The organism is Pseudonocardia kujensis, from assembly GCF_021283305.1.
Classification (GTDB): Bacteria; Actinomycetota; Actinomycetes; order Mycobacteriales; family Pseudonocardiaceae; genus Pseudonocardia; species Pseudonocardia kujensis.
The window spans coordinates 1-48,873 of the sequence record NZ_JAJSOK010000059.1 but is presented as its reverse complement, the minus strand read 5'-3'; the positions used below and the strand labels follow the sequence as shown (position 1 = coordinate 48,873).

Below are 48,873 nucleotides of genomic sequence, written 5' to 3'. Positions count from 1 at the left end.
GACGTGCGTTCCGCGGCCGCCGCCTGCACCGGCCTGCTCTGCGGCGCGCTCGGGCGGGACTGGTCGGCGCGGGCGGGCACGCTCGACATGACGGTGTCCGAGGTCGTCGCGCACCTCGCGCGGGTGCTCCACTTCTACGCCGTGGACCTCGCGGGCGGCCCGGCGGAGGTCGACGCGCTCGAGGTGCGGGTGCACGCCGACCGGCCGCCGGCCACGCTGCTGGCGGCCGTGCACGCCGGGGCGTTCGTCCTGGCCGCCACGATCGACGCCTGCGCCGACGACGCCCGCGGCTTCCACCCGGACGGGGCCGCCGACCCCTCGGGGTTCGCGGCGATGGCCTGCGACGAGCTGCTGGTGCACACCGACGACGCCGCCCGCGGCCTCGGACTCGCCTTCGAGCCCGACGCGCACCTCGCCCTCCACGTCCTCCGCCGGCTGTTCCCGTGGGCGCCGCACGACGAACGGTCCTGGCCCACGCTGCGCTGGGCCAACGGCCGCGCGCCCCTGGGCGCGCGACCGCGGCTGGAGAGCTGGCGCTGGCACTGCGCCCCGCTCGACGAGTGGGACGGCAGCGGGCCCTGACCGGCGGAGTCCGAGCAGCGGGTTCCGGTCGATGGGTTCCGGTCAGTGGGTTCCGAGCAGTGGGTTCGGGCGGCCTGCCGTGAGGCTCGTCAGGGGGTGAGCGCCGACTCCGCCGCCCGGTCCACCCGGCGGTGGTAGCGCTCGCCCGCCTTGCCGCCCACGACCGCGCCGATCAGCGCGACGACCGCAGCGATCAGCAGCGCGATCACGCCGGAGAGGGTCAACGACTCGCCGGAGACCGCCACGCCGGGCACGCGCAGCGCGGTGAACAGGCTGTCGGTGGTGCCCGTCACGGCGGTCGCGACCGAGACCGCGGCCGTGACGACCAGGCCCGTCGCCCAGACCGCGACCCCGTTGCGGGCGCCGTCGAACCGGGCGAGCCGGCCGGCGACGTACCCGCCCGCGTAGTAGGCCAGCAGCATCACGACGACCGCGACGATCCCCCCGGCGACACCGAGCATCCGCGGGTCCTGGCCGGGCCCGCCGCTCATGTCCGGCGACACCCCGGTCAGCCGCACGACGAGCGAGGCGAGCGCACCGAGCAGCACGGTGAGGCCCACGGCGACGAGCCAGCCGAAGAACGCGGACCCGATCTTGAGACCACCGAACCGCTCGTGCTGGTACTCGTGGGCGGCGGTGAGCGCGCCGCGGCTCGTGTAGTGCTGGGCGAGGTCGTGGTCGGGCTCCCGGCGGTGGGGAGCGCTGCGCAGGGTGCGGCGGTCGATCGGCACGGTGACCCCGCGGTCGTCGGGCACCGCCCCCGCGAGCGGGATGGTGCGCGCGCCGCCGAGCCTCGGCTGCACGACGCCCCACGGGGTGCCGTCCGGCCCGTCGACGACGTCCGCGAGCTTCCCGACGGTGCTCCCCGACCGCCCGCGCACCGTCCGCCCGACCCACTCCCGCGGCCCGGCGGCCTCGTGGGGGCGGGCGGTCTGCCGGGTGGCGGGGTCGGCGGACGGGTCCGGCCCCGGGCCCGTCGGGGCGGGTGCGCCGGAGGTGGACCCGGACGGGGACGGGGTACCGGTGCTCACGGAATCCATGGCGGCGGATACCCGACGGTGGTCCGCCTCACACGTGCCGCGCCCGGGCGCGGGCCTGCGCGGCCCGATCGGGCGACGTGGGACGATGAAGGAGACCCCGTACCGGAATGGATGTCTGAGTGACGACGTACGCCGACCGCACGTTCACCCCGCCGGAGCGCATCCGGAACTTCTGCATCATCGCCCACATCGACCACGGCAAGTCGACGCTGGCCGACCGGATGCTGCAGATCACGGGCGTGGTCGACGAGCGCGCCATGCGCGCCCAGTACCTCGACCGCATGGACATCGAGCGCGAGCGCGGGATCACGATCAAGGCCCAGAACGTCCGGCTGCCCTGGACGGTCGACGGCACCGACCACGTCCTGCACCTGATCGACACCCCCGGTCACGTCGACTTCACCTACGAGGTCTCGCGGGCGCTGGAGGCGTGCGAGGGCGCGATCCTGCTGGTCGACGCCGCGCAGGGGATCGAGGCGCAGACGCTGGCGAACCTGTACCTGGCGCTCGACAAGGACCTCACGATCATCCCGGTCCTCAACAAGATCGACCTGCCGGCGGCGGACCCGGACCGCTACGCCGCGGAGATCGCGCACATCATCGGCTGCGACCCGGACGACGTGCTGCGGGTCAGCGCCAAGACCGGCCTGGGCGTCGAAGCGCTGCTCGACGAGGTCGTGAAGCAGGTGCCGGCCCCGGAGGGCGACGCGGACGCCCCGGCCCGCGCGATGATCTTCGACTCGGTCTACGACACCTACCGCGGCGTCGTCACCTACATCCGGGTCGTCGACGGCAGGATCGTCCCGCGCGAGCGGATCCGGATGATGTCGACCGGCGCCACCCACGAGCTGCTCGAGGTGGGCATCGTGTCGCCGGAGCCGAAGCCGAGCGAGGGCCTCGGCGTCGGCGAGGTGGGCTACCTCATCACCGGCGTCAAGGACGTCCGGCAGTCGAAGGTCGGCGACACCGTCACCAGCCAGCGGCACGGTGCCACCGAGCCGCTCACCGGCTACCGCGAGCCGCGCCCGATGGTCTACTCCGGGCTCTACCCGGTCGACGGGTCGCAGTACCCGGACCTGCGCGAGGCGCTCGACAAGCTCCAGCTCAACGACGCCGCGCTCACCTACGAGCCGGAGACCTCGGCCGCGCTGGGCTTCGGGTTCCGGTGCGGCTTCCTCGGCCTGCTGCACCTGGAGATCACCCGGGACCGGCTCGAGCGCGAGTACGACCTCGACCTCATCTCCACCGCGCCCAACGTCGTCTACCGGGTGCTCTCCGACGACGGGACGGAGATGACCGTGACGAACCCGTCGGACTGGCCGACGGGCAAGGTCGCCGAGATCCACGAGCCGATCGTCAAGGTCACGATCCTGGCACCGTCGGAGTTCATCGGCGCGATCATGGAGCTCTGCCAGAGCCGGCGCGGCCAGCTCGGCGGGATGGACTACCTGTCCGAGACGCGCGTCGAGCTGCGGTACACCATGCCGCTCGCCGAGATCATCTTCGACTTCTTCGACGCGCTGAAGTCCCGGACCCGCGGCTACGCCTCGCTCGACTACGAGGAGGCCGGCGAGCAGCAGTCGGACCTGGTGAAGGTCGACATCCTGCTGCAGGGCGAGCCGGTCGACGCCTTCTCGGCGATCGTGCACAAGGACGCGGCCTACGCGTACGGCACGACGATGGCCGCGAAGCTGCGCGAGCTGATCCCGCGCCAGCAGTTCGAGGTGCCGATCCAGGCCGCCGTCGGATCGCGGATCATCGCGCGCGAGACGATCCGCGCGATCCGCAAGGACGTGCTCGCCAAGTGCTACGGCGGTGACATCAGCCGCAAGCGCAAGCTGCTGGAGAAGCAGAAGGAGGGCAAGAAGCGCATGAAGACCATCGGTCGGGTCGACGTGCCGCAGGAGGCCTTCGTGGCGGCGCTGTCCACCGACTCGAGCGCGGACAAGGCCAAGAAGTAGGCCGCGGCGGGGTGACCGGGGACCGGGGGGCCCGGCGTCGCTGCTGAGCCGGGTACGGGGGGCGAAGGGAGCCGGGGAGCTCGGGGTGGCCGGGGAGCTCTACTCGGGGTCGGGGTTCGCCAGGTCGTCGAGGAGGCGGGCGAGCTGCACGCGTTCCGGGGTCCGGACGGCGCCGAGGGCGGTGCCCACGCGGCGCTCGATGCTCCCGCACACGCGCTCCACGACCTCGCGGCCGCCTGCGGCGAGATGCACCAGCACCCGTCTTCGGTCCACCGGGTCGTTCTGCCGGTAGGCGTGCCCGTCGGCGACCAGGCGGTCGACGACGCGCGTCGCGGTGGGGGCCGGCAGCGCGGTGTGCGAGGCGATCTCACCCATGCTGCGGCCACCACCGCCGCGGGCGAGCATCAGCAGGACCCGCCAGCCGTCGCGGCTGACGCCCTGCGCCGAGGTGGCCGGGGTGAGCGACGCCGCGACGGCGCGCTCCACCCGGTCGAGGAGCTCGACGAGACCGGGGACGCGCGGCGCCGGGACGGTCATGGTTCGACCGTGCACCGGCGCCGGGGGACTAAGTGGCTCAGGCACGATGACCGACTGTACTTGCTGTGCGGCCCGATTGCCGCAATTCGCGAGGAGAAGACCGCGACAGCAACGTTACCGGTGTCAGTGCGTGAACACGATCTTGCCCGCTGTGTTCCCGTCCAGCATCGCCCGAAAGCCCTCCTCGGCCCGCTCGAGCGGAAGCTCGAGCCCGATCTCGGGGCTGATGCCGGCGTTGGCGACGAAGCTCAGCAGGTCCGCCAGCTCCTGCCGCGTGCCCATCGTCGAGCCCTCGACGCGGAGCTGGAGGAAGAACAGCCGCTGCAGGTCGGCGCCGGGGTTGGGCCCGCTCGTCGAGCCGCAGCAGATGATCGCGCCGCCGGGCCGCAGGGCGCGCATGGAGTGCTTCCAGGTGGCCTCGCCGACCGACTCGAACACGGCGTCGACCTTGCCGGGGAGCTTCGCGCCGGACTCGAAGACGGCGTGCGCGCCGAGCTTCTCGGCGAGGTTGCGCTTCTCCTCGGTGCGTCCGGTCACCCAGACCGTCATCCCGGCCGCGCGGCCGAGCTGGACCAGCGCGGTGGACACGCCGCCGGACGCGCCCTGCACGAGCATCGTCTGCCCGGGGTGCAGCCCGGACTTGGTGAACAGCATCCGGTAGGCGGTCAGCCACGCGGTGCCCATCACGGCCGCCTGGCTCGCGGTGATGCCCTCGGGCTTGGGAACGGCGTTGCGCTTCGGGACCACGATGTGGTCCGCCATCGCGCCCTGGTGCTTCTCGGTGAGGAGCGTGCGCTTGGGGTCGAGCGTCTCGTCGCCGCTCCAGTCCGGGTCGCCGATGATCGAGTGCAGGACGACCTCGGTGCCGTCGGAGAGGGTGCCGGCGCCGTCGCAGCCGAGGATCATCGGGAACTGCTCGGGCTTGATGCCGACACCCCGGAGCGTCCAGAGGTCGTGCATGTTGAGGCTGGCGGCGGTGACCCGGACCTTGACCCAGCCCTCGGGGACCTCGGGGTCGGGACGCTCGCCGACGGTCAGCGAGTCGAGCGGAGCGTCGGCGTTGGGCTCAGCGGCGTAGACGGCGAACATGCCCAGAACCTAACCCGCCCGTCCCGGCGCTACCGTGTCAACCGTGGCGAGGGCGATCGCGGACTGGTGGGACGCGCTGGAGCTGTGGCTGACACAGCTCGCGTTCCCGCTGCAGGTCGGGCTGGCGATCGTGGTGGTGCTGCCGTTGTGCTGGGTCGTCGCGGGGCTGCTGGACCGGGCCGCCGGTGTGGTCACCGCCGCACTCGCGCGCCGCAACCGACCCTGACTAGGGGGCCAGGTCCCGCCACTGCGGGATCGGGGCGTCCACGGTGTCCACCAGGGAACCGTCGCACGCGCCGGCCAGCGCGGAGAGCACCTCGGAGCAGCCCGCGTCGACGCGCAGGGCGGCCAGCGGGTCGCCGCGGGTCTCGCCCCGGTTCACGATGACCACGGGCACGTCGTGCTTCGCGGCGTGCTTCACGAACCGCAGCCCGGACATGACGGTCAGCGAGGAACCGGCCACCAGGAGCGCGCCGCCCTCCCCCCGCAGCGCGTCGACCATCGCGTAGGCCCGGGCGACCCGGTCCTTCGGCACGTTCTCCCCGAAGAACACGACGTCGGGCTTGAGCGGGCCGCCGCACGCGGCGCAGCCGACCAACCGGAAGCCCTCCGTCCGCTCCAGCAGGACGTCGCCGTCGGGCGCGGTCTCGATCTCCGGGCCGATGGACGCGGCGAACCCGGGGTTGGCCTCCTCGAAGCGCTCCTGCAGCACGGCCCGCGAGCTGATCGCCCGGCAGGACAGGCAGACGACGTCGGCGATCCGGCCGTGCAGGTCGATCAGCGCGCGCTGGCCGGCCTCGGCGTGCAGCCCGTCGACGTTCTGCGTGATCACGCCCCGGAGCACCCCGCGGCGCTCGAGGTCGGCGAGGGCGAGGTGCCCGGGGTTCGGCACCGCGCGGCGCATCCGGGCCCAGCCGACGTGGCTGCGGGCCCAGTACCGGCGCTGCGCCACGGGGCCCGAGACGAACTCGCCGTAGGTCATCGGGCGCCGCAGCGGCGAGCCGGGGCCGCGGTAGTCCGGGATGCCGGAGTCCGTGGAGAGCCCGGCGCCGGTCAACGCGACGACCGGGCGCCCCGCGAGCAGGTCGAGCGCCTCGTCGACGGGGGAGGACAGGGCCTGGGGCACGATCTCCAGGGTACGTGGCGCGAATGTGCAATGCGCGGCGCTCGCGGCCGACGAGGCTGGCGGACATGAGCGAACAGACGCTGTTCACCGACGCCGTCGACCTCGCCGTCGCGACGATCCGCGGCGCCGCGCCCGAGCGGTACGCCGACCCGACGCCGTGCGCCGACTACACCGTCGCCGACCTCGTGAACCACCTCGCGTTCGGCTTCCTGCTGGCGCACCACGCCGCCACCCGCGAGGCCTGGCCGGAGGCGTGGGGCACGAACGACCGGGCGCCGTTCCTGCGCGACCTGCCGGAGCGGGAGTGGGCCGCCGCCGTGGAGAAGGAGGGTGTCGCGGCCGCCGTGGCCTGGGCGGAGCCGCGGGTGTGGGAGGGCGAGTCGCACCTCGGCGGCGGCCCGATGCCCGCGGGCGTGATCGGCGCGATGATGACCGGAGAGTTCGTGGTGCACGCCTGGGACCTCGCCGTGGCGACCGGGCAGCCGTTCAGCGCGTCGCCCGCGCTCGGCGACGCCGCGCTGGAGGCGATGACGGGCATGGCCACGATGGGCCGCGAGGCCGGCTGGATCGGCCCCGAGGTGCCCGTCGACGCCGGCGCGCCCGCGTTCGAGCGGGCGCTCGGCGTGAGCGGGCGGGACCCCGCCTGGCGGCCCTGAGCCGCAGTGCTGCCCTGGGGCGCAGAGCTGCCCTGGGTCGCTGCCCTGGGTCGGGGTGCTCAGCCCGGGGTGACCCAGCTGGGCCTGCGCTTCTCGCCGAAGGCGCGGATGCCCTCCTGGCCCTCCTCGCCGGCGAAGTAGTCCGCGGACAGGGCGTTCATCTCCGCGAAGTCGTCGGACAGCGAGCCGGGGCGCTCGCGGCGCAGCAGGTCCTTGACGCCCGCGAGCGCGCCGGGCGCGCCGAGCCGGAGCATCTCGACGTACCGGGCGACCTCGGCCTCGACCTCGTCGGCGGGGACCGCGCGGTTGAGCAGGCCGATCGACGCGGCGCGGGCGGCGTCGAACGTCTCGCCGGTGAGGAAGAGCTCGTGCGCGGCACGGGGCAGCAGGCGCGGCAGGACGGTCACCGAGATGACCGCCGGCACCACGCCGAGGCGGACCTCGGTGAAGGCGAAGGTGGCGGTGTCGGCGGCGACGGCGATGTCGCAGGCGGCGACCAGGCCGACGCCGCCGGCGCGGGCGGGGCCGGTGAGCCGGGCGACGACGGGCTTGGGCGAGGTCCAGATCGTCTCGAGGATGCGCGGGACCTCGGTGACCCCCTGCTGCCCGGCGCTCTGCCCCTTGGCCTCCTTGAGGTCCATCCCGGCGCAGAACACGGTGCCGGTGTGGGTCAGCACGATCACCCGCGCCGCGTCGTCGGCGAGCGCGGCGTCGAGGTGTCCGATCAGCTCGCGCCGCAGCTGCGCGGACAGCGCGTTGCGGTTGGCGGGGGAGTCGAGGGTGATCGTCGCGACGCCGTCGGCGGTGTCGCGGTGCACGAGTTCGGTCACCGCCGGACCCTATCGAGCGCGACGGGGCAGGCGCTCTCCTCGACCGCCGCTCGGCGGCGCCGTCCTCCGCGTAGGCGCGGGCCTGCAGGGAGAACGGCTCGGGGTACGTCCCCCCCGGCGGGCCATCAGCTCGGCGAGCGTGCCGCTCTCGGTCAGCCGCTCCGGGACGACGATCGTGTCCGCGTGCCGCACCGTCCGCGTCGGCAGCGGGGTGGCGAGCTCGTCGGCGATCCGGCGGTGCTCGGCGGGCAGCCGCTCCTGCGTGGTGAAGCCGCGGACCTCGGCGGCCGACGGGCCCGGTCCGGCGTGCGGAGGTCCTCGGTTCCGATCCACGGTTCGGCGTCCCCCATGCACGGAAAGTACGCGCGAGCATGCGGCGGGTGTCCCCGCTCAGGCGTCGGCGGTGCCGTGCGCCGCGAGCCAGTCCCGCGCCCGTTTCGGCGAGGCGCGGGCCAGCCAGGCGTCCTGTACCACCTCGGCGAGCTCGTCGCGGCCGATCTCGGACAAGCGGGAGGCCCGGATCAGGACCGAAGGATGGCCGTCGAAGTGCGGCGTGGTGAAGAAGGGGGAGTCGGGGTCCTGCACGAGGGCGGTCTTGTCCTCGTCGCCGCCGACCCAGAACACGATGACGTCGGCGTAGCGCTCGCCGGTGTCCGGGTCGACGGCGTCGGGCCGAGGAGTGCGGAAGAAGACGAACGACTTCCCGCCCACCTGGTACACCGCGTTGCCGCGGGTGCCGTCGATGCGCGTGACGTGCGGCATCCGGGCGGCGAGCTCGTGCACGTCCTCGACCCGTGCCGGCCGGTCGTCGACCACGGCCGACGATGCTGTCAGACCGCGAACAGCTGGTCCAGGTCGGCGAACGCCTTGAACTCCAGGGCGTTGCCGGCCGGGTCGAGGAAGAACATCGTGTGCTGCTCGCCCGGCTCGCCGGCGAACCGGACGTACGGCTCGATCACGAACGCGACGCCCGCGGCCCGCACCCGTTCGGCCAGGGCGGTGAACTCACCGACCGGCAGGACCACGCCGAAGTGCGGCACCGGGACCTCGTGCCCGTCGACCGGGTTGCGCCCGGCGACCCCGCGGTGCCCCGGGACCAGGTGCGTGACGACCTGGTGGCCGTGCACGTCCCAGTCCGTCCAGGCCTCGGCGGACCGGCCGCGCGGGAAGCCGAGGATCTCGCCGTAGAAGCGGCGGGCGGCGTCGATGTCGTCGACCGGGATCGCCAGGTGGAACGGTGGGCGCGTCATGCCACCGGCCGCTCGAACGTGACCAGCAGGCCCTCGACGCCGCCGGGGCCGATCCGCCCCTTCACGTCCGCGCTGGTGATGGTCCTGAGCTGCCAGCCGTCGCCGGCCTCGCCGTTGAGGACCTTCTCGAGCTTGTCCGCGGACAGCTTGCCGCCGATCAGGCCCTCGCGGAGTTGGATCACCTTGTACTCGAAACGCCGTGCCATACGACCGAGCATGCCAGCGACGACCGTGCGGCCGGAGGATTCCCGAACACCTCGACCGGCAGCCATGATGGAGCCGACGCCTGCCGACGCCGAGGTCGGCCCGGCGGAGGGAGGCGCCCGTGACCGCCGTGTGCACCGGCCCGCAGGAGTACTCGCTCGCGGGGGTGGCCGAGGGGGACCGCGAGGAGCTCTGGGAGCAGGTGGTCTCGGAGTCGCACGCGCCCATGCGACTGCGGTTCGCCGCCGGACGGCCGGGGCGGCCCTTCCACGGCGTCGTGCGGCGCCGGCCGATCGGCGACCTCGAGCTGGTCGACTGCGAGTCCGATCCGTGCGACGGCGTGCGGTCGCGCTCCCGCATCGGCAGTGCCGACGACGACCTGATCGGCGTGCTCGTCACGCGGTCGGGCGGCGAGCTGATGCTGCAGGGCGAGCACGGGCGCCGGCTGCGCCCGGGGGACCTGCTGGTGTGGGAGGGGCGTCTGCCCGCCCGCTTCTCCGTCCGGGGCCGGTTCGCGAAACGCACGCTCATCACCCGGCGCTCCGCGCTCGACGAGGTCCTGGGCCGCGGCTGGTCGGTCGGGGGCCGGCCGCTCGACGGCCGGGAGCCGGCCGCGCGCCTGTTCGTGTCCTACCTCGACCTGCTGGCCGGGACGGGGGAGCTGCCGCCCGCGGCCGTCGCGGCGGCCCGCAACGCCACGCTGGAGCTGGTCGCGGGCCTGGTCCGGGCCACCGAGGAGGCCCCGCCGCACGGGCGCGGGCTGCGTGCGGCGATGGAGGGGTGGATCGACCGCCACCTCGGCGAGGAGATCACGCCGGCGGCGATCGCGGCCGCGCACGGGGTGTCGGTCCGCACGGTGTACCGGGCCTTCGAGGACGCCGGCGACACGGTGGGGGCCCACGTCCGCGGCCGGCGCCTGCTGCGGGCCCGGGCAGAGCTGGCCGCCGGCTCGGTGCCGGTCGCGGTGATCGCCCGGAACTGGGGTTTCAGCGACTCCAGCCACTTCTCCCGGGCCTTCCGGGCGCGGTTCGGCACGTCGCCGAGCGCCTACCGGGCCGCCCTGCGGCCCCGGTAGCCACCGGCCCCGCTGGCAGGGATCGGCCGGTTTCCGGCAGGCACGTGCATGACTCGCCGGGCCCGCGCTCCGCAGGATCGAGGTGACGCGGATCACCCCGACGAAGTGGAGAGCCGATGCGGTCGATCTTCTTCCACCTGATGCCCTACCGGGACCTCCCGGCCGACTTCGAGCAGCGCTACGAGAGCATCTGGATCACCCCGCCGAACACCGAGCTGTGCGACCCGCGGAAGGTCGCGCAGTACTACCAGTGGAACCTCGACGAGCTGGAGCTGGCGGACCGGCTCGGCTTCGACGGGGTCGGCGTCAACGAGCACCACCAGAACGGTTACGGCTTCATGGCCTCGCCGAACCTCATGGCCGCGGCGCTCGCCCGACGCACCCCCAACAACTCCGCGATCATGGTGCTGGGCAACACGCTCGCCCTGTACTCGCCCGCCACCCGCGTGGCGGAGGAGTTCGCGATGCTCGACGTCCTGTCCAACGGCCGGCTGGCCGCGGGCTTCCCCGTCGGGACCTCGATGGACGTCAACTTCTGCTACGGCATCCCGCCGACCCAGACCCGCCCGCGGTTCCGCGAGGCCGAGGACCTGATCACCCAGGCCTGGACGAAGCCGGGCCCCTTCACCTTCAACGGCCGCTACAACCAGCTCCGCTACGTCAACCCGTGGCCGCAGCCGCTGCAGAAGCCGCACCCGCCCGTCTGGCTCGCCGGCGGGGGCTCGGTGGAGACCTGGGAGCTCGCGGCGGCGAAGAACTACACGTACAGCTACCTGTCCTTCTTCGGCGCCAAGTTCGGCAAGAAGCTCATGGACGGCTTCTGGGCGAAGATGGACGAGCTCGGCGTCGACCGCAACCCGTTCCGCGCCGGGTTCGCGCAGCAGATCTGCGTGTCCGAGACGGACGAACGGGCGGAGCAGGAGTACCTCGAGCACGTCACGTACTTCTTCAACAAGTGCCTGCACATCCCGCCGTACTTCTTCGAGGCGCCGGGGTACCGCACGCGCAAGTCCACCGAGTTCGCGATCAAGACCAACCAGCCCGGTGCGATCGCCGCCGCCGCGGCACTGGAGAAGAACTGGAAGACCCTCAACGAGGAGGGCTTCATCATCGCCGGCAGCCCGTCGACCGTCGCGGACCGGCTGATCGAGGTCGCGAAGACCCTGCGGGTGGGCAACCTGCACGCCCTGCTGCAGATCGGCTCCATGCCCCACGAGCTGACGAAGAAGAACATCACGCTGTTCGCCGAGGAGGTCATGCCCCGGATCCGGCACATCTGGGACGCGGAGGGCTGGACCCACGAGTGGTGGCCGTCCGGGGCGGCCAGCCGAGCGGTGACGGGAGCGCAGGCATGAGCGAGCTCGCGAGCGAAGCATCGTTGCAGACCACGACCGAATCCCCGGTCGACGAGCGGATCGTCCAGGTCGGACCCGTCGCCGCGCGCGTGCTGGTCGCCGGGACCGGTGAGCCCCTGTTGTTCCTGCACGGCGCGGGCGGCCTGTGGTGGGACCCGTTCCTCGAGGAGCTGGCCCGCCACCACACCGTGTACGCGGTGGAGCACCCCGGCGCGAACGTCTCCGAGGACCTCGAGCACCTGCCCGGCCTCTGGGAGCTCGTCCTGTTCTACGACGAGCTGCTCGACGCCCTCGGGCTCGACTCCGTCCGCGTCGTCGGGCACTCGTTCGGCGGGATGGTCGCCGCCGAGCTGGCCGCCAACTCGCCGCGCCGGGTGTCCCGGCTGGTCCTGCTGTGCCCCATCGGGTTCTGGCGCGAGGACCACCCCGTCCCGGACATCGCGGGCATTCCGCCCGAGACGCTGCCGGGCCTGGTGCTCGCCGACCCGGAGGGCCCCCTCGCGGCCGCGCTCACGCCACCGGCCGACGACCCGCAGGCGCTCTTCGAGGCGGCCATGCGGATGGCCAGCATCCTGCACTTCATCTGGCCGCTGCCGGAGAAGGGCCTGTCCCGGCGCATCCACCGGGTGAGCGCGCCGACCCTGCTCGTGTGGGGGGAGCAGGACCGGCTCGTCGACCCCGCGTACGCCGAGGAGTTCACCTCGCGGCTGCGCGACTCGCGCCTGGCCCTGGTGCCCGGCGCCGGGCACCTCCCGCAGCTCGAGCAGACCGGTGCCGTCGTGGCGCAGGTGCTCCCGTTCCTGGAAGGACGATCCTGACGATGCCGCTCGACCCGCAGATCGAGGCCCTGCTCGCGCAGATGGCCGAGCAGGGCGCGAAGGCGCCGGAGAGCATGACCGTCGCCGAGAGCCGGGCGATGATCGCGGACCTGGCCGGCCTGGCCGGGCCGCCCGTCGAGCTCGCGCGCGTCGAGGACACCGCCGCGCCGGGGCCCGACGGCGGCATCCCGGTCCGGATCTACGTGCCGCCGGGCGACGGGCCGCTGCCCGTGCTCGTCTACTACCACGGCGGCGGCTGGGTGATCGGCGACCTGGAGAGCCACGACGCCGTCTGCCGGGCGCTGGCGGCCCGCGCGGGCTGCCTCGTCGCGGCGGTGGACTACCGGCTCGCGCCCGAGCACCGCTTCCCGGCCGCGGTCGACGACGCCTACGCCGCCCTCGTCTGGGCCGCCGAGAAGATCGGCGACCACGGCGGCGACCCGGCCCGGCTGGCCGTCGGCGGGGACAGCGCGGGCGGCAACCTCTCGGCCGTGGTGGCGCAGCTGGCGAAGCAGCAGGGCGGGCCGCGCATCGCCTTCCAGCTGCTGATCTACCCGGCGACCGACCGCTTCGACGACAGCCCGTCGATGCGGGAGAACGCGCTCGGCCCGCTGCTGTCCCGGGCGTGGATCGAGTGGTTCCTCGGCTGCTACCTGAACAGCCCCGACGACGGCCTCGACCCGCGCGTCTCGCCCGCCCGGGCGGACGACCTGTCCGGGTTGCCGCCGGCGCTGGTGATCACGGCCGAGTTCGACCCGCTGCGCGACCAGGGCGCCGCCTACGTCGGGAAGCTTCGGGAGGCCGGCGTCGACGCGCAGCTGCTGCCGGTCGACGGCATGATCCACGGCTTCTTCCAGATGGCCGGGGTGATCGACAAGGCCCGGGAGACGCTCGACAAGGCGGGCGACGCCCTGCGCGCCGCCCTGGCCTGAGCGACGCCGCCGCGCCCCCACCTAGCCGAAGCGCCTGCGCAGGTAGTCGGCGGTGGGGGCGTCGGCGGGGAAGAAGGACTCGACCGCCACCTCCTCCAGCGTGATGTCCAGCGGCGCGCCCAGCACCGAGACCGTCGAGAAGAAGGTGAGCAGGCCGTCGGGGTGGCGCAGCCGCAGCGGCAGCACGACCCGGTTGCGCGGATGGGCGTCGGGGTCGAGGCCGAGGGTGCGGCAGTGCCCGACGAGCTCGTCGAGCAGGGCGCCGAGCGCGGGATCGGCCGAGCGGTCGGCCTGCCGGCCCAGCCGCGACACGAGGTGGGCGGCGTACTCGTCGAGGCCCTCGACGTACCGGGCGAGCCCGCGCGGGTGCAGCGCGAGCCGCAACACGTTGGCCGGCGGCTCGAGCAGCCCCGGGTCCACCAGCTCGACGAACACCGTGACCGCCCGGTTGGCGTCGATCATGTCCCACTGCCCGTCGACCAGGACCGCGGGGAAGGGGTCGTGCGCCGCCAGCAGCCGGTTGAGCGAGCCGTGCACCTCCGCCATCTCCGACGAGTGCAGCGAGTGCTGCGAGTACGCGGGCGCGAACCCGGCGGCCACCAGCAGCTCGTTGCGGGCGCGCAGCGGCAGGTCCAGCTCCTCGGACAGGTGCAGCACCATCTCGCGGCTCGGCCGCGACCGCCCCGTCTCGAGGAACGACAGGTGCCGGGCCGACACCTCCGCCTTGTTCCCGAGGTCGAGCTGCGTGAGCCGGCGACGCTGCCGCCACTCGCGCAGCAGCCCCCCGAAGGCCGTCTCGACCGGGACCGTCACCGCTGTCATGACCCGAACGATACGAAGCCGATCGACGCGGGGCGATGACCTCCGGGGTAATGGCGCGTCCGCACGCCCGCGCGCGAGAGTCTCCGGTCATGGACTTGACCGAACAGATGTACGCCGCCATGCCCTTCACGAAGGTCCTGGGCGCGACAGCGGTCGCCGCCGACCGCGACGAGGTCCGGCTGCGGCTGGAGTGGACCCCCGAGCGCTGCACCAGCGGCGGGCTGCTGCACGGCGGCGCCACCCTCGCGCTCGCCGACGCCGCCGGCGGCTGGGCCGGGTTCCTCAACCTGCCGGACGGGTCCACGGGGACGGCGACCACCTCGTCGTCGACCCATTTCCTCCGGCCGGTGACCGGCGGCGCGGTCGAGGCCTCCGCCCGGGTGCTGCACGCGGGACGCACCGCGATCGTGGTGGTGGTCGACGTGACCGACGACCGCGGCCGGCTCACCGCGCGGGTGACCCAGTCACAGGCGGTGTCGTAGGCGCTCAGGGTGGTACCGACGGGACCAGGCTCGCGTCGGGCGCGCCGCGCCGGACGGGGCTAGCGTCGTAACCGGAGGACCATCCACTACGAGGAGAGCGCGTGAAACTCGGCCTGCACATCGCGGACTTCACCTACCCGAGCGGCCCGCAGGGCCTCGCCGACGACCTCACCCGGATCGCCGTCACGGCCGAGGAGGCCGGGATCGCGCGGGTCAGCGTGATGGACCACGTCTGGCAGATCCGGCCCGTGGGGCCGATCGAGAACGACATGCTGGAGGCGTACACGACGCTGGGCTACCTGGCCGCGCGCACCGAGCGCGTCGAGCTGCTGGCCTGGGTCACCGCGGTCAGCTACCGCGACCCGGGGCTGCTCGCGAAGCTCGTCACCACCCTCGACGTGCTGTCGAAGGGGCGGGCGTGGCTCGGCATCGGCGCGGCCTGGAACGACGAGGAGGCCAAGGGCCTCGGGCTGTTCTTCCCGCCGACCGCGGAGCGGTTCGAGCGGCTGGAGGAGACGCTGCGCATCTGCCTGCAGATGTGGAGCGACGACGAGGGCCCGTTCGAGGGCAGGCACTACCGGCTCGAGCGGACGATGAACGTGCCGCAGTCGCTGACCCGCCCGCACCCGCCGATCCTCATCGGCGGCGGCGGCGAGAAGAAGACGTTGCGGCTGGTCGCGCAGTACGCGAACGCCTGCAACCTGTTCGCCGGCCCCGAGCTGCCGCACAAGCTCGACGTGCTGCGGCAGCGGTGCGACGAGGTCGGCCGCGACTACGACGAGATCGAGAAGACCGTCATGGGCCCGCTCGACCCGAGCGACCCGCCCGCGCTCGTCGAGCGGCTGAAGGAGCTCGCCGCGCTGGGCGTGCAGGAGTACCACGGCATGGTGCCGGGGGTCTCCGAGCTGGAGCCGCTGCGCGTGCTGGGCAAGGAGGTCGTGCCGGCGGTCGCCGACCTCTGACCCCTATCCGGACGGGCCGCCCGGCCCCACACTGGCCGGATGCCGGACGAGGACCGCACGGCCTACGAGCGGCTCCGCGCCGCGCATCTGAGCGCGGTGCGGGCCGCGCTCGACGACCACGTGGCGCGGCTCGACCGGCCGCGCCACGTGATCGAGCGGCACCGCACCGAGCGGCTCCGCGCGCTGCTCGGATGGGCGCGCGAGCGCTCGCCCTTCCACGCCGCCCGGATGGGCGGGGTCGACCCGGCCACCGCGACCGTCGAGGACCTCGCCCTGCTGCCCGTGATGACCAAGCGGGAGGCACAGGAGGAGTGGGACGCGATCGTCACCGCCCCCGGCCTCGACCGCGCCGCGGCGGAGCGGGTGCTCGCCGAGCAGCGCTGGTTCTCGTACACCGCGCAGGGGCAGCAGGTGTTCAGCTCCGGCGGGTCGAGCGGTGTGCGCGGCGTGTACGTCTGGGACTGGGAGCAGTACGTCACGCTGGCCTGCCTGGCGTGGCGCTGGCAGGTCCGCGCCGACCGCGCCACCGGGGTCGAGGGGCCGGCGCGGCTGGCGGTGCTGTCCGCGGGCGGACCACCGCACGCCAGCACGCCGTTGTTCGACGTCGCCACCGACCCGTCGACCGAGACCGCCGTGATCCCGGCCGCGGCGCCGTTCGACGACGTCGTCAAGGCCGTGTCCGACGCCCGCCCGACCGCGCTGGTCGGCTACGCCTCGGTGATCGGCCGGCTCGCCAGGACCGCGCTCGCCGGCGGGCTCGACGTGCGGCCGCTGCGGGTGAGCACCAACTCCGAGCCGCTGACGGAGGAGGACCGGGCCGCGATCGGCGCCGCCTGGGGCGCCCCGGTCCACGACCTCTGGGGCTCGACGGAGATCGGGGTCCAGGCCGTCGGGTGCGGGGTCGGCGACGGCCTGCACGTCTCGGCGGACGAGGTGATCCTCGAGCGGGTCGACGCCGAGGGGCGGCCGGTCGGCCCCGACGAGCCGGGCGCCCGCACCCTCGCGACCGGGCTCGCCGGCCGCACCTTCCCCTTCGTCCGCTACGACCTGGGCGACGAGGTCACGCTGCTGCCCGGGACCTGTCCCTGCGGCAGCACGATGCCGCGGGTCGCCGCCGTGGCCGGGCGCCGCGACGACGACTTCCGCTACGGCGGGCTCCTCGTCCCGGCCAGCGCGTTCCGCCACGTGCTGGGCACCGACCCGCGGATCTCGGAGTACCAGGTGCACCAGACGACCGACGGCGCCGACGTGCTGGTGGTCGGGTCGCCGGAGGTGCCGGCGATGACGGCCGCGCTGGTGGACGGGCTGCGTCCCTTCGGCCTGCCCGACGCCGCGGTCACCGTCCGGGTCGTCGACCGGATCCCGCGCCACGAGGCGACGGGCAAGCTCTCCCGCTTCGTCCCGCTGCGGTAGCGCAGTACGGATCCATGACGCGATTGTTCCTGCCCTCCGGCCGCGTTATGGAACCATAACGCGAGATTATCCGGCGTTTCAGCGCGTTGTGGTTCCACAGTGCGAACTCAGGCGGCGTCGCGGCGCGCGACCTCCTGGCGGACGAGCGGGATGACCTCGCGGCCGAACTCCTTCGCGTCCTCCAGCAGGTCGTAGCCGCGGGCGGAGAGGATCCGGACGCCGAGGTCGTAGTAGTCCATCAGCGCCGCCGCGACGGTCTCCGGCGTACCCACCAACGCGGTCGAGTTGCCCGCGCCACCGGTCGCCGCGGCGGTCACGGTCCACAGCGCGCGGTCGTGCCGTTCGCCCTCCGCGGCGCTGGCGAGCAGCCGCTGCGAGCCGGCGTTCTCCGGGTCGGTGAGCCTGTGCCGGCGGGTGAGCTGCCGCCCGCCCGCCGTGCGCTCGCGGATCCGGGCGACGGTCGCGTACGCCTTCTCCCAGGCCTCCTCCTCGGTGCGGCCGAGGATGGGGCGGAACGCCACCTGGAAGGCCGGCGCCGGGCGTCCGGCCTCCTTCGCGAGCTGGGTGATGGTCGCGATCTGCTCGGCGGTGCCGGCGAGCGGTTCGCCCCAGAGCGCGTAGATGTCGGCCTCCTCGGCGCCCACCCGGTAGGCCGCGGGGGAGGAACCGCCGAAGGAGATGCGGGGGCGGGGCTTCTGGACGGGCTCGACGTCGAGCACGAAGTCGGCGAAGTCGTAGTGCTCGCCGTGGAAGTCCCACGGCTCCTTCTCGGTCCACGCCCGTTTGAGGATCTGGATCGCCTCGCGCGTGCGGTCGTAGCGGCGGTCCTTCGGCAGGGTGTCGCCCTCGCGCCGCTGCTCGTGGTCGTTGCCGCCGGTGATCACGTGCAGGGTGAGCCGGCCGCCGGACATCGCGTCGAGGGTCGCGACGGTCTTCGCGGTGAACGTCGGCGAGGAGACGTTGGGCCGGTGCGCGAGCAGCAGCTGCAGCCGCTCGGTGTGGTCGGCGATGTAGGCGGCGGCCTGCGCGGGGTCCGGGCTGCCCGACGAGTACGCCGTGAGGACGCGGTCCCAGCCGCTCTCCTCGTGGGCCCGGGCCAGGGCGAGGGTGAACGCGGGATCGAAGGCGGGGCCGGAGCGCGGACGGGTCTCGGTGCCGTCGTTGGTCGCTCCGATGCCGAGGAACTCCACGGGCATGGCGTGCTCCTTCGCGGGCGGGAGTCGGCTCTCCCCCCGCACAAGGCCGTCGTGCCCCGGCCTGTTCCCCTCAGGTGCCCTCGGCGAGCCGGCGGGCCCGGCCCCGGAGCTCGGCGACGGAGACCAGGTCGTTGTCCACCGCCCGGATCGCCCGGTTCGCGTCGCGCAGCTCGTCGACGCTGCGCCGCACGCCCTCGAGCCGGGCCGTCGTGGCCTTCTCGCGGGCGGTGACCGCGGCTCCGGCGGCGCGGCGCAGCGTGGTCTGGGCGGTCCGGAAGGCGTCCCGCAGCTGCTTGACCAGCACGATCTGGAACTCCTCGACCACGGCGCGGGTCCCCGCGCGGGCCGCCTGGCGGCGGCGGTCGAGAGAACGCTTGCGCTCCGCGGCCACCGCCGAGCCACCGAGCGTGAGCGCGGCCGTCACGGCGCCGGTGACGAGGATCCAGAGCGGCATCGCGACGTGGAAGACCCGGGTGAGGACGAGCGACATCATGATCCCGCCGTAGGACGGCATGACGACCCTGGCCATCCGGGCGCCCACGGGCATGGTGCCGCGGTCGGACTCGGCCGGCGGCGGGGCGAGTCCGTCGACGAGCGCCGCCGGGGCGGTCATCGGCAGCGCGGGCACCTCCAGCGGGGTGCCGAGTTCGAGGTGCCGGTCGAGCCGCGCGGTGAGCGCGGCGACGGTGTCGCGGGCCTGTCCGCGCGCGCGGTCGGCCTCGGCGACCAGGCGCTCGCGGAGCTGCGCGTCGAGGCGGGTGCGGTCCTTGCGCGGGTCGGCGCCGGCGAGGGCGGCGTCGCACTCGGCCAGCACGCCGCGGGTGGCGGTGCGGACCGCGAACTCGGCGTCGGAGACGAGGGTGGCGAAGCCGTCGGCGAGGAGCTGGGGCCACTCCCGGGCCAGGCCGCGCTCGTGCTCGGACTGTGCGCGGGTGCTGGCCAGCTCGGCGCGCAGCCGGTTGGCGCGGGTCGGGTCGGTGAGCGCGGCGCGGCGGAAGCGCAGGTCGGCGCCCAGGGAGGCGAGGGCGCGGTCGGTCTCCTCGGCTGCGGCGCGGACCGCGGCGGCCTCCTGGTCGGTGTTGCGGGACAGCCGCAGGGTCTCGCGGGCGCGGTGCAGGCGGCGGGTCAGGTCCGCGCGGTCGTTGGCCTCCGCGCCGGCCAGGGTCTCGTCGAGGAGCTCGGCCGCCTCGGTGGCGGTGCTGCGGGCGGGGGCGGTGATCGTCTCGGTCATCTCCGGCTCCTCGGGGTGGTCGACGGGCAGGGGGTCCGACACGACGGCGGGCAGGGGTCGTGCGGACGGCTCCGGGCGGCCCGCGGGGGGGGGCGGCCGGGTCGGGTCATGCTGCGGAGTAGTCGTCGTGCTCGCCGTCGTCACCGTCGTCGTCGGAGACGTCGTCGACATCGGCGTCGTCCTCGTCCGAGAAGCTCGCGGTCTCGTCGAAGTCGTCCTCGCCGCCGTCCTCGTCCTGGCCGTCGAACTCCTCCTCGTCCCAGGTCTGCTCGGAGTAGTCCTCGGAGTAGTCCTCGCTGTAGCTGCTCTCCCACGCACCCATGCTGTGCTCCTCGGGTCGGTGGAGGCCCCGTCCGGGTCCTCCGGTGCCGAGAACTGTGCCGATCCGGGAGGCTCGGGACGAGCGAGTCAACCCCCGCGAACGGGTCGCCGGCCCCCGTTCCCGGTGTGGGGTGGACCCCACCCCGTGCCTGGGGAGGGGTCCCGGGAATACCGGCGGCGGGTGCGGGCGCTGCACCCTGCGAAGGTCGACCGCCGGGAGGACGATGAGCACCGCCATCGCGATCGTCGGGGCCGGTCCGCGCGGCGTCGGGATCCTGGAGCGGATCTCCGCCAGTGCGCCCGAGCTGTTCCGCGACGCCCTGGACGTCCATCTCGTCGACCCGTACCCCGCCGGGGCCGGGCGGATCTGGCGCGACGCGCAGTCGCCGTTGCTGGCCATGAACTCGATGGCCGCCGACGTCACGATGTACACGGACGACTCGGTCGTCTGCGACGGCCCCGTCGTCCCCGGGCCGTCGTTCTGGGAGTGGGCGCAGACCCTCACCGCGGCGGACCTCGCGGACTGGCCCCCGGAGCTGGCGGCCGAGCTGCGCGCCGTCACCGCCTCGACGTTCCCGAGCCGCCGGCTGCAGAGCCGCTACCTGGCTTCGGTGCTGCGGGCGGTCGTCGCCGACCTGCCCGAGAACGTCCGGGTGCACGTCCACCCCGCCCGGGCCACGGGGCTGACCGAACGGTCCGGCCGGCAGGTGCTCGCGGTGGAGGGGGAGCCGGCGCTGACCGTCGACGCCGTCGTGCTGGCCTCCGGGCACCTCGACGCCACGCCTGCGCCGGACGAACTGGCCCTGCTCGACGCCGCCACCGCCCGCGGGCTGCGGTACCTCCCGCCGGAGCAGACCACGGACTCGGACCTCTCGGTCGTCGAGCCGGGGGAGACCGTCGTCGTCCGCGGGCTGGGGCTGGCGTTCGTCGACCTGGTGGTGCTGTTGTTCGAGGGGCGCGGCGGCCGCTTCGAGGAGGGCCCCGGCGGGCTGACCTACGTGCCGTCGGGCCGCGAGCCGCGGCTGGTCGCCGGGTCGCCGCGCGGGGCGCCCTACCACTCCAAGACGCACTACCAGTTGCGCGCGGGGCGCCCGCCGGTGCCGCGGTTCCTCACCGCCGACGAGGTCGACGCGCTGCCCCGGCCGGTCGAGCTGCGTCGCGACCTCTGGCCGCTGATGGCCAAGGAGATCGCCTTCGGCTGGTACCACGAGCTGTTCGGAGGCCACCCTGACCTGGTGGCGCTGCCGTGGGAGGAGTTCGAGCCGCGCTACGCCGCCCTCGCATGGGACTCCCCGGAGATGGCCGAGCTGCTGGAGTCGGCCGTTCCCGACCCGATCGACCGGATCGACTTCGCCGCGCTGGACCGGCCCTTGGACGGGCTCGCCGCGGGATCGCTGGAGGAGCTGCAGCCGCTCGTCCGGGCCCGGATCGCCGAGGACCTGCGCCAGCACACCGACGAGCGGCACACCCCGCACCTCGGGGCGTTCACCGCGATGCTCGCCGTCTACGGGGAGATCACCCGGGTGCAGGGCGCCGGGCTGCTGTCCGCCGCCTCGCGGGCCCGCGACGTCCCGTGGTGGCAGAGCTTCTTCAACTCGGTCGCGAGCGGACCGCCCGGGTTCCGGGTGCGCCAGCTGCTGGCGCTCTCCGAGGCCGGGTACGTGCAGTTCCTGGGCCCGGGCATGTGGGTCGACCTCGACGACGACGGCTTCCGCGCCGGCAGCACCACGCTCGCCGGGGCCCCGCCGGTCCGGTCGACGATCCTGATCGACGCCCGGCTGCCCGACCCCAGCGTCGAGCGGACCGCCGACCCGCTGCTGGCCGGCCTGCGCGCGACCGGCGAGGTGTCCGAGGAGATCCTGCGGGACGCGTCGGGCGCGGTCCTGCGGCACACCGGGCTGGTCCGGGTGCGCCCGGCCGACGGGGCGCTGGTCGACGCCGCCGGCCACGTCCACGAGCAGCGGTTCGCGGTCGGGCCGCACACCACGGTGAAGGTCGCGGGCGCCTTCACCCGGCCCGGGATGAACGCGCAGAGCCTGCGCTACAACGACGCCGTCGCCCGGGCCGTCCTGCTGTCCCTGCCGGGCGCGCGCAGCGCCGCGGCCTGAGAACCCAGACCGGCCCTCCCGCTCGCGCGGAAGGGCCGGTCCTCGTCCCGGGGTCAGTCCTCGTCGGGGAGGGGCCGCGGGGTCGCGTCGGACGGGAGGCGCTCGGTCGAGCCACCGGCCGTCGCGCCCGCGAGCTCGCGGGGGGCCGGCCGGACCTCGGCGGCGCGGGTCCGGCGCAGCCGGCGCACGGCGACGGCGACCGCGGCGACCCACGCCGCGACGATCAGCGTGGAGACGCCGGCGAACAGGGCCCCGGAGACGTCGAGCGCGTTCAGGATCGTGCGGGCGTTGGTGAACACGATGATGCCGCCGACCGCGGTGCCCAGCACCGGAGCGGGGATCTTCGTGACCAGCCAGGCCGCGATCGGCGCCGCGACCAGGCCGCCGAGCAGCAGGCCGCCGATCGTCCACGGGTCGAGGACCGCGCTGCCCAGGCCGAGCAGGAAGCCGATGCTGGCGAACAGCGCGACCAGGAACTCCGAGGTGTCGACGGAGCCGATCACGGTGCGCGGGGCGGTCTTGCCGGCGGTCAGCAGCGCGGGCGTCGCCACCGGGCCCCACCCGCCGCCACCGGTGGCGTCGACGAACCCGGCGACCAGGCCCAGGGGCGAGAGGAACTTCGAGCGGTGCGGCGAGCGGCGGGCCGTCGCCTCGCGGGGCGGGCGGACCGAGAAGCGCAGCAGGATGTAGACGCCCAGCGCCAGCAGGATCCCGGCCATGATCGGGGCGGCGTTCTCCGTCGACAGCGCGGAGAGCACGGTGGCGCCGAGGAACGCGCCGATCGCGCCCGGGACGCCGAGGCGGAGCACGAGCTTCCAGTCGACGTTGCCGAAGCGCCAGTGCGAGGCGCCGGCGGCGAGGGTGGTGCCGACCTCGGCGAGGTGCACGGAGGCGCTGGCGGCCGCCGGGTTCACGCCGGCGATCAGCAGCAGCGACGAGGACGTGACGCCGTAGGCCATGCCGAGGGCGCCGTCGACGAGCTGGGCGCCGAGGCCGACCAGGGCGAAGACGATCAGGGTGCGCATTGCGGGGGTTCTCTCGCGGTGGTGGGCCCGCGCGGGCACGGCGAGCGGGCCGGGGCGCGGTGCGGTCGAGCAGGGAAGGCGACGACGAGGTCAGCGACAGAGCTCGTCGAAGGCGTGGCCGCGGCGCGACGGCCAGAACAGCTCCAGGTCCGAGACCCGGAGGGGCCGCACGGCGAAGGCGCCCGGGGTGAGCGGGCGCAGGTCGTCGGCGGGCATGACCCCATCGTGCGATCGCGGGCGGGAGGCCTCAACCAGGCGTCCGTGATGCGGGAGCGGGCTCAAATGTCCGGACGAACGCGCAGGTGAGGCGGGTCGCCGTGCTGACGTGCGAAGATACGGGGTGCTCGGGGGCGAGGCGGTGATCGTTCCCGTCCACCGGCGTGGCGGGCCTCTCAGCCCCGTCTGCGGGCCCTGTGTGCCCGGGTCCCCGGGAACGAGGAGGAATGACCGGACAGTGAGGGCCGTGCCCGGCTGCGCGGGTTCTCTCGAGCGCGCGGCGGCTCAGGCCGCGGCGGGGAGCAGGGCGGCCGCGGTGCGGTAGCGGGCCAGGACGATGTCGGCGACCGCGGGGTGCGCGCCCAGGGCCTCGGCGACGGGCGCACCGTCGGCCTGCACACACACGCGGTCGAGCAGGCGGCCGGGGGCGAGGAACCAGGAGGCCACCGCGACCCGTCGGGCGCCGTGTTCCCGCAGCTCCGCGACCGCGTCGGCCACCCCGGGGGAGGCGGTGGCGAAGGCCGCGACGGTCCGCGGCCAGCGCTCCGCCAGCCGGTGGACCACCGCGTTGGCGGCCCCGTGCGAGGAGCCCGTCCCGGCGAGCACGATCCCCAGACCGGGGTCGCCGGGTGCGAGCCCGAGCGCGCCGAGCCGCTCGGCGGCGACGTCGAGCAGGGCGGGGTCGGGGCCGAGGACGTCGGCGACCCGGACGTCGGGTGCTCCGGACTCCGCCACGACGGCGGGGATGTCGACCCGCGCGTGGTACGCCGAGCCGAGCAGCAGCGGCACCACGACGGCGGGGCCGTCCAGGTCGGCGAGCACGTCGCCGAACCCGGGCTCGTCGAAGTCGAGGAAGGCGGGCAGGACGTCGAGCCCCGGCGCCCGCGAGCGCACGACGTCGACGAGATCCCGGACGGTCGCCGAGGACCGTGGGTCGCGGCTGCCGTGCGCGACGGCGACGAGGGTGGGAGAGGTCATCGACGATCAGTTCCGATCATGCCGCGCATCCCGTCCCGCGAGTCCGGCCGCGACTCGCGGTGCCGGAGCTCGCGACTCGCGGTGCCGGAAGTCGCGACTCGCGGTGCCGGAGCTCGCGACTCGCGGTGCGGGAAGTCGCGACTCGCGGTGCCGGAGCTCGCGACTCGCGCTGCCGGAGCTCGCGACTCGCGGGAAGGGGGGTGCGGCTCGTGGTCACTCGGCGGGGCTCAGCGCCAGCGGGGTGCCGACGAGGCCGGCGGCGAGCGTGTTGCCCGACGGCGGGTCGATCAGCAGGAAGCTGCCGGTGGCGCGGATGTCGGCGTACTCGTCGACGGGCAGCGGGTCCGCCGTCCGCAGGGTGGCGCGGCCGATGTCGTTGAGCCCCAGCGTCCCCTCGGCCTCGATGTCGGTCAGCGTGTCCGTGTCGATCTTCGACTCGGGCGCGCCCACGATCACCTGCGTGGTGCGGGTGCCGTGCTTGAGCAGCAGCCGGGCGTTGGCGCGCAACGGCTTGTCGCTCAACCAGCACAGCGTGGCGTCGATCTCCGAGGTCACGACGGGCTGGGCCTCGGCCGCGACGAGCAGGTCCCCGCGGGCGATGTCGATGTCGTCGGCGAGCCGGATCGTGACCGACCGGCCGGCGGTGCCCTCCGCGAGCGGCCCGTCGGCGGTCTCGACGTGCGTCACGGTCGTCTCGCGGCCCTCGGGGAGGACCACCACCCGGTCACCGGGCACGACCGCGCCCGCCGCGATCTGGCCGGCGTAACCCCGGTAGTCGTGCAGCGCCCCCCAGCGCGAAGCCTCCGCGGAGCGCGCATCGGCACTGTCCCGCGGACGGATCACGTACTGCACGGGCATGCGGAACGGCTTCGCCACCTCCGGCCCGACGACCGGGACGGTCTCGAGGTGCCCGAGCAGGGTCGGCCCGCCGTACCAGGGAGTGTGCGCGGAGCGCTCGACCACGTTGTCCCCGACGAGCGCGGAGACGGGGATGGTCTGCACGGCGTCGTCGGCGAACCCGAGCGAGCGCGCCAGCCCGGTGAACTCCTTCTCGATCGCGCGCAGCGTCTCCTCGTCGTACCCGACCAGGTCGATCTTGTTGATCGCGAGGACGAGCCGCGGGACGCGCAGCATCGCGAGCACGGCGGCGTGCCGGCGGGTCTGCTCGACGATCCCGTTGCGGGCGTCGACGAGCAGCACCGCGAGCTCCGCGGTGGAGGCACCGGTGACGGTGTTGCGCGTGTACTGGACGTGCCCCGGGGTGTCCGCGAGCACGAACTCACGGGTCGGCGTGCCGAAGTACCGGTAGGCGACGTCGATCGTGATGCCCTGCTCGCGCTCGGCGCGCAGGCCGTCGACCAGCAGCGACAGGTCCGGAGTGCTGAGTCCCTTGTCGACGGACGCGCGCTGCACGGCCTCGATCTGGTCCGCGAGCACGGACTTGGTGTCGTAGAGCAGCCGGCCGACCAGGGTGGACTTGCCGTCGTCGACCGAGCCCGCCGTCGCGAAGCGCAGCAGATCCTTAGCCATGATCAGAAGTACCCCTCGCGCTTGCGGTCCTCCATGGCGGCCTCGGAGAGGCGGTCGTCGGCGCGGGTGGCGCCGCGCTCGGTCAGCCGGGAGGCGGTGACCTCGGCGATGATGTCGTCGAGGGAGGTCGCGGTGGACTCGACGGCGCCGGTGCAGGACCCGTCGCCGACCGTCCGGTAGCGCACGGACTTCTTCTCGAGGGTCTCGGCGCCGCGCGGGCCGCCCCACGGCCCCTCGGTCAGCCACATGCCGTCGCGCCGGAACACCTCGCGCTCGTGCGCGTAGTAGATGCTCGGCAGCTCGATCTGCTCGCGCTGGATGTAGCGCCAGACGTCGAGCTCGGTCCAGTTCGAGATCGGGAACACGCGGACGTGCTCGCCGGGGGCGTGCCGTCCGTTGTAGAGGTTCCACAGCTCGGGGCGCTGCTTGCGCGGGTCCCAGCGGCCGAACGCGTCCCGGAGCGACATGATCCGCTCCTTGGCGCGCGCCCGCTCCTCGTCCCGGCGCCCGCCGCCGAACACGGCGTCGAACCGGTGCTCGACGATCGCGTCGAGCAGGGGCTGGGTCTGCAGCGGGTTGCGGGTGCCGTCCGCGCGCTCGACCAGGCGGCCGTCGTCGATGTAGTCCTGGACCTTCGCGACCTCGAGCCGCAGGCCCAGGCGCTCGACGATCGAGTCCCGGAAGTCGATGACCTCGTCGAAGTTGTGCCCGGTGTCCACGTGCAGCAGCGGGAACGGCACCGGCGCCGGCGCGAACGCCTTGACCGCGAGGTGTACCAGCAGCGTCGAGTCCTTGCCGCCGGAGAAGAGGATCACGGGGCGGTCGAACTCGCCCGCGACCTCGCGGAAGATGTGGATGGACTCGGACTCGAGCGCGTCGAGCGCGTCCAGAGTCGCGCGTTCGATCGTCGTCATGAGACGTGCAACCCGCATTCGATCTTCGACGTGCCCGCCCAGCGGCCGCTGCGCGGGTCCGCCCCGGGGAGGGGCTTGGCGGTGCAGGGGGCGCACCCGATGCTCGGGTACCCGGCGTCGACCAGCGGGTTCACGAGGATCCCGTGCCCGGCGACGTACTCCTGCATCTGGTCGTCGCTCCACGCCGCGATCGGGTTGATCTTGACCAGCCCGAACTTCTCGTCGTAGGTGACCAGGGGGGTGTTCGCCCGCGTGGGGGCCTCGACGCGGCGGACGCCGGTGACCCAGGCGTCGTACTTCGCGAGGGTGTCCTGCAGCGGGGCGACCTTCCGCAGCGCGCAACACCGGTTCGGGTCGCGCGCCCAGAGGTCCTTGCCCTCGGCGACGTCCTGCTCGGCGACGGACTGCGCGGCCTGCGCGTTGACCATCCGCACGTCGTAGACCTGCTCGACGGCGTCCCGCGTGCCGATCGTCTCGGCGAAGTGGTAGCCGGTCTCCAGGAAGAGGATCTCCACCCCGGGCCGAGCCTTCGCGGCCAGGTCGACCAGCACGGCGTCCTGCATGTTCGACGCGACGATCAGGCGGTCGCCGAAGGTCTCCGCGGCCCAGGCGAGCACCTGCTCGGCGGTGGCGTCGGGTCCCAGCTGCGCCGCGCCCTGCTCGGCGAGGGCACGCAGGTCGGTCTCGGTCGCAACACTCATGAGTCTGCTCCTTCGGGAATCCCGATGCCGACGAACGTCACGACGAAGGTGCGCAGGCAGGAGGCGCACCACCAGGCGGCACCGGGCACCGTCTCCGAACGCTCGGCGGGGGAGAGATCTTCCTCGCCGCAGTAGGGGCAGTGGTACGGGACGACGCGCGAGGTCACTTGAGGTCCGCCTCGTCCGCCCGCAGCACCCACTGCGCGAAGCGCTCGCCCTGCTCGCGCTGCGCGACGTACTTCCGCACCACGCGCTCGACGTACTGGCCGAGCTCCTTGCTCGTGACCTTGAGCCCGCGCAGCTTGCGGCCGAAGCCCGCGTCGAGCCCCAGTCCGCCACCCAGGTGCACCTGGAAGCCCTCGACCTGGTTGCCCTCGGCGTCGCGCACGATCATGCCCTTGAGGCCGATGTCGGCGACCTGGGTGCGGGCACAGGCGTTCGGGCAGCCGTTGAGGTGGATCGAGACCGGGGTGTCGATGTCGCCCTGGATGTCCGCGAGGCGCTCCTCCAGGTCCGTGACCAGGCGGATCGCCCGCTCCTTGGTCTCGACGATCGCGAGCTTGCAGAACTCGATCCCGGTGCAGGCCATGGTCGCGCGCCGCCACGGCGAGGGGTTCGCCTGCAGGCCCAGGCTCTCGGCCTCGGCGACCAGGGCGTCGACGGCGGCGTCGGGCACGTCGAGCACCACGACCTTCTGCTGCGGGGTCAGCCGGACCCGCCGCGACCCCGCCGACTCGGCGGCCTTGGCCAGCGCGACCAGGGTGTCCCCGGAGACCCGGCCGGACGCCGGGGCGAGGCCGACGTAGTTGGCGCCGTCCTTCTGCTTGTGCACGCCCACGTGGTCGATCGGGCGCTCCGGGATCGCCGGGGCGGGCCCGTCGACCAGCTTCCGGCCCAGGTACTCCTCCTCGAGCACGCGCCGGAACTCCTCCGCGCCCCAGTCGGAGATCAGGAACTTGAGGCGGGCGCGGTTGCGCAGCCGCCGGTAGCCGTAGTCGCGGAACACCGACACGACCCCGGCCCAGACCTCCGGGATCTCGTCGAGGGGGACCCACGCGCCCAGCCGCTGCGCGATCTTGGGGTTGGTGGACAGGCCGCCGCCGACCCAGAGGTCGAAGCCGGGCCCGTGCTCGGGGTGCTCGACGCCGACGAACGAGATGTCGTTGACCTCGTGCGCGGTGTCCTGCTGCCACGAGATCGCCGTCTTGAACTTGCGGGGCAGGTTCGAGAACTCCTTGGACCCGATGTAGCGGTCCAGGATCGTGCGGATCGCGGGATCCGGGTCGACCGGGTCCGTGGCGGCGATCCCCGCGACGGGCGAGCCGAGGATCACGCGCGGGGTGTCGCCGCACGCCTCCGTGGTCAGCAGGCCGACGCCCTCGACCTTCTCCCAGATCGCCGGCATGTCCTCGACCTGGATCCAGTGGTACTGGATGTTCTGGCGGTCGGTGATGTCGGCGGTGTTGCGCGCGTACTGCTGGCTGACCTCACCCAGGACCCGCAGCTGCTCGGTGGTGAGGGCGCCGCCGTCGCACCGGATCCGCAGCATGAAATAGCGGTCGTCGAGCTCCTCGGGCTCCAGGGCGGCCGTGCGGCCGCCCTCGATCCCCGGCTTGCGCTGGGTGTAGAGGCCCCACCAGCGGAAACGGCCCCGCAGGTCGGCGGGGTCGATCGAGTCGAAGCCGCGCTTGGCGTAGATGGTCTCGATCCGGGTGCGGACGTTGAGCCCGTCGTCGTCGCGCTTGCTGCGCTCGTTCGGGTTCAGCGGCTCGCGGTGGCCGAGCTTCCACTGGCCTTCGCCACGCTTGCGCTTCTGGGCGGGCGCGGCAGGGGTGTCCGTGGGCATGGTGGTGGGAGCTCCTGGGCTCGGGAGTGACGGCGGCGGGGCATGCCGGAACGTTCGGAAGGTCCGGCGCGGACCGGGGCCTGGTCTGACGGGTCGAGGGCGCGGGGCGGCGCTACCGTCGACAGAGCGCGCTGTTCACCCGGTGCAGGTCCACGTGGCGTCGTGCCACGAGGCGCAGAGTCAGCGCAGTCACGTCCGACAGGGTGCCACGTTGTCCGGACCGGTGGCCACCGTGCGCCCGGATGCTGGGAGGGGATTCACAGGCGGCGGGGGTCAGTCCCGGCCCCGGCCGTTCCCGTTGCCCTTCCCGTTGCCCTTCCCGTTCCCGTTGCCGTTCTCGTTCCCGTTGCCGCCCCGGCCGCCCTTGCCGCCGTCCTCGTCGTCCTGGTCGTCGCCCAGGTCGAACTCGTCGTCCCCGTCGTCGTCGCGCAGGACGACGCGGGGTGCGCGGGTCGGCGCGGGCGGCGCCGTCGCGGGCGTGGCCTGCTCGAGCGCGGCCCCGGCCGCGGTCGCGAGGTGCGGGACCGCCTGCAGGGTCGCCCCGGGCGGGGCGGCCGGCGCGGGGGCGGGGACGACGGCGGTCGGGGTGGCCGGTGCCGGGCCCGAGAGCAGGGTCGTGCCGAGGACGACGAGCCCGCCGGTCGCGACGACACCCCCGGCGAGGGCGGTCGCCAGCCGGCGCCGCGGCGTGATCCGGGCCGGCGAGCGGTGCCGCGGCGCCGGCGGGACCGACAGCGGGGCGGTGCGCGGGCGGACGGCGATCTCGCCCAGCCGCTCGCCGACCTCCGCGGCGCCCGGCCGGGCCTCGGCCTCGTCGGCGGTCATGGCGAACAACAACGTCCGCAGCGCGGGCGCGAGGTGCGGCGGCACGTCGGGGCGCCGGTGGATGCGCGCGACCGCCGACTCCAGCGCGGCGCCGGCGTACTCGCGCCGTCCGGTGAGGGCCTCCAGCAGGACCAGGCCGAGGGCGTAGACGTCGGCGGGCGGGCCGACCTCGTGCCCGCGGACCTGCTCGGGGGCCATGTAGGCGGGGGTGCCGACGGCGAGCCCGGTCGTGGTGACGCGGGTGGCGTCGAGCAGCCGGGCGACACCCAGGTCCGCGAGGAACGCGCGGCCGCCGCGGTCGAGCAGCACGTTGGCGGGCTTGACGTCGCGGTGCACCACCCCCAGCGCGTGCAGGTGTGCGAGAGCGTCGGCGATCACCGTGCCGATCGCGACCACGCGCTCGTGGGACACGGGGCCGAGCTCGACCAGGTCGGCGAGCGAGCCGCCGTCGACGAGCTGCATGACGACGTAGCCGCGGCCGCCGTCCACGGCACCGGCGCCGTCGATCCCGCTGTCCAGGACCTCGACCAGGGCGGGATGGCGCGGGACCTCGTCGAGCCCGCGGACGCCGAGCCGGCGCACGTCGATCCCGGGGTGCAGCACCTTCACCGCGACCGCCCGGCCGGTCCGCAGGTCCGTCGCCCGGTGGACGTGCGCGGTGCCGCCCACGCCGATCAGCTCGTCGAGCCGGTAGCGCTCGCCGAGCACGCCGTGGCCCGCGGCCGTGCCCGTGCCCGGGTCCGTCCCGATCTCCATGCCGTGTGGGACCTCCGTCTTCCGCCGTCGCGGCGGCGGCCGCGCGGTGGACACCTTGGTACCCCATCCGGATCGGCCCGACCCGCACGCGCCCGCGGGGAAGATCGACGGCGGCCGAACGGCGGAGACGATCTCTCAGGTTCCGGTTCGGGGTCGCGCGCGGGCGCCCGCGGCGGAATGATCCACGGGGTTCGGGACGCCGCGTGGCGGGCTCCCGGACGCGGGCGGAAGGAGGGCCATGGCTCCGCGGCACGGACGGGCGCGCGGGCGCATCCCCGCGGCGGACCTGCTGCGGGGGAACCGCCGGCCCCCGCGACCGGGGCGGCGCGGGCTGCTCGCCGCGCTCGCGGCCGTCGGGGTGCTCGGGGTGGGTGGCGCGGCGACCTGGGCCGCGGTCACCACCGGCGACCCCGGCGGGCGCTCGGAGGTCGCGCTCCCGACCGTGACGTCCACGCCGCCACCGGGGCGGGGTGACACCGGGTCGGTCTCCGGGACGCCCGGGTCCGGGGGCCCGGGCGGATCCGCGGGGCCGGACGGGTCGGCGGGCTCCGGGTCGGCGGGCTCCGGGACGTCGGGGGCCGGGGGATCGGGTGCTGCGGACTCGGATGCTGCGGGTTCGGGTGCTGCGGGTTCGGGTGCTGCGGGTTCGGGTGCTGCGGGTTCGGGTGCTGCGGGAACGGGCGGCGGCAGCTCGGGCGCTGCGGGGTCCGGCGCCGGTGACGGGGGTGTGTCCTCCGGTCCGTCGGGTGGTGCGAGCTCGGGCGGATCCGGCTCGGGCGGTTCGGGGTCGGGCGCGGGGGGAGCGGCGCCACCGGCGGGTGCGGGAGGCCCCGTTCCCGGAGGCCCCGTTCCCGGAGGCCCCGTTCCTGCTCCCGCCCCTGCTGGTCCCGCTCCTGTCGCCCCGGCCCCGGCCCCGGCTCCTGGTGTTCCCGCCCCAGCTGCTCCTGTCGCCCCGGCCCCGGTTGCTCGGCCTCCGGGCGGTCCCGCGCTCGCGCCGCCACCTGCCGTGGCCGCTCCACCACCGGCCGACACGGACCCGGGCGTGACCCCGCCCGGAGACCGTCGCGTGGCGCCCGACCCGGACGATCCAGCGATCGCCGACCCGGACGACCCGGAGGACGATCTCGCCGCCGATCGCGCCGAACGCCGCGCCGACGAGGCGGAGCGCCGGGCGGAGCGGGCGGCCGACGAGGCGGAGCGCCGGGTCGAGCTCCGCGCCGGCCGGGCGGAGCGCCGCGCCGACCAGGAGAAGCTCCGGGCCGAGCGGAGTGCCGCGCAGGCGGAACGGCAGGCGGACCTGCAGGCCGCCCAGGAGGAACCGGCGGCCAACCTGGCCGAGTCGCACGACCCGTCGGGCAGCGGGGCGTGGGACCTCGAGGACGAGACCGTCGGCGGCCGGCACCGGGCACCGTGAGCGCGTCGGGCCGCGGGACGGGCTCGGCGCCCGAACCGCCCGAGCGCGATCGCCGGAGGGGGAGGGCACACCGCGCCGGGCGCGGAATCCGCTCCACTCCAGGCGATCACGCCGCCCCGCCGTGACGAACGACCGCGCCGCGAGCGCCGGCACCGTTCCGCGAGTCCGTACCGTGGAGTCGTGAGCAGGACGCCGTTCGGGATCTACGTGCACGTGCCCTTCTGTGCGTCGCGCTGCGGCTACTGCGACTTCAACACCTACACCGCCTCTGAGCTCGCGGGCTCCGGCTCCTCACCGGACGGCTGGCTCGACGCGGTCCGCCGCGAGCTCGCCCTGGCCCGCCGAACCGTCGGCGACCGGGTCGTCGACACGGTCTTCGTGGGCGGGGGCACGCCGTCGCTGATCGGTGCCGCGCGCCTCGGTGCCGTGCTCGACGCGATCCGCCAGGAGTTCGGGCTCGCCCCGGGCGCCGAGGTCACGACCGAGTCCAACCCGGAGTCGACGTCGCCGGAGTTCTTCGGCGACCTCGTCGAGGCGGGGTTCACCCGCGTCTCGCTCGGCATGCAGTCCGCGGCGCCGCACGTCCTGCAGGTTCTGGAGCGCCGGCACACGCCGGGCCGGGCCGTCGAGGCGGCGCGGGAGGCCGCGGCGGCCGGGATCGCGCACGTCAACCTCGACCTGATCTACGCGACACCCGGCGAGACCACGGACGACCTCCGCGCCTCGGTCGAGGCGGTGCTCGCGGCGGACGTCGACCACGTCTCGGCGTACTCGCTGATCGTCGAGGACGGCACCGCCCTGGCGCGCCGGGTCGCCCGGGGGGAGCTGCCCGCCCCGGACGACGACGTCGCCGCCGAGCGCTACGAGATCGTCGACGACCTCCTCGCCGCCGCCGGCCTGCACTGGTACGAGGTGTCGAACTGGGCCCGCACACCCGAGGCGGAGTGCCGGCACAACCTCGGCTACTGGCTCGACGGCGACTGGTGGGGCGTCGGCCCGGGCGCCCACTCGCACCTCGCCGGCCGGCGGTGGTGGAACGTCAAGCACCCGGCCCGCTACGCCGCGGCCGTCGCGGAGGGCTCGCCGGAGGCCGACCACGAGGTGCTGACGGCGGAGGACCGGCACACCGAGCGCGTCATGCTGCGGCTGCGCCTGGCCACGGGCCTGGACCTCGCGCTGCTCGACGGGCCCGCCCGCCGCGAGGCCGCCCGCGCCGCCGCCGACGGCCTGCTTGACCCCGCGGCCCTCGACCGCGGCCGCGCGGTCCTCACCCGCCCCGGCCGCCTGCTCGCCGACCGCGTGGTGCAGGACCTGCTGCTCGCGAGCGAGAGCACCCTCGCATGAGGGTGCCGGCGCGGTCGCTCGCACACCGTCCCCCCACCTCGCGCACCGGCCCGCGCGGCGCTGCGGCGCAGCGGAGGTGTGTGCGGGCGGCGATTCCGGCGTCCGTGCGGCGGTGAGCCCGCGGCGGAAGGCGCTGGTCGCCGTCCTCACCGTGCTGGTGCTGGTGCTGGTGGTGGCGGTGGTCGTCGGGGTGCGGGTGGCGAGCTCGTCGCGACCCGGCGCCGACACCGAGGCCCGCCCCGCCCAGGACCGCCCCGGCCCGGTGCTGCTCGTCCCCGGCTACGGCGGCAGCCGCGACTCCCTGCTCCGGCTGGCCGCGCAGATCCAGGCCACGGGCCGCGACGCGCGGGTCCTCACCCTCGTCGGCGACGGCACCGGTGACCTGTCCTCCCAGGTCCGGGTGCTCGACGACGCCGCCGCCGCGGCCCTCGCGGCCGGCGCCCCGTCCGTCGACGTCGTCGGCTACAGCGCCGGCGGGGTCGTCGCCGGCCTCTGGATCGCCCGCGACGACGGTGCCGCCAAGGCCCGCCGGGTCGTCACCCTGGGCTCGCCCCTGAACGGGACGACGCTCGCCGCCGTCGCGGCCTCGCAGGCCCCCGACGCCTGCCCGACCGCCTGCCGCCAGCTCGCGCCGGGGTCCGCGGAGCTCGCCGAGCTCGCACGGGCCCGGGTCGGCAGCGCCCTGCCCTGGCTCTCGGTGTGGACCGGGAACGACGAGACCTCCACCCCGCCCGACACCGCGAACCTCCGCGGCGCGGTCAACGTGCCGGTGCAGCAGGTCTGCCCGGGCGTCCGCGTGACCCACTCGGGCCTGCCGACCGACCCGACCGTGAGCGGCCTCGTTCTGCGGGGGATCGCCACCGGGCCGATCGACCTCGCCGGCGCCGGCTGCGGCACCCCCACCCCCTGAGCTCCGGGCCCGGCCGCATCCGCCCAGCTCCGGGCGATGCCCGCAGCTCCTCTCCGGGGGTGCGGCGCGGCCCTTTCCCTCCTTCCGCCGGCCCGCGTTCGGCCCGGCGCTGCGGTAGGGTCCGCCGGACGGACGATCAGGGAGGTACGGCCGGCATGACCGGGGGGATCGTCGGTGCCGAGCATGCCGGGGGTGGGGGAGACACCGGGGGAACAGGGGTCGCCGAGGGGCGGGCCCACGCCCTGGAGGCGCTCGGGATCGGCGTGAGCGAGCGCGAGGAGCGCTTCGACCGGATCACCCGGCTGGCCCGCCGCCTGTTCGGGGTGGAGATCGCCGCCGTGACCCTGCTCGACGAGGACACGCAGTGGGTGAAGTCGGAGAGCGGCTACCCGCAGGCCGAACCCGTGCCGCTCGACGACTCCATGTGCCGGGTCACGCTCGGCGATCCCGCCGCGCGGACCGTGGTGGAGGATGCCCGCTCCGACCCGCGCTTCGCTCGCAACCGCTTCGTCGTCGGCGAGCCGGGCGTGCGGTTCTACGCCGGCGAGGCGCTCACCACCTCCTCCGGCACCCGCGTGGGCACGCTGTGTCTGTTCGACTCCCGCCCGCGCACGCTCACCGCGGGCGACCTCGAGGTGCTGCACGAGCTCGCCGCCTGGGCCGAGGCGGAGCTGCAGCGCTCGGTGGAGATGGAGCGCGCCGCCGAGGTGCAGCGGGCGTTGCTTCCCGGCAGCGGCACGCTGACGGTGGACGGCTACGAGATCGTGGGGTGCTGCGTCCCGGCGCGCGCGGTGGGGGGCGACCTCATGGACTGGTACCGGCTGCCGCCGGACGACGACGGGGAGGCCGATGTCGTCCTGACCCTCGGCGACGTCATGGGCAAGGGGATCGGGGCCGCGCTGCTGATGGCGACGGTGCGCTCCGCCCTCCGCACCGCCGGGCGGCGGGCGGGTCCGGCCGAGGCGGTCCGGCAGGCCGCGTCGGCTCTCGAGCCGGACCTGGAGGGGACGGGCACGCTGGTCACCCTGTGCCAGGCCCGGCTGAACCCGCGCAGCGGTGTGCTGCGCTGGGCGGACGCGGGGCACGGTCTGATGGTGCTGGTCCGCGCCGACGGGACCGTCCTGCGGCCGGGGACGGGCGGCGGCCTCCCGCTCGGCGTGCTGCCCGACGACCGCTGGTCCGAGGAGTGCGTCGCCCTCGGCCCCGGCGACCTCGTCGTCGCGTTCAGCGACGGCGTGCTCGATCTCTTCCCCACGACCGAGGGCGCGTTCGCGGAGGTGGCCCCGCTCGCCGCCGCCGATCCAGCGGGGTTCGTGGCGGCGCTGGAGGGCCGCGCCCGGGCGGCCGCCGCACCGGACGACGTGACCTGTGTGGTCGTCCGGAGGTGCCGGTGATCACCCGCACCCTGCGCCACCCGGGGACACCCGCGTGCCTCGACGTCGTGCAGGACGCGCTCGCCGCGCTTTGGGAGGAGGCGCCCGAGGTCGTCGACGGGGACCGCATGTCGTTCGAGATCGCGCTGGTGGAGATCGTCGGCAACCTCGTGGAGCACGCCCGCAGGCCGGACGGGCGGCCCGTCGACGTGCGCATGCACATCGCCGTGCACGGGGACCGCCTGGAAGCCCGCATGGAGGACGACGGCGCTCCGGCCGGCGTCGACCCGACGGCGACGGCCCTGCCCACGGACGAGCTGGCCGAGAGCGGCCGTGGCCTCGCACTCGCCGCCGCGGTCGCGGACCTCGAGCACGTCCGGCGCACGGCCGGGAACGTCTGGACCGTCGTCCGCCGCCGGACGTGACGGCGGGGGCGAAGCCGTTCGGCCTCGGCTCCGCTCAGCCGCCGAGGGCGCCCCGTACCGTGGCCGCCGGCCGGAGCACGCGGTCGAGGTTGGTGAGCTCCAGGACGGTCCGCACCTGCGCGCCCGGACGGGCGATCCGCAGGTCGCCGCCGGCCTGCCGACAGGTCTTCAGCCCGGAGACGAGCGCGCCGAGCCCGGACGAGTCGATGAACTCGGTGGCTTCCAGATCCACCACCACGTGGGTGTGCCCGCTCTCCACGGTCTCGGTGACCAGGCTGCGCAGCGCTGCCGTCGAGGTCATCGTCAGCCGGCCCTGCGGCCGGATCACCGCTGTCCGGGTGTCGATCTGCTCGGTCGCGAAGTTCATAGCGTCTCGGCCACTTTCTGCTCCTCGGACTCGGGGCCGGTGTAGGTCGCCGCCGAGATCACCACCGACAGGATCACCAGGTCGAACAGGACCCAGAAGAGGTTCACGACCAGGCTCAGCAGGTCGAAGTCCGCCACCCCCAGCAGGTACCGCAGGGTGCCGGTGACGGCGGACAGCGCGAGCAGTGCCATCGCGGTGAGCTGCGGCCACACGAGTCGCCAGGGCGGGCGGGCCCGCGCCTGCTTGGTCTTGGGGGTGACGACGAACCCGAGCGGCCGTCCGAAGCACACGTTGGCGAAGGCCGTCCAGGTAGCGCGGATCCACAGCGGGAACAGGGCCAGGCTGTACTGGGTGCCGCGCCAGGTGCGCTTGCCGTAACCGATCACCAGGAACAACAGCTGGTTGAACACCAGGTACGGGATGAGCCTGAGCAGGAAGTCGGGGCCGTAGCTGACCACCGGCCGGATGTCGAAGCACAGGAAGACCACCGGGGCCACGAGGTACACGACGGCGAAGAACCCGCTGAGGTAGCTCCACATCGTGGCGAAGTACATCAGCCGTTGGCCCCAGGCCAGTCCCCTCTGGACCAGCGGGTTCTCCTTGAGCATCACCTGCAGCGTGCCCTGCGCCCAGCGCAGCCGCTGGTGCAGCATCGTGCCGAGGTCCTCCGGCGCCAGGCCCGTGGCGAGGATCTCGTGGTGGTAGACGCTGCGCCAGCCCATGCCGTGCAGGCGCATCGCGGTGGCCATGTCCTCGGTGACCGACAGCGTGGCCATCGGCATGATCGGCTGCGCCTCGTCGGCCCGGCTGACGTCGACGGCGTCGACCAGGGCCCGCACCGAGGACAGGGCGTTCAGCGGCGACATCTCCCGCGTCGACAGCCGGGCCAGCGCCTCCTCGTCGAGTACCGCCGGCGCGATCTGCCCGTCCCCGCCGGGCTCGCCTCCGGAGGACCCGGCCGGCCCGAGCTCGCCGAGCTCCTCGAGATCCCGGGCCAGCGCGGCCACGTCGGCGTGGACCACCCCGCGTGAGGCCTCGTCCACGCGTTGCCGGAAGCGGTAGGTGACCTCGGAGAAGGACGAGCGCGGGGCGCCCAGCTCCCGGCGCGCCTGCCGCACCGCCTCCGAGACCTCGTCCAGGGCCACCCGGACCTGGGGTCCCTGGCCGGCTGCCTCCCGGCGTGCCGTCGACAGCAGCGAGGCCGAGGTCCGGAGGACCTGGCGGAGGCTGCGCTCCACCTGCCTGACGTACTCGGCCAGGCCGAGCTGCATCAGCGCCTCGCGCCGGAGCACCGCGTTGGACCCGCAGAAGAAGGCCGCGTTCCAGCCGTCCTTGCCCTTCTGGATGGGTCCGTAGAACAGCGGGGCCTGGCTGCCGAGCGGATCGGAGGCGGTGACGTTGGTGAAGAACTGCGGCGTCTGCACCAGCGCGACCTCGGGGTCGCGGAACCAGCCGAGGGTCCGGTCCAGGATCTCCGGCTCCGGGATCTGGTCCGCGTCGAGGATCATGAGGAACTCGCCGTCGGTCTGCATGAGGGCGTTGTTCAGGTTCCCGGCCTTGGCGTGCCGGGGCATGTTCTCCCAGCTGGGGTCCCGGGTGAGATACCCGATGCCCGCCTCCTCGGCCGCGGCGCGCATCTCGGGCCGGGCGCCGTCGTCGAGCACCCAGGTGCGGTGGGGGAAGCGGATGCCGCGGGCGGCCCGGGCCGTGGTCATCACCATGTCGATCGGCTCGTTGTAGGTGGTGATGAACACGTCCACGGTGGCGTCCGGGGACGGCGACGGCGGCTCGCCCCGCTCCTTCATCCGCCACATCGTGATGCCGAACAGGAAGGCGTCGACCAGGCTGTAGGTCTCGGCGATCACCAGCGGGAGCGCGATCCACCAGACCGACCAGTTGACGGATTCGAGCCAGCGCCAGACGAGGTAGTTCACCCCCAACGACAGGGTGAGGACGACCAGGACCCGAACGAACGCGCGGTTCGCCGCCTTGGGCCTACGGTGCCGGTGCCGCTCGGGGTACCGGGCTGCGTTCATCGGCGCACCCCTGCTCCTGCGCGGGGGGACCGGGGAACGTTCATGACCGGGAAGGATAAGGAGATGACCGGTGATCGGCAGGTCGGCACGCACGGACGGCACGCGGTGCGGTTCCTTCGCGGAGGCCTCGTCGCGGTGAGCGCCGGTCTCCTCGGGCTGTTCCTGCTCGCCGCGGCCGCCCCCGCGCCCGTACCGCTCGCCGTCGGCGTCGCCGCCGGGGACCGCAGCGCGGTCACCGAGTTCACCCGGGCCGCGGGCGTTCGGCCCGCTCTCGAGGAGTGGTACTCGAGCTGGGCCGGCGCGCGGGCCTTCGACGCCGCCCGCGCCGACGCCGCGGTGGCGGGCGGAGCACTGCCGGTGCTGACGTGGGAACCCTGGGCGCCCGGCGGCGGGCTGGTCCAACCGGACTACGCACCCGCCCGTATCGCGGCCGGGGATCACGACGGGTACATCGCCGACTTCGCCCGGCAGATCAGGCAGTGGGGCGGGAGAATCGCGGTGCGGTTCGCGCACGAGGCCGACGCGCCGCACTATCCGTGGAGCGTCGGCGTCGGCGGCAACACGGCCGCCGACGTGGTGGCCGCATGGCGGCACGTGCACGCGGTGTTCCGGGCCCAGGGCGCCGACGTGATCTGGGTGTGGTGCGTCAACGTCCACGCCCCGGGTTCGGCGGGATACGCGCCGCTCTACCCGGGCGACGACGTGGTCGACTGGATCGGGGTGGACGGCTACAACGGCGGGGACGCGCTGCCCTGGGGAGGATGGCGGGCCCCCGCGGAGGTGTTCGGCGCGAGCCTGGCCGACCTGCGGTCCCTCTCGGACAGGCCCGTCCTGATCACCGAGACGGCCAGTGCCGAGCAGGGCGGCGACAAGGCGGGATGGATCCGCGCCCTGTTCGCCCTGGCCGCGCAGGAGCGCATCCGCGGCCTGGTCTGGTTCTCCGAGGACAAGGAGGCGGACTGGCGGATCACCAGTTCACCGGCCGCTGCCGCCGCGTTCAGGGAGCAGGCGGTGGTCTCCGCCGCGCCGCCGATCCCACCGCGGTTCGGGAGGTGACGAGCGCGCCCTCAGGTCGTCACGTCCTTGGTACTGAAGTTGGCCCACGCGGCGCCGAAGGCGACCACGACGTACCCCAGCTGCACCAGCGCCCCTCCCCGGACGTTGGTCCAGAGGATCGGGTCGCGGAAGAGGTCGATCCACGCCAGCCAGTGCGAGGTCGGCAGGTAGGGCTCGATCGCCGAGGCGGCGTCGAGGGGCTGCAGCGCCGCGCTGGCCACCACGAACGCCAGCACCCCGAGGGTCGCGGCGAGCGGGGAGTCGGTGAGCGTCGAGAAGAACAGCCCAACGGCGCCGAGCGCGAGCATGCACAGGGCGAGGTACCCGACGGTCGTCGCGGTCCGGGCCACCACGTCGACCGGCGTGAGCTCGACACCCGACAACGACGGGATCGCGCCCGTGCCCCCGAGCGAGGCGTCGGGCCCGAAGCCGAAGGCCGCAACCCCCACGACGTACGACACCAGCGTCACGAACAGCACCGCGAGCAGCACGAACGCAGCCACGGAGATCAGCTTCGCCAGCAGCAGCCGCACGCGGCCGACCGGCCGCACCAGCAGGTAGCGCAACGTTCCGGCCGACGCCTCGCCCGCGACCGTGTCGCCGGCGACGATCGCCACCGTGATCGGCAGGAAGATCGGGATGACGAGGGCGAGCGCCGCCGCCGGGAAGATCTGCCCGTTGCTCGTCACCGCGGACAGGAAGGCGCCGCCGCGTCCGGGTGGCGGGGCGAGCCGGGTGGTCGCGAGGAGGATCGCGACGAGGGTCGGGAGCGTGCACAGCAGCACCCAGCACAACCAGACCCGGCGCCGGCGCAGCATCAGCCGCAGCTCGACGCCGATCACCGCGGTCCCTCCGGGCGCCGCCCGTGCGGCGACCGGTCCACCCGGTCGGTCCCGCTCCCGGTGAGCTCCAGCACCACCTGCTCCAGCGTCCGTCGTTCCTCGCTCAGGCCGGTCACCCGCACCCCGCCGGCGACCAGCCGGGCGTTGAGCGTGGCCGGCTCCACCCCGCGCACCGTGACCGTGTCGCCGCGCCGGTCGACGACCTGCCCGTCCAGCAGCCCGACGACGGCGTCGGGCTCGGGGGTGCGGACGAGCACCCGCCCCGTCGGCGTGCGCAACGCCGCGAGCTCGGAGTCGAGCGCGAGCCGCCCGGCGTCCATCACCCCCACGTGGGTGCACAGCGCCTCGACCTCGGTGAGCAGGTGCGAGGACAGCACGACGGTGGTGCCGGCCTCGTTCAGCGAGGTCAGCAGCGCGCGCATCTCCTGGATGCCGCGGGGGTCGAGGCCGTTGGTGGGCTCGTCGAGCAGCAGCAGCTCGGGCTCGCGCAGCAGGGCCGCGGCGATGCCGAGGCGCTGGCGCATCCCGAGCGAGTAGGCCCGCACCGGGCGCCGGTCGATCCCGCCGAGCCCGACCTGCTCCAGTACCGCGTCGACCCGTTTCCGGCGGTGGCGTGAGCGGCCCGGCCCCGCGGCGTCGAGCAGCCGCAGGTTCGCCCGCCCGGACAGGTGGCCCCACGCGGCCGGGCCCTCGACCAGCGCGCCGACCCGCGGCAGCACCACCCGCGCCCGGCGCGGCATCGGCTCGCCGAGCACCTCGATCGAGCCGGAGGTCGCGTGGACCAGCCCGAGCAACATCCGGACCAGCGTGGTCTTGCCGGAGCCGTTGGGGCCCAGAAGCCCGAACCGGACGCCCCGGGGCACCTCGAGCGTGACGTCCCGGACCGCCGTCACCCGACCGAACCGCTTGGTGAGCCCGCTCGTCGCGACGATCACGCCCGCCGCCCCGGCAGCTCGCGTACGGCCTGCTCCAGCACCGCGGGTGCGACGGTCCCGGCCAGTAGCACCCCGCCGCGCCGGATCCCGCCCCGCGCGACGACCGACAGCAGCGGCGTGCTGACCCGCGCGGCCCGCCCGACGGGGACGTCGACCGGGGTCCCGCCGGCCGCGGCGGCGCCGTCGATCACCCGGTCGGCGATCCCGCGTGAGGCCGGGACCAGGACGAACCCGGCCACGCCGGAGCCGTAGACGCCGACCCCGGGCAGCCCGGACCCGAGGGGGACGCGCGCGCGACCGGCGAGGCGCGCGGGCGGCTCGGCGGCGTCGAGCTGGCGGAGCGCCCCGGCGAGGTCGGCGGCCTCGGCGGTCACCGCCCCGGCGCCGGGCGGCACCGCCGGGGTGAGGGTGCGGTCGTCGGGGGCGTTCAGCGCGACCTCCAGGAACTCGGTGAACAGCAGGGGGCGGTCGTCGGTCCGCGCGGCCACCTCGACGCGCAGCGGGAGGCCCGACGCGGGGTCGCACCAGACGTCGATCCGGCCGACCGTGGTGTCCGGGTCGGCTGGCGCGATCCGGAACCCCGCCGCGGAGTACCCCGCGATCCGGCGCGGATCCAGGGACGTGACCGGATCGCCCCGGGTGAGCCCGACCAGCCGGCGGGCCAACTCGGACGGCACCAGGTCGGCGGCACGGGGGAGCCGGACCGGGGTCTCGCCCTCGACCGTCGTCAGCTGGTTCGCGCCGAAGTCCCAGAGGTACTCGCGCCCGTCCCGCCGGTAGGTGTCGCGCTCGCCGGCCGGGGTGAGCTCGTCGACCCGCCAGCGGTCCGGGCCCGCCACGTACGCCCGCAGCTGCGTGACGCCGGTGAACAGCGCCGTGACCTGCTCCAGCGCGGGGATCTCGGGCAGCCCGAGCCGGCCGGTGCTCTCGGCGTACCCGACGTGCGCCGGGATCCCGGCCAGCACACCGGCGCGCAGGGCCTCGGCGGGCTCGTCCGACCCGGCCGCCGGCAGGGTGACCGCGGCCGCGCCGACCACCGCCGCGGTGCCGGCGGCGACCAGCACCCAGCGTCGCGTCACCCGAGCAGCCATCCCGGTCCAGACTGCCAGCCGCGGGTGAAGCCCGCGTACACGCGGCCCACGACGGCCTCGCGCAGCGCTGCAGCGCGGGGGAGCGGGCGAGCACGCCCACCCCGACGACGATCAGGACGGCACAGCCGAGGGCACCGGCCGGCCGGGCGCCCGTCGCCGTCGTCTCGCCGAACAGCGACGACACCCCGGACGACCGCGACGACCGGGTTGGTCAGCGTGGGCCGCAGCAGCCGCGCCCGGACCCGCACGACTCGTGCGGATCGCTGGTCTCGTGCCGCGCCGAGCCGCGCCGGAGCACGTCGCCCGCCGCGGAGCAGCACGGCGAACCCCCGGGTCGGCGATGGTCTCGGCGATGGTCTCGGCGATGGTCTCGGCGATGGTCTCGGCGATGGTCTCGGCGATGGTCACGAGCGTCCCAGCCGTCGTCGGGGCGGGCGGCGGCCACGGGAAGGGGTTGAGCGGGGGAGGCGCAGAATCCTGAGCCGGGTCACACCTCGCGTCCGGGCGGCGGCGGGTCGGTTCCGCATAGACTGGACGAACGTCCGGTGACGTGTGCGGGTCAGCAGGGAGGTGTGTGCGGTGAACGCCGACGAACGCCGCTTCGCGGTCCTCCAGGCGATCGTGGCGGATTACGTGTCGACCCAGGAGCCCGTGGGGTCCAAGGCGATCGTGGACCGCCACAATCTCGGGGTCTCCAGTGCCACGGTCCGCAACGACATGGCCGCGCTGGAGGAGGAGGGGCTCATCGCCCAGCCGCACACCAGCGCGGGCCGCATCCCGACCGACAAGGGCTATCGGCTCTTCGTCGACCGGCTGGCGCAGGTCAAGCCGCTGTCGGCCGCCGAACGCAAGGCCGTCCAGACCTTCCTCGAGGGCGCACTCGACCTCGACGACGTGCTCCGCCGCAGCGTGCGGCTGCTCGCGCAGCTGACCCGGCAGGTCGCCGTCGTCCAGTACCCGACCCTGACCCGTTCCACGGTCCGCCACCTGGAGGTCGTCCAGCTCACGCCCGCGCGCCTGATGCTGGTCCTGATCACCGACTCCGGGCGGGTGGACCAGCGGATGGTCGACCTGGGCCAGGTCGTCACCGAGGAGGACACCTCCCGGCTGCGCGCCCTGCTCAACCAGGCCCTGGCCGGCCGGCGGCTGGCCGACGCGTCGGCGCGGGTCGCCGAGCTGCCGCAGTCGGCGCCGAACGAGCTCCGCGACGTCGTGCTCACGGTCTCCACCGTGCTGATCGAGACGCTGGTGGAGCACCCGGAGGAGCGCCTCGTCCTGGGCGGCACCGCGAACCTCACGCGCAACACCGCGGACTTCCCGGGGTCGCTGCGGCAGGTCCTCGAGGCGCTCGAGGAGCAGGTCGTGGTGCTGAAGCTGCTGGCCGCGGCGCAGGACCCGGGCCTGGTCACGGTGCGCATCGGCGAGGAGAACGAGTCGGCCGACCTGCACACGGCCTCGGTCGTGTCGATCGGCTACGGGCCGGGCACGGTCGTGGGCGGAATGGGCGTCGTCGGACCGACCCGGATGGACTATCCGGGCACGATGGCGGCGGTGCACGCCGTCGCCCGGTACGTGGGTGAGATCCTGGCAGGGCGCTAGGAGTCGCGGGACTCACCGAGCTGAGCTGAGCTGAGCTGTCGAGCACAGAAGGATCATGGGGACTTCGAGGGTGGCACGGGACTACTACGGCATCCTGGGCGTGGAGCCCGGCGCGGATGCCGCCGAACTGAAGCGGGCCTACCGCAAGCTGGCCCGGGAGCTGCACCCGGACGTCAACCCGGAACCGGGGGCGCAGGAGCGCTTCCGCGAGGTCAGCACGGCCTACGAGGTCCTCACGGACCCGGAGAAGCGGCGGATCGTCGACCTCGGCGGCGACCCGCTGGACAACGGCCGCGGCGGGGCCGGTGCGGGCGGGGGCGACCCGTTCAGCGCCTTCGGCTTCGGCGACATCATGGACGCGTTCTTCGGCGGTGCCGCGGGTGGCCGCACGCGGGGTCCGCGCAGCCGGGTGCAGCCCGGGGCGGACGCGCTCATCCGCATGCAGCTCACGCTGGAGGAGTGCGCGACCGGCGTGCAGCGCGAGCTGACCGTCGACACCGCGGTCCTCTGCTCGGAGTGCGGCGGCGACGGCTGCGCGCCGGGCACGACCCCGCAGACCTGCGACACCTGCGGCGGCCGCGGCGAGATCCAGAGCGTCCAGCGCTCCTTCCTCGGCCAGGTCGTCACCTCCCGCCCCTGCCCGACGTGCCGGGGCCTCGGCGAGGTCATCCCGGAGCCGTGCCGGCAGTGCGCGGGCGACGGGCGGGTGCGCTCGCGGCGCAGCGTCGGCGTCCGGATCCCGGCCGGCGTGGCCGACGGGATGCGCGTGCGGCTGGCGGGCCAGGGCGAGGTCGGCGCGGGTGGCGGCCCGGCCGGCGACCTGTACGTCGAGGTCGAGGAGATCCCGCACGAGGTCTTCCAGCGCGACGGCGCCGACCTGCACGTGCGGCTGCCGCTGCCGATGACCGCGGCCGCGCTCGGCGCCACGCTCCCGCTGCCGATGCTCGACGGCTCCACCGAGGACCTGCACGTCGAGCCGGGCACGCAGGGCGGCACCCTGCGCACGCTGCGCGGGAAGGGCATGCCGCGGCTGCGCTCCACCGGCCGGGTGGACGGGCACGGCGACCTGATCGTGCACGTCGACGTCACGGTCCCGACCAAGCTCGACAAGGAGCAGACCGAGCTGCTGCGGCAGCTGGCGAAGCTCCGCGGCGAGGAGCAGCCGGACCTGGCCGTCGGCGCCCGCAACGGGCACGGGCTGTTCGCCCGGCTGCGGGACTCGTTCCGGTAGGCCGTCGGTGAGCACCGCCCCGCTGTTCCTGGTCGGGGAGCTGCCGGCGGCCGGGACCGTCGTGCTCGACGGGCCGGAGGGCCGGCACGCCGCCGCGGTCAAGCGGATCCGGGTCGGCGAGGCCGTGCAGCTCGGCGACGGGCGTGGTGCCGTCGCCCGGGCCCATGCCGTCGCCGTCGCCAAGGACTCCGTGGAGTTCACGCTCGACGAGGTGGTGCACCACCCCGCGCCGGCCCCGCGGGTCGTGCTCGCGCAGGCGCTGGTGAAGGGCGACCGCGGCGAGCTGGCCGCGGAACTGGCCACCGAGGCGGGCGTCGACGCGATCCTGCCGTGGCGGGCGGCGCGCTGCGTCGCGCGCTGGGAGCAGGGGCCGCGCGGTGAGAAGGCGCTGGCCCGCTGGCGCTCGACGGTCCGCGAGGCCGCCAAGCAGGCCCGCCGCCCGTGGATCCCCGAGGTCGGCGACCCCGTCACCACCGCCGACCTGGTCGCGCGCGGTGGCCCTGCCCTGGTGCTGCACGAGAGCGCCGAGGTCGTGCTGTCGGCCGCCGACCTGCCGGCGACGGGGGAGGTGCTGCTCGTGGTCGGGCCGGAGGGCGGGGTCTCGGACGAGGAGCTGGCCGCGCTCACCGCCGCCGGGGCCCGTCCGGTTCGGTTGGGGCCGGAGGTGCTGCGCGCCTCGACCGCCGCGGCGGTGGCCCTCGGGGCGATCGGCGTGCTCACCGAGCGCTGGCGTGACCGGGGTTACGTGGCGCACACCGCACCGACTGCGTGACTACGCAAGGAGCTGGTCTAGGCTCGGGGCGCTCACCCACCCCCCTGGTGAGCACCGGTCCCGCAGCCCGCATCCCGGTGCCGCGGGAGCCGCCCCGCGAGGCGGCCGCGCCGCGACGATCCTCCCCCCGGTCGTCGCGGCGCGCCACGGGGACTCAGTAGGTTCCGACCATGCCCGTCCTGCAGGAGCTGCTCTCCGCCCTGGCCTCCCGGCGCGTCGAGGTCGTCGACCTCACCGCCCCGCTGCACTCCGGCACGCCGATCCTGCAGCTGCCGCCGCCGTTCGCGAACACGATCCCGTTCTCCCTGTCCGAGATCAGCCGCTACGACGAGCGCGGCCCGGCCTGGTACTGGAACGACATCCACACCGGTGAGCACAGCGGCACCCACTTCGACGCCCCCGTCCACTGGGTGACCGGGCGGGACGGCGAGGACGTCTCGCAGGTGCCCGCGGCCCGGCTGCTCGCCCCCGCCGCCGTGCTCGACTTCTCGGCCGAGTCGGCGGCCGACCCGGACTTCCTGCTGGAGATCGACCACGTCAAGACGTGGGAGGCCGAGCACGGCCCGCTGCCGGAGGGCGGCTGGCTGCTCTACCGGACCGGCTGGGACGCGCGCTCCGCCGACGCCGAGGCCTTCCTCAACGCCGACGAGAAGGGCCCGCACACCCCGGGCGTCTCGGTCGAGTGCGCCACCTGGCTGGCGGAGGAGGCCCCGATCATGGGGTTCGGCACCGAGACCGTGGGCACGGACGCCGGGGCCGCGCACTCGTTCGACCCGCCCTTCCCGTGCCACTCCTTCCTGCTGGGGGCGGGCAAGTACGGGCTCACCCAGCTGCAGAACCTCGCCGCGCTGCCGCCGACCGGGGCCGTGCTGCTCACCTCGCCGCTGCCGATCGTCGGCGGCTCGGGCTCGCCGGCGCGGGTGCTGGCGCTGGTGGAGCGCTGATCGCCCGGTGCTCGTCTCGGAACTGGTCGGGCGGACGCTCGCGGACCTCGGCGTCGGGCACGCGTTCGGGGTCGTCGGGAGCGGGAACTTCCACGTCACGAACGCGCTGCGGGAGGCCGGGGTGCCCTTCACCGCGACCCGGCACGAGGGCGGCGCGGCGACGATGGCCGACGCCTTCGCCCGCATGTCCGGCGTCCCCGCGGTGCTCAGCGTCCACCAGGGCTGCGGGCTGACCAACGGGCTGACCGGTGTCACGGAGGCCGCGAAGAGCCGGACCCCGCTCATCGTCCTCGCCGCCGACACCGCCGGGTCGGCCGTGCGCTCCAACTTCCGGATCGACCAGGACGCGCTGGTCACGGCCGTCGGCGCGATCGCCGAGCGGGTGCACTCGCCGGAGAGCGCGCTCGCCGACACCGTCCGGGCGTACCGGACGGCGGTCGAGCAGCGCCGCACGGTGGTGCTCAACCTGCCGCTCGACGTCCAGGCCGCGCCCGTCGAGCCCGCCCCGGTGCCCGTCCTCCCGCCGGTCGCGCCGCCGCGGGCGTCGGCCGAGGGGATCGCCGCCCTGGCCGAGCTGCTGGCCGGGGCGGAGCGGCCGGTCTTCGTCGCCGGCCGCGGGGCCCGCTCGGCCCGGGAGGAGCTGCGCGCCCTCGCCGAGGCGTCCGGCGCGCTGCTGGCCACCTCCGCGGTGGCCTCCGGGCTGTTCCACGACGACCCGTGGTCGCTCGGCATCTCCGGGGGGTTCGCCTCGCCGCTGACCGCCGAGCTGATCGCCGACGCCGACCTCGTCGTCGCGTGGGGGTGCGCGCTGACGATGTGGACCACCCGGCACGGCCGGCTGATCGGCGACGGGGCGCGGGTGGTCCAGGTGGACCTCGACGTCGACGCGCTCGGCGCCCACCGGTCCGTCGACCTCGGCCTGGTGGGCGACGTCGCCGCCACCGCCGCGGACCTGCTCGAGGCGGTGGCCCCGCGGACGGGCTACCGCACCCCCGGGGTCCGGGCGGCGATCGCCGGGCGCGCGCGCCTGCGGGACGTCCCGTACACCGACCTGACCGGGCCCGAGGGCATCGACCCGCGCACGCTGACGATCGCGCTCGACGACCTGCTCCCGGCCGAGCGGGTCGTCGCGGTCGACTCCGGCAACTTCATGGGCTACCCGGCCGCCTACCTGCAGGTTCCCGACGAGTTCGGGTTCTGCTTCACGCAGGGCTACCAGTCGGTCGGCCTCGGCCTGGCCACGGCGGTCGGCGCGGCGCTGGCCCGGCCGGACCGGCTGGCCGTCGCGGCGCTGGGCGACGGCGGGGCCCTGATGGGCGCCGCCGAGCTCGACACGGTGTCCCGGCTCGGGATCCCGATGGTCGTCGTGGTCTACGACGACCGGGCCTACGGGGCCGAGGTGCACCACTTCACCGGGGCCGACCACGCCACCGTCCGGTTCCCCGAGACCGACATCGCCGCGATCGGGCGGGGCTACGGCCTCGACGCGGTGACCGTCCGGACCCCGGGCGACCTCAAGGGCGTCGAGGACTGGCTGGCCGGCCCGCGGAGCCGGGCCCTGTTGGTCGACGCCAAGATCGCCTCCGACGGCGGGTCCTGGTGGCTGCAGGAGGCCTTCCGCGGGCACTAGGAGACTGCTGAAAAGCTCGGGTGTCGGACCGCGAGTTGATCTCGGGCCGCTGGGACGATGTCCGGGTGCAGGGACGGTCTGATCCGCAGCGTGAGCTGCTCGATGTTGAGTCCGTGGCCGGGC

At 74.6% G+C, this 48,873-nt stretch carries 49 protein-coding genes; 23 read left to right on the top strand and 26 right to left on the bottom strand.

Translation table 11 applies throughout. The features are described from left to right. On the top strand, positions 1-582 hold a 582-nt coding region (locus LWC35_RS29880), incomplete at its 5' end, for a maleylpyruvate isomerase N-terminal domain-containing protein (RefSeq protein WP_269805043.1). An 89-nt stretch (positions 583-671) separates the two neighbouring features. Here the strand turns inward: LWC35_RS29880 and LWC35_RS29875 are convergent. Beyond that, on the bottom strand, positions 672-1,613 hold the full coding sequence (locus tag LWC35_RS29875) for a hypothetical protein (RefSeq protein ID WP_232873623.1): 942 nt from the start codon (positions 1,611-1,613) through the stop codon (positions 672-674). 128 nt (positions 1,614-1,741) lie between these two features. Between LWC35_RS29875 and lepA the strand changes: the two genes are divergently transcribed. Continuing rightward, positions 1,742-3,583 (top strand): translation elongation factor 4, encoded by a 1,842-nt coding sequence (gene lepA / locus LWC35_RS29870; RefSeq protein ID WP_232873622.1) that lies wholly within the window; start codon positions 1,742-1,744, stop codon positions 3,581-3,583. Positions 3,584-3,682: 99 nt separating this feature from the next. On the opposite strand, the gene LWC35_RS29865 is transcribed toward lepA, so the two are convergent. Further along, a complete protein-coding gene (locus tag LWC35_RS29865) occupies positions 3,683-4,120 on the bottom strand; it encodes a MarR family winged helix-turn-helix transcriptional regulator (RefSeq protein ID WP_232873621.1) in 438 nt (145 codons plus the stop codon). Between the two features lie 123 nt (positions 4,121-4,243). Then, a complete protein-coding gene (locus LWC35_RS29860; protein ID WP_232873620.1) occupies positions 4,244-5,209 on the bottom strand; it encodes a zinc-binding dehydrogenase in 966 nt (321 codons plus the stop codon). Between the two features lie 43 nt (positions 5,210-5,252). On the opposite strand from LWC35_RS29860, the gene LWC35_RS29855 reads away from it, so the two are divergent. Next, positions 5,253-5,435, top strand: a complete 183-nt coding sequence (locus LWC35_RS29855) for a hypothetical protein (RefSeq protein ID WP_232873619.1) — start codon at positions 5,253-5,255, stop codon at positions 5,433-5,435. On the opposite strand, the gene LWC35_RS29850 is transcribed toward LWC35_RS29855, so the two are convergent. Next, positions 5,436-6,344: a Sir2 family NAD-dependent protein deacetylase gene (locus tag LWC35_RS29850; protein ID WP_372463126.1), complete on the bottom strand. Its 909-nt coding sequence runs from the start codon at positions 6,342-6,344 to the stop codon at positions 5,436-5,438. Between the two features lie 56 nt (positions 6,345-6,400). Between LWC35_RS29850 and LWC35_RS29845 the strand changes: the two genes are divergently transcribed. Further along, on the top strand, positions 6,401-6,991 hold the full coding sequence (locus tag LWC35_RS29845; RefSeq protein ID WP_232873617.1) for a TIGR03086 family metal-binding protein: 591 nt from the start codon (positions 6,401-6,403) through the stop codon (positions 6,989-6,991). Between the two features lie 59 nt (positions 6,992-7,050). Here the strand turns inward: LWC35_RS29845 and LWC35_RS29840 are convergent, their stop codons facing one another. From LWC35_RS29840 to LWC35_RS29825, 4 genes are all read right to left on the bottom strand, one after another. After that, the gene (locus tag LWC35_RS29840) at positions 7,051-7,821 is read right to left on the bottom strand and encodes an enoyl-CoA hydratase-related protein (RefSeq protein WP_232873616.1); all 771 of its coding nucleotides are present in this window, start codon (positions 7,819-7,821) and stop codon (positions 7,051-7,053) included. Between the two features lie 390 nt (positions 7,822-8,211). Then, a complete protein-coding gene (locus LWC35_RS29835) occupies positions 8,212-8,637 on the bottom strand; it encodes an MmcQ/YjbR family DNA-binding protein (protein WP_232873615.1) in 426 nt (141 codons plus the stop codon). A 14-nt stretch (positions 8,638-8,651) separates the two neighbouring features. After that, a complete protein-coding gene (locus tag LWC35_RS29830; RefSeq protein ID WP_232873614.1) occupies positions 8,652-9,071 on the bottom strand; it encodes a VOC family protein in 420 nt (139 codons plus the stop codon). Then, the gene (locus LWC35_RS29825) at positions 9,068-9,277 is read right to left on the bottom strand and encodes a DUF4177 domain-containing protein (protein ID WP_232873613.1); all 210 of its coding nucleotides are present in this window, start codon (positions 9,275-9,277) and stop codon (positions 9,068-9,070) included. The genes LWC35_RS29830 and LWC35_RS29825 overlap by 4 nt, the downstream gene beginning before the upstream one ends. A 119-nt stretch (positions 9,278-9,396) precedes the next feature. On the opposite strand from LWC35_RS29825, the gene LWC35_RS29820 reads away from it, so the two are divergent. From LWC35_RS29820 to lipP1, 4 genes are all read left to right on the top strand, one after another. Beyond that, positions 9,397-10,350, top strand: a complete 954-nt coding sequence (locus LWC35_RS29820; RefSeq protein ID WP_232873612.1) for a helix-turn-helix domain-containing protein — start codon at positions 9,397-9,399, stop codon at positions 10,348-10,350. 116 nt (positions 10,351-10,466) lie between these two features. Continuing rightward, positions 10,467-11,705, top strand: coding sequence for an LLM class flavin-dependent oxidoreductase (locus LWC35_RS29815; protein ID WP_232873611.1), 1,239 nt, complete (start codon positions 10,467-10,469; stop codon positions 11,703-11,705). Continuing rightward, complete coding sequence (locus LWC35_RS29810; protein WP_232873610.1) at positions 11,702-12,523, top strand: alpha/beta fold hydrolase; 822 nt, start codon at positions 11,702-11,704, stop codon at positions 12,521-12,523. Before LWC35_RS29815 ends, LWC35_RS29810 begins: the two co-directional genes overlap by 4 nt. Positions 12,524-12,525: 2 nt before the next feature. Then, positions 12,526-13,455, top strand: a complete 930-nt coding sequence (lipP1, locus tag LWC35_RS29805) for a LipP1 family hormone-sensitive lipase (RefSeq protein ID WP_232873609.1) — start codon at positions 12,526-12,528, stop codon at positions 13,453-13,455. A gap of 21 nt (positions 13,456-13,476) precedes the next feature. Here the strand turns inward: lipP1 and LWC35_RS29800 are convergent, their stop codons facing one another. Further along, positions 13,477-14,277 carry a helix-turn-helix domain-containing protein gene (locus LWC35_RS29800; protein WP_232873608.1) on the bottom strand — a complete coding sequence of 267 codons (801 nt, stop codon included), beginning with the start codon at positions 14,275-14,277 and terminating at the stop codon, positions 13,477-13,479. Between the two features lie 89 nt (positions 14,278-14,366). Between LWC35_RS29800 and LWC35_RS29795 the strand changes: the two genes are divergently transcribed. The 3 genes from LWC35_RS29795 (at position 14,367) to LWC35_RS29785 (ending at position 17,134) form a co-directional block, all read left to right on the top strand. Further along, positions 14,367-14,759, top strand: coding sequence for a PaaI family thioesterase (locus tag LWC35_RS29795; protein ID WP_232873607.1), 393 nt, complete (start codon positions 14,367-14,369; stop codon positions 14,757-14,759). Positions 14,760-14,860: 101 nt separating this feature from the next. Further along, complete coding sequence (locus LWC35_RS29790) at positions 14,861-15,721, top strand: LLM class F420-dependent oxidoreductase (protein ID WP_232873606.1); 861 nt, start codon at positions 14,861-14,863, stop codon at positions 15,719-15,721. 39 nt (positions 15,722-15,760) lie between these two features. Further along, complete coding sequence (locus LWC35_RS29785) at positions 15,761-17,134, top strand: phenylacetate--CoA ligase family protein (protein WP_232873605.1); 1,374 nt, start codon at positions 15,761-15,763, stop codon at positions 17,132-17,134. Between the two features lie 107 nt (positions 17,135-17,241). On the opposite strand, the gene LWC35_RS29780 is transcribed toward LWC35_RS29785, so the two are convergent. The 3 genes from LWC35_RS29780 to LWC35_RS29770 form a co-directional block, all read right to left on the bottom strand. After that, positions 17,242-18,330, bottom strand: coding sequence for an LLM class flavin-dependent oxidoreductase (locus tag LWC35_RS29780; RefSeq protein WP_232873604.1), 1,089 nt, complete (start codon positions 18,328-18,330; stop codon positions 17,242-17,244). Between the two features lie 70 nt (positions 18,331-18,400). Continuing rightward, entirely contained in the window at positions 18,401-19,561 is a 1,161-nt protein-coding gene (locus LWC35_RS29775) for a coiled-coil domain-containing protein (protein ID WP_232873603.1), read from the bottom strand. Positions 19,562-19,667: 106 nt separating this feature from the next. Beyond that, positions 19,668-19,883, bottom strand: coding sequence for a hypothetical protein (locus LWC35_RS29770; protein ID WP_232873602.1), 216 nt, complete (start codon positions 19,881-19,883; stop codon positions 19,668-19,670). Positions 19,884-20,106: 223 nt separating this feature from the next. On the opposite strand from LWC35_RS29770, the gene LWC35_RS29765 reads away from it, so the two are divergent. After that, positions 20,107-21,990, top strand: a complete 1,884-nt coding sequence (locus LWC35_RS29765) for an FAD/NAD(P)-binding protein (protein ID WP_232873601.1) — start codon at positions 20,107-20,109, stop codon at positions 21,988-21,990. A gap of 53 nt (positions 21,991-22,043) precedes the next feature. On the opposite strand, the gene LWC35_RS29760 is transcribed toward LWC35_RS29765, so the two are convergent. The 9 genes from LWC35_RS29760 to LWC35_RS29725 form a co-directional block, all read right to left on the bottom strand. Next, complete coding sequence (locus tag LWC35_RS29760; RefSeq protein WP_232873600.1) at positions 22,044-23,015, bottom strand: sulfite exporter TauE/SafE family protein; 972 nt, start codon at positions 23,013-23,015, stop codon at positions 22,044-22,046. A gap of 90 nt (positions 23,016-23,105) precedes the next feature. Then, on the bottom strand, positions 23,106-23,231 hold the full coding sequence (locus LWC35_RS39700; protein ID WP_269805042.1) for a hypothetical protein: 126 nt from the start codon (positions 23,229-23,231) through the stop codon (positions 23,106-23,108). Between the two features lie 285 nt (positions 23,232-23,516). After that, positions 23,517-24,209 carry a sirohydrochlorin chelatase gene (locus LWC35_RS29755; RefSeq protein WP_232873599.1) on the bottom strand — a complete coding sequence of 231 codons (693 nt, stop codon included), beginning with the start codon at positions 24,207-24,209 and terminating at the stop codon, positions 23,517-23,519. 213 nt (positions 24,210-24,422) lie between these two features. Beyond that, the gene (locus LWC35_RS29750; protein ID WP_232873598.1) at positions 24,423-25,739 is read right to left on the bottom strand and encodes a sulfate adenylyltransferase subunit 1; all 1,317 of its coding nucleotides are present in this window, start codon (positions 25,737-25,739) and stop codon (positions 24,423-24,425) included. Between the two features lie 2 nt (positions 25,740-25,741). Beyond that, positions 25,742-26,653 carry a sulfate adenylyltransferase subunit CysD gene (cysD, locus tag LWC35_RS29745; RefSeq protein WP_232873597.1) on the bottom strand — a complete coding sequence of 304 codons (912 nt, stop codon included), beginning with the start codon at positions 26,651-26,653 and terminating at the stop codon, positions 25,742-25,744. After that, the gene (locus LWC35_RS29740; RefSeq protein WP_232873596.1) at positions 26,650-27,354 is read right to left on the bottom strand and encodes a phosphoadenylyl-sulfate reductase; all 705 of its coding nucleotides are present in this window, start codon (positions 27,352-27,354) and stop codon (positions 26,650-26,652) included. The genes cysD and LWC35_RS29740 overlap by 4 nt, the downstream gene beginning before the upstream one ends. Then, positions 27,351-27,521, bottom strand: a complete 171-nt coding sequence (locus LWC35_RS29735; RefSeq protein WP_232873595.1) for an Insertion element protein — start codon at positions 27,519-27,521, stop codon at positions 27,351-27,353. Before LWC35_RS29735 ends, LWC35_RS29740 begins: the two co-directional genes overlap by 4 nt. Further along, the gene (locus LWC35_RS29730) at positions 27,518-29,200 is read right to left on the bottom strand and encodes a nitrite/sulfite reductase (RefSeq protein WP_232873594.1); all 1,683 of its coding nucleotides are present in this window, start codon (positions 29,198-29,200) and stop codon (positions 27,518-27,520) included. The genes LWC35_RS29735 and LWC35_RS29730 overlap by 4 nt, the downstream gene beginning before the upstream one ends. 273 nt (positions 29,201-29,473) lie before the next feature. Then, a complete protein-coding gene (locus LWC35_RS29725) occupies positions 29,474-30,781 on the bottom strand; it encodes a serine/threonine-protein kinase (protein WP_232873593.1) in 1,308 nt (435 codons plus the stop codon). 1,042 nt (positions 30,782-31,823) lie between these two features. Between LWC35_RS29725 and LWC35_RS29720 the strand changes: the two genes are divergently transcribed. The 5 genes from LWC35_RS29720 to LWC35_RS29700 all read left to right on the top strand — a co-directional run bounded on the left by LWC35_RS29720 (position 31,824) and on the right by LWC35_RS29700 (position 36,247). After that, positions 31,824-32,195 (top strand): hypothetical protein, encoded by a 372-nt coding sequence (locus LWC35_RS29720; RefSeq protein WP_232873592.1) that lies wholly within the window; start codon positions 31,824-31,826, stop codon positions 32,193-32,195. A 180-nt stretch (positions 32,196-32,375) separates the two neighbouring features. After that, positions 32,376-33,539: a radical SAM family heme chaperone HemW gene (hemW, locus tag LWC35_RS29715; RefSeq protein WP_232873591.1), complete on the top strand. Its 1,164-nt coding sequence runs from the start codon at positions 32,376-32,378 to the stop codon at positions 33,537-33,539. A gap of 112 nt (positions 33,540-33,651) precedes the next feature. Beyond that, positions 33,652-34,449 carry an esterase/lipase family protein gene (locus LWC35_RS29710; RefSeq protein WP_232873590.1) on the top strand — a complete coding sequence of 266 codons (798 nt, stop codon included), beginning with the start codon at positions 33,652-33,654 and terminating at the stop codon, positions 34,447-34,449. Positions 34,450-34,604: 155 nt separating this feature from the next. Continuing rightward, a complete protein-coding gene (locus LWC35_RS29705; protein ID WP_232873589.1) occupies positions 34,605-35,843 on the top strand; it encodes a PP2C family protein-serine/threonine phosphatase in 1,239 nt (412 codons plus the stop codon). Then, positions 35,840-36,247, top strand: a complete 408-nt coding sequence (locus LWC35_RS29700) for an ATP-binding protein (protein ID WP_232873588.1) — start codon at positions 35,840-35,842, stop codon at positions 36,245-36,247. Before LWC35_RS29705 ends, LWC35_RS29700 begins: the two co-directional genes overlap by 4 nt. Positions 36,248-36,281: 34 nt before the next feature. Here LWC35_RS29700 and LWC35_RS29695 read toward each other — a convergent pair whose 3' ends face one another. Continuing rightward, positions 36,282-36,614, bottom strand: coding sequence for an STAS domain-containing protein (locus tag LWC35_RS29695; RefSeq protein WP_232873587.1), 333 nt, complete (start codon positions 36,612-36,614; stop codon positions 36,282-36,284). Then, positions 36,611-38,650 carry a glycosyltransferase family 2 protein gene (locus tag LWC35_RS29690; protein ID WP_232873586.1) on the bottom strand — a complete coding sequence of 680 codons (2,040 nt, stop codon included), beginning with the start codon at positions 38,648-38,650 and terminating at the stop codon, positions 36,611-36,613. The genes LWC35_RS29695 and LWC35_RS29690 overlap by 4 nt, the downstream gene beginning before the upstream one ends. Positions 38,651-38,692: 42 nt before the next feature. On the opposite strand from LWC35_RS29690, the gene LWC35_RS29685 reads away from it, so the two are divergent. After that, positions 38,693-39,706: a glycoside hydrolase family 26 protein gene (locus LWC35_RS29685; RefSeq protein WP_232873585.1), complete on the top strand. Its 1,014-nt coding sequence runs from the start codon at positions 38,693-38,695 to the stop codon at positions 39,704-39,706. Positions 39,707-39,717: 11 nt separating this feature from the next. On the opposite strand, the gene LWC35_RS29680 is transcribed toward LWC35_RS29685, so the two are convergent. The 3 genes from LWC35_RS29680 to LWC35_RS29670 are packed head-to-tail and all read right to left on the bottom strand — an operon-like array spanning position 39,718 to position 42,574. Continuing rightward, positions 39,718-40,548 (bottom strand): ABC transporter permease, encoded by an 831-nt coding sequence (locus tag LWC35_RS29680; protein WP_232873584.1) that lies wholly within the window; start codon positions 40,546-40,548, stop codon positions 39,718-39,720. After that, positions 40,545-41,480 carry an ABC transporter ATP-binding protein gene (locus LWC35_RS29675; RefSeq protein WP_443690211.1) on the bottom strand — a complete coding sequence of 312 codons (936 nt, stop codon included), beginning with the start codon at positions 41,478-41,480 and terminating at the stop codon, positions 40,545-40,547. Before LWC35_RS29675 ends, LWC35_RS29680 begins: the two co-directional genes overlap by 4 nt. Next, positions 41,480-42,574, bottom strand: a complete 1,095-nt coding sequence (locus tag LWC35_RS29670; RefSeq protein WP_232873582.1) for a hypothetical protein — start codon at positions 42,572-42,574, stop codon at positions 41,480-41,482. The genes LWC35_RS29675 and LWC35_RS29670 overlap by 1 nt, the downstream gene beginning before the upstream one ends. 579 nt (positions 42,575-43,153) lie before the next feature. Between LWC35_RS29670 and hrcA the strand changes: the two genes are divergently transcribed. The 5 genes from hrcA to LWC35_RS29645 all read left to right on the top strand — a co-directional run bounded on the left by hrcA (position 43,154) and on the right by LWC35_RS29645 (position 48,750). Beyond that, positions 43,154-44,173: a heat-inducible transcriptional repressor HrcA gene (hrcA, locus tag LWC35_RS29665; RefSeq protein ID WP_232873581.1), complete on the top strand. Its 1,020-nt coding sequence runs from the start codon at positions 43,154-43,156 to the stop codon at positions 44,171-44,173. A gap of 70 nt (positions 44,174-44,243) precedes the next feature. After that, the gene (gene dnaJ, locus LWC35_RS29660) at positions 44,244-45,404 is read left to right on the top strand and encodes a molecular chaperone DnaJ (protein ID WP_232873624.1); all 1,161 of its coding nucleotides are present in this window, start codon (positions 44,244-44,246) and stop codon (positions 45,402-45,404) included. 7 nt (positions 45,405-45,411) lie between these two features. Then, a complete protein-coding gene (locus LWC35_RS29655; RefSeq protein ID WP_232873580.1) occupies positions 45,412-46,176 on the top strand; it encodes a 16S rRNA (uracil(1498)-N(3))-methyltransferase in 765 nt (254 codons plus the stop codon). Positions 46,177-46,346: 170 nt separating this feature from the next. After that, positions 46,347-47,120, top strand: coding sequence for a cyclase family protein (locus tag LWC35_RS29650; RefSeq protein ID WP_232873579.1), 774 nt, complete (start codon positions 46,347-46,349; stop codon positions 47,118-47,120). A 7-nt stretch (positions 47,121-47,127) separates the two neighbouring features. Continuing rightward, positions 47,128-48,750, top strand: coding sequence for a thiamine pyrophosphate-binding protein (locus LWC35_RS29645; RefSeq protein WP_232873578.1), 1,623 nt, complete (start codon positions 47,128-47,130; stop codon positions 48,748-48,750). The last annotated feature ends 123 nt before the right edge of the window (positions 48,751-48,873 follow it).

Coding starts and splice junctions, on each gene's coding strand:
- LWC35_RS29860 (WP_232873620.1), bottom strand. CDS start 5,209: ATGTTCGCCGTCTACGCCGCTGAGCCCAACGCCGACGCTCCGCTCGAC.
- LWC35_RS29775 (WP_232873603.1), bottom strand. CDS start 19,561: ATGACCGAGACGATCACCGCCCCCGCCCGCAGCACCGCCACCGAGGCG.
- cysD (WP_232873597.1), bottom strand. CDS start 26,653: ATGACGACGATCGAACGCGCGACTCTGGACGCGCTCGACGCGCTCGAG.
- LWC35_RS29755 (WP_232873599.1), bottom strand. CDS start 24,209: ATGACCTCTCCCACCCTCGTCGCCGTCGCGCACGGCAGCCGCGACCCA.
- LWC35_RS29815 (WP_232873611.1), top strand. CDS start 10,467: ATGCGGTCGATCTTCTTCCACCTGATGCCCTACCGGGACCTCCCGGCC.
- LWC35_RS29825 (WP_232873613.1), bottom strand. CDS start 9,277: ATGGCACGGCGTTTCGAGTACAAGGTGATCCAACTCCGCGAGGGCCTG.
- LWC35_RS29670 (WP_232873582.1), bottom strand. CDS start 42,574: ATGGCTGCTCGGGTGACGCGACGCTGGGTGCTGGTCGCCGCCGGCACC.
- LWC35_RS29785 (WP_232873605.1), top strand. CDS start 15,761: ATGCCGGACGAGGACCGCACGGCCTACGAGCGGCTCCGCGCCGCGCAT.
- LWC35_RS29685 (WP_232873585.1), top strand. CDS start 38,693: ATGACCGGGAAGGATAAGGAGATGACCGGTGATCGGCAGGTCGGCACG.
- LWC35_RS29800 (WP_232873608.1), bottom strand. CDS start 14,277: ATGACAGCGGTGACGGTCCCGGTCGAGACGGCCTTCGGGGGGCTGCTG.
- LWC35_RS29705 (WP_232873589.1), top strand. CDS start 34,605: ATGACCGGGGGGATCGTCGGTGCCGAGCATGCCGGGGGTGGGGGAGAC.
- LWC35_RS29760 (WP_232873600.1), bottom strand. CDS start 23,015: ATGCGCACCCTGATCGTCTTCGCCCTGGTCGGCCTCGGCGCCCAGCTC.
- LWC35_RS29730 (WP_232873594.1), bottom strand. CDS start 29,200: ATGCCCACGGACACCCCTGCCGCGCCCGCCCAGAAGCGCAAGCGTGGC.
- LWC35_RS29845 (WP_232873617.1), top strand. CDS start 6,401: ATGAGCGAACAGACGCTGTTCACCGACGCCGTCGACCTCGCCGTCGCG.
- LWC35_RS29810 (WP_232873610.1), top strand. CDS start 11,702: ATGAGCGAGCTCGCGAGCGAAGCATCGTTGCAGACCACGACCGAATCC.
- LWC35_RS29770 (WP_232873602.1), bottom strand. CDS start 19,883: ATGGGTGCGTGGGAGAGCAGCTACAGCGAGGACTACTCCGAGGACTAC.
- LWC35_RS29780 (WP_232873604.1), bottom strand. CDS start 18,330: ATGCCCGTGGAGTTCCTCGGCATCGGAGCGACCAACGACGGCACCGAG.
- LWC35_RS29650 (WP_232873579.1), top strand. CDS start 46,347: ATGCCCGTCCTGCAGGAGCTGCTCTCCGCCCTGGCCTCCCGGCGCGTC.
- LWC35_RS39700 (WP_269805042.1), bottom strand. CDS start 23,231: ATGCCCGCCGACGACCTGCGCCCGCTCACCCCGGGCGCCTTCGCCGTG.
- LWC35_RS29750 (WP_232873598.1), bottom strand. CDS start 25,739: ATGGCTAAGGATCTGCTGCGCTTCGCGACGGCGGGCTCGGTCGACGAC.
- LWC35_RS29795 (WP_232873607.1), top strand. CDS start 14,367: ATGGACTTGACCGAACAGATGTACGCCGCCATGCCCTTCACGAAGGTC.
- LWC35_RS29695 (WP_232873587.1), bottom strand. CDS start 36,614: ATGAACTTCGCGACCGAGCAGATCGACACCCGGACAGCGGTGATCCGG.
- LWC35_RS29725 (WP_232873593.1), bottom strand. CDS start 30,781: ATGGAGATCGGGACGGACCCGGGCACGGGCACGGCCGCGGGCCACGGC.
- LWC35_RS29865 (WP_232873621.1), bottom strand. CDS start 4,120: ATGACCGTCCCGGCGCCGCGCGTCCCCGGTCTCGTCGAGCTCCTCGAC.
- LWC35_RS29765 (WP_232873601.1), top strand. CDS start 20,107: ATGAGCACCGCCATCGCGATCGTCGGGGCCGGTCCGCGCGGCGTCGGG.
- LWC35_RS29690 (WP_232873586.1), bottom strand. CDS start 38,650: ATGAACGCAGCCCGGTACCCCGAGCGGCACCGGCACCGTAGGCCCAAG.
- LWC35_RS29740 (WP_232873596.1), bottom strand. CDS start 27,354: ATGAGTGTTGCGACCGAGACCGACCTGCGTGCCCTCGCCGAGCAGGGC.
- lipP1 (WP_232873609.1), top strand. CDS start 12,526: ATGCCGCTCGACCCGCAGATCGAGGCCCTGCTCGCGCAGATGGCCGAG.
- LWC35_RS29830 (WP_232873614.1), bottom strand. CDS start 9,071: ATGACGCGCCCACCGTTCCACCTGGCGATCCCGGTCGACGACATCGAC.